Source organism: Pandoraea sp. NPDC087047 (assembly GCF_044745225.1).
Lineage (GTDB): Bacteria > Pseudomonadota > Gammaproteobacteria > Burkholderiales > Burkholderiaceae > Pandoraea.
In genome coordinates, this window is record NZ_JBIUZU010000002.1 from 172,330 (window position 1) to 229,445 (window position 57,116).

Here is a 57,116-nt window from a genome sequence, read left to right on the forward strand (position 1 = left end):
CGCGATTTGCGTCGCGACGGTACGTCCCTTGCGCTGTATCGCAGCTATCTTACCTCGCGATGCGACGCGTGACATGGCCTAGGCACCCGGCGTGCGCAATACGCGCCCCAACGTCCCCGAGGGCGGTGGCTACGTCGTGGCTATGTCGCGCTTGTCGCCTTGTGACAGGCGAACACGCGTCGCTACGGTTGGCGTCCCTTACTCGTTACCAGGAGCGCCCCATGCCGACCTCCCCGTTCGACCTCGACGACGTCACCAATCTCGTTCAGCGCGATGGCATTTCCGCCCGCTTGTCGGAGCAGGAAAAGCGTTTGTTGGTGCTGCTTGTTGCGCGCGCCGGCACGGCGCTCGGCAAGCGTGCGCTGATGGAGGCGCTCTGGGGCCAGCGCGCGCAGTGGATGGAAGACGCTGCGCTCGTGCAACTCGTCTCGCGCCTGCGACGCTCACTCGCCCCGCTTGGTCTGCAACGCGCCATAGTGACCGTGGCCCGCGTGGGATATCGCTTCGATACGCCAACGACGGATGCGATCATCGCCAGCGGCGCCGCTGGGCGCGGACCTACGGCATCAGCGTTACGCAGCGATGTGGGCGCAGACGACCTGACAATCGGCGACGCCGCCGCCCCCACGGCATCCGCCTCAAACGCGCCGCCGCTGCAGCACGGCGTGGTGCGTGACGGGCATGGGGAGGTGTGTCGACACGGCATTGTCGTGCGGATTCCCCAGATCGAGTACCGCTTGCTGTGTGCGCTGCGTACACCCGTGAATGTCGTGCATGACAAACGTGCGCTCATCGCGATGCTGTGGCCCGCGCGTCCCGATCAGGACGATACGAATCTGATGCAGGTCGTATCGCGCCTTCGCCGCAAGCTGATTCCGCTCGGTCTGCATCGCCATATCGTGACGGTGCCACGCATCGGCTATCGCTTCGAACCTTGCTTCGACCCCTGTCCTGAACCGTGCACCGACCCTTGCTCTGAATCTGGCAACAGCCCCTCGACGCCCTTCCCCCCCATGCCGCCCATGCCGCCCACACTATCGCAACGCTTTCGACAGTGGCTCCTCGCCACCGTGCCCCGCGCCCTCGTCACCCTGACACGTCATTTGCGCTGGCGAGCGCGCTGAGCACACGCGACGCTGGTCTCGCCGATGCCACTGCGGCCAACGCCGCCCGGCGACGGCACCTGTCCATCCACTCTCAGGAGCCACACCATGTCCAGTACGTCAAATACGCCCAAGCAAGCCACGCAAACCAAGCCCACCCCGCAGACTGCTGCCCCGGCCTCCAGCGCACCCGCGCAGTCCGCAGCGAACGCTGCCCAGAGCGAGCTCGTCTATCCCACGGACCCGCAAGATGGCGCCACCGAGACCACCTATACGCAGAACGGCTTCGATCCCTCGACCAGCACGACGCAACTGTCGTACACGTCGGCGCGGGTCGCAAAACGCGTCTACAACCGCTACGCAAAGAACGCCTTCGAAGTCTCCGGCTATTACACCGACTGGTCGCAATACGACGGACGTCTCGACGGCGACTTCAGCAACGATGACGCCGGTCGCGGCGTCGATCTGATGCTGCTCGACCCGTTCGCGTACGACCGTCTGATCATCGGCTTTTCGGGCATCGTCGGCGACCAGGGCGAGAAGGCGCAGACGATCGAGCGCGCCGCCGCCGACTTCGCCCGCAAGACCGATCAGGCCACCTTCGTCGACAGTTGGGGCGACGTGCTGGCCTATCGCAACTGCGGCTTCGCGGGCTGGGTGAGCAACGACGTGATCCCGATGTTCCAGCAGTCGCGTGCGCAGGGTGTGCTCGGTGGTCTGCGTTTGCTGCATGCGAAGAATCCGGCGCTCAAACTGGCGCTTGCCATCGGCGGCTGGACGATGAGCCAGGCCTTTCACGGCATGGCGGGCAGCAGCACGCGACGTCAAACGTTCTGTGCGAGCGTCGTCGATCTGCTCAAGCGGTTTCCGATGTTCGTCGAGGTCAACATCGACTGGGAGTATCCCGGCTCGCCAGGTGACGACGGCAATACGTACGACGATACCGACGGCCCGAACTACGCAGCGCTCGTGGGCGATCTGAAAAAGGCGCTCGTGGCTGCCGGACGCAAGGACGTCGAGATCTCGATTGCCGCGTCGGCCAACGTCTCCGACTTGCAGAAGGCCAATCTGCCGGGCCTGATGGCGGCGGGTGTCTCGCGCATCAATCTGATGACGTACGACTTCTTCGGCACGCCGTGGGCGCCGGCGCTCGGTCACCACACCAATCTGCACGACACGGACCCGAGCGCTCCGGACGGCTTTTCCATCGACCGGGCCGTGAACTGGCTGCGTCAGGCCGGCGTGCCGCTCGCCAAGGTGCACATCGGTTACGCGGGGTACTCACGCAACGCCCTTCAGGCGGAAATTACACAGGTCTCGGCGCTCTCGGGCACCTATTCGCCGGGCGACGGCCTCACCGTCGGCACGTTCGAATCGGGCACCACCGAGTACTACGACCTACTGCGCAATTACCTCGATCTGGAGGACGGGACCGCACGCAACGGCTTCGTGCTGTACACGGACCCGGTTGCCGACGCCGACTTTCTGTACCAGCCGTCGAGCGGCATGTTCATGTCGATCGATACGCCGCGCACCGTGCGCGCCAAGGGCGACTATGTGAAGCGCAACGGCCTCGGCGGGCTCTTCACCTGGACCATCGATCAGGATAACGGCGTGCTCGCCAACGCCGCGCACGAGGGTCTGGGGCAGGCGGCCACGGTCTCGAACATCGACATGACACCGTTTTACTTCAGCGGCCAGACCTCGCTCGACGGCTCGACGACCGGAGACTGACCATGAATTTTCTTCTGTCTCGATTGCTGGAACCGTCGACGTGGGCGGGGCTGACCGGGCTGGCCGTTGCGCTCGGCACGTCGCCGGACGTGATGCATGAGCTCGCGCAGGCGGGGGCTGCGCTGGCGTCGCTGGCCGCCATGGCGTTGCCGGAGAGCGCCGTACGGCGCGGGGTAAGCGACGGTATCTCGCACCAGCCGTAAGGGCGTTTGTCCGTCAAACACGGGCCGAGGGGGCGCTGGCGTCGCGCTTTCGGTCCGTGTCGAAAAAAAGTTGTCACGATTTCTAAACTTTTCCCCGCATGCGTCGCTATACGTTAGAGGACGTGTGGTGACTTGCTGCGCCGCCGATCCACGCCCGGTTGACGGGGTAGCTCTTGGGAAGCGCCGGCATGTTGTCATATTTGCAGGCTATGATGCCCGCGATGCAAAAATGGCGTGAGACACCCCGAGCCCCGCCCCATCGGGCAATAGCGGCAACGAAGTCCCTCAGCAATGCATGACGGAAGCGGCGCGCTACCCTCGCCGGCACGGCTCCCCAGAGGACCGGTCAGGACGATCAGGACGAATGCGACGCCGTATCGATTACACAGACCAGACACACCAGAGATCCACCCGGGGGCCATATGAAGCTGATCCTGCTAGCGCTTGCCGCTTCGCTGTTTACGCTCGTCATGATGGTGCAGGCGCGCAGCGAAACGAGTGACACCGCCGTCGCCACTGGCAATGCACAGTCCACAGGCATCAATGCGGGAGAGCGTGTGCGCACTCGCAAAGACATGGCGATGTGGAACGCGCGCCGCAAGATGCACGCGGTACGTCAGGAAGACTGAGCCCGTCACCACGAATTTCGACGGCGCTGCATTGCGTAGTGCAGCGGCGCAAAACGTGACAAGACGCTTGGCGCAGAAGCCCGTCGAACCGGCATTTCCCTGGCAGCAACATGCTGCGCCGCACCAAATTTGGGCATCCTCCAACACCGTCCTATAGTGGAAAAGCACACATAGGCGAGGAGACAAGAACGATGCCCACCTTCCACTTCAATCTCTACGACCTCACGTTGTTCCTGCCGATGGCGGTGGCTGGCGCCCTGCTTGTCGGCGGCATTCCTGTGACCACGCGTGCCACGCGCTATAGTCTGCGCGCGGTCGGTGCCATGGTCGGTGCGCTCGTAGCGCTCCTTGTCGTGGAGGCGCTGCCCGTGCTCGTGTAGTCGGCACGCGTCAGACGCTTCAGCCAACATCGAACGACGAAAGGCCATTCGCGCGCGCAGCGCGCGGTGAATGGCTTTTCCGAAACTGTCCCGATTCCCTGCCGCGCGCCGGTCTCTGGGCGCGGGCTGCGACGCCCGTCTGTTCGTCCGTTCGTCCACTCGATACGACGAGCACGGCGGTGATGGCGATGACGATAACGGTGACGTCGGTCATCGTGCTGTCATTGCTGCGCCTTACGCTGATCTACGGCAACTTCGGTTGCGCTGTCACCCTCTCTGTTGCGCCGCCGACCCGCTCGGCGGCTTTTTTATACCGGCCCCGGCATGCGCCCCCCCGGTGCTTCCCCCATCATCGCTTTGTGCCGACGCGCGCCGCGCCATCGCCTACAATCACCGGAAGTACAACGTCATGTGCGTGCCTCCGATGGGCGACATCGGGGATCTCGCGCTACGCCGAAAGAGGAGGTTTGCGCATGTCCGACGCGTTCTCCCGCGCCTTCGCCGTGGTCGTCAATCAGTACCGCTCGCCCCGCCAGTACACGGTTTCGGTCGAACGGGCGAGCGAGATGATCGCCAAGAATATCGGCCTGTTCTCCGACGGGTTCGCTTCGGAACCCCATCTGATCGTGGGTCTGTTCGAAAGCGAAGCCGAAGCCTGGGCCCTCGCGCGACGTCTTCAGCGTACGCGCACCACCATGCAGGCGCTGCTCCAAACACCCGCGCGCACCGCCTCCGTCTCCCCGCCCGAACTCGATCCCAGCGATTGATTCGCTGGCGGCAGCCCCCGTACTGCGCCCTCGCCGCCACGGGCATTCCCGCGTTTTCGCGGGCGTCCAGGTCGCGTCGTAACATCCCCCAACGAAAAAGCTCTGCCATCGTCCACCCCGAGGAGTAGAATTCTGAATTCCAGATATCACGAAGCCGGCGAACGCCGTAAAGTTATGTCACACCCCGCGGCATCCGCCGATTTGCCGGCATCCGACGCCACACTCCCTCCCCTCACCCCATTGCCGCCCCTCGCGCCGCTGGCCAGCACACCGGTCCTCATCGATCAGGTGTATTCGCGTCTGCGCGACGCCATCGCCGATCTCACCCTGCCCCCTGGCGAACGTATCCGGCAAGCCGAACTCGCCGATTCGCTCGGGGTGTCGCGCCAACCGGTGAGCCACGCCTTGCAGTTGCTCAAGCGCGACGGGCTGGTCTGCGACAGTGGACGTCAGGGCCTCGAAGTGGCGCCCATCGATGCCGATCATCTGCGTCAGCTCTATCAGGTGCGCACCGCACTCGACGGGCTGGCCGCGCGGCTCGCCGCCACGCGCGCAGCCGAGAGCACGTTGCCGGAGACGGCGCTGCATCGTCTGCAAGACGCCGTCGCCACCGGGATGGTGATGACGCGAGGCACGCCGGTGGCACGTCAGGTGCGTATCGAAGTCGCGTTTCACACGGCACTGCACGAGGCCTCGGGCAACCCGCTGATTGCGCAGACGGTGGCACCGCAATGGCCGCACATCATGCGCGCGATGGCCGCCACGCTCGGGGCGATGCCGATGCAGGAAGTCGTGTGGCACGAGCACGCAGACATCGTCTCGCGCATTGCGGCGGGCGACGCCCCCGGCGCGGAAGCCGCTGCACGCGAACACACCGAAGCCGATGGCGGCAATGCGCGCCGCGAGTGGCTTGTCAGGCTTGCGCAATCGAACAACGGATGAACTGAACCCCATGCAAGCCGTCATCTCTGCCGCTCTACCCGTCTTCGGGCTGATCTTCCTGGGCTATCTCTGCGCGCGCCGGGCATGGCTCGGCCCCACCGCACTCGACGCCCTCAATCGCTTCGTCGTCTATCTCGCGCTGCCCGCCGTGCTGTTCCAATCGATGGCGCAGATTACGTGGGCGGAGCTCGTCAACCCCGGTTTTCTGGGCGCATTCGGCGGCGGTATGGCTGCGACATTTGCGCTGTCGTTTCTGCTGGACCGCACGGTGCGCGGGCGTCTGACCGACGCGAGCATCGAGGGCATGGGCGCGGCCTATCCGAACGCCGGCTTCATGGGTTTTCCACTGTGTCTGGTGGCGTTCGGACCGGCCAGTGTGCCGGCCGTGGTCGTCGCCATGCTGCTCACCGCGACGATACTCTTCGCCGTTTCCATCGCGATCATCGAGACGGATCTGCAAACCACGCCCAACTGGCGTCGCACGGCGGGGTTTGTGGCGCGTGCGCTCGTTCGCAATCCGCTGGTCGTCTCGCCGTTCGTCGGCATGGCGTTTGCCGCGGCCGGCATCGCGTTGCCCGCGCCGGTGCTGCACTTCACGACGCTGCTCGGCGGTGCCGCCAGTCCTTGCGCGCTGGTCGCCATCGGCATGTTCCTCGCACAAAGTTCGGGGGCGGCGAAGGAGCCGCGGATCGCACGTGCCGTGGGACGTCTCGTCGGGCTCAAGCTGGTTTTTCAACCGGCGATCACGGCGTTTCTCGCGTTCCGCGTGTTCGACCTTCCGGCGATCTGGGCACATAGCGCACTGCTGCTCTCGGCATTGCCCATCGGCACCGGTCCGTTCATGCTCGCGCAACTTTATGGACGCGAAGCCGCCGTCGCTTCACGCGCGATTCTGGTTTCGACGGTGCTGTCAGTGGTGACGGTGTCGTTGCTGATCGGCTGGTTCAGCGTGCGGTAGCTGGCAACGTCTGACGGCGACGCCCTCAAGGGACGCGAGGCCACCGTCGCTTCACTTACGATTCGGGTTTTGACAGTGCTATCGGTGGTGACGATGTCGCTACTGATCGGCGGCGCCCGCGATCAACGCCCTTAGTTAAAGCTCGCCGCGGGTGCCACGACCACGCGATCGCGTCCGGAGCGCTTCGCTGCGTATAGTGCCGCATCGGCCGCGCCGAGCAAGCGCATGGGAAGCGTTTCCGGGTCGGCAATGTCGCGCGGGTCCACGCTTGCGAGGCCAATAGAGATCGTAAGCGGCACGAGAATGCCGTCGTCGTCGGGCACTTCCAGACGCGCCACGGCACGACGCACGCGCTCGGCCACCGTCCCCGCCCAGTTCTGCTCAGTCTGCACGAGCAATGCAGCGAACTCCTCCCCACCGTAACGCGCAAGCGTATCCGTCACCCGCAGTTGCGCACGCATGCACACACTGGCCGCCCGCAAAGCGCGGTCGCCGGTCGCGTGACCGTGGCTGTCGTTGACTCGCTTGAAATGATCGATGTCGATGAGCAGACACGCCAGCGGCGCACCGTAACGTGCGCCCCGGATGACCTCTTCACGCAAACGCTGATCGAAGTAGCGACGATTCGACAGACCGGTGAGCGGGTCGGTCAGACCGATACGCTTGAGTCGTTCGCGATTCCACATGTTCTCGAGACACACCGCGACGACCGCACCGAAGCGTTCGATGAAGTCGGTCGCCATCTCGGGCGCGAAGCGGCGCGCGTCGCGACTTCCCAGTGCGATCACGCCGATGTAACGGCCGTTGCGCGCGAGCGGCATGACAACGGCACTTGCGGGCGGACGCGCCCCGAAGAGCGGTGCATGACGCTCACGCGGTGCCCCGATCCAGAGTTGCCCGTCGCCATAGACGGCGGCGAAAGTACCGGCGTCCTGCGCGATGCACAGGCCGGCGTCGAGCGCGCGGATGCCTTCGGCAGTATCGATGAGATCGCGCAACGTGTCGTCGACCTCGGCGAGCATCAGATGCACACCCGACAGATCGAAATCGTGACGCAGGCGATTGAGCACCACTTCCAGAAACTGGCCGAAATCCGGCGCGCCCATCAGCGCCAGCTCGATGTCCTGGAAACGTTTTAGCGAACGCTCGTTGCGCTGGACGGTCTCCAGCAGCGATTGCAGAGTGTCGAGCGTCGGTGCCTGATTGGTTGCCACGTAAGGTCTCGAAAGACACGCGGCACTGCGCGGCCGCCTAGCGTGCTTGCCCCACCATGATGGCTTCACGACGATGCCTGTTGCAGCGCCGTCATGAGGCGACCATGAGGCCGTTAACGGCATGTGCCCGTCAAATTTGAGGGTAACGAGAATCTATTTTGACGCCGCCAAATCGAGTCGTGGCGCGCGTTTTATGCGTTGCTAGGGAAAATACCTATCTCATATGAAAGCTATGCGGCAGTGCACAAAAAAGGTTCGATTCGGTGCGGAACGTGAGGCGGGCGGTCGGCCGACCATCTCGACAACGCATTTTTGCGGCCCTACAATCGCGGCCGCTCGCACGCACTATCGGTGACAGATGGGCCGCGCGGACCGGCGCTCATTGCTGACGCCTTTATTCCCACGGAGACACTGTTGCCCAAGCTCTACCCGCGCTTCCTGCGCCATGCGTACGTCGCCCTTTCGCTGGCACTCGTCGCAACGTTTGCCCCCTCGGCATTCGCCGCCCCGGCATCGCACCCTGAGTCCCACGCCAGGTCCCACCGTCACGCGAAAGTGCATTCAGCAACCACGAAGCATCGTCACGATAGGGCGACGGCCTCGTCATCGAAGACGCGACACCCGTCAAAAACAGCAGGTACGCATCGCGCTGCCCATCATCCGAAACCAGCCCATGCGAAGGGCGCCGCGAAGCATCGGAAGACGGTGAAAACGCGTCACACGATGCCGCCGAAAACGACGCATCGGGCGCGCCCAAGTGTCGCCAGCCATCGTCACGCCCACGCACGCGCCCGGGCGTGACGACGTCTACCGCGCTATAGTGAACGCCGGGTGGCAGCATGTCGCCCGGCTCCTTCGCCCTGAGCGCATAGCGCGGTGACACCTCCATGAAATGCCGGTACAGCGGCGCATCCGTTGCGCCAACGCCACAAGACTGCCTGTCGGACACACGGTCCGGCGAGATGCTTTTGTCTCGTTATTTTCTCGGTGACGGCACCCGGCGCTCTCATCCGAATCGATGCACTTCCCGGCGCCTGGGAAACGCAGCATGACGACACCCCACATCCTGCCCGCGACGGTGCAGGACGCGACGCACATCGCAGAACTGCATGCGGGTAGTTGGCAGGCGACTTACGCGCCGTGGCTGCCGGGCGAACATGTGCGCGATCAACTCCGGCGCGAACACGCAGTGTTGTGGCGCGAACGCTTGATGCGTGCCGACGACCCCGCGTTGCGTATATGGAAGGCGTGTCCCGAACTGGCGGACGGACCGCTTGCCGGTTTCGTATGCGCGTTATCGGGAGCGGACGGCATTCTGCTCGACAACCTCCACGTCGCGGCGCCCTGGCAACGACGAGGCATTGGCCGCGCGCTGTTCCAGCGCGTGCAGCGGTGGGCAACGGTACTCGACCCAGGGGCGCCGCTTTACCTGTGGGTACTGGCGCGGAACCTACGCGCCCAGCGGTTCTATGAGCAGATGGGTGGCAGCGCGGGGGCGGTTCACCCTATCGCCGTCTCCCCCGGCATCGAGGTGCCAGCGGTACGGTATGCCTGGCGGCCGGTGAAGCTACGTTCCGAGCGTCTCGAAAGCGAATGACCTCGCTCACAACGAAAGGCATCGCATGGCGACAACGCCACGACCGGTCGCCCGGCATTGCCGGAGGTATGTCGCAACGCAGCGAAAAAATGGCTGGAAACTGGCGTGGATCAACAATCCCACAGTTTCCCTGCTTGACACCTTCCCACCTTTCCCGTAAAAAAACGGGTGCATGAACGTTGTATGGCGAGTCTTGTGTCATCTAATGTCGCCCTCTGCGTCAACTCGGTTGTACCTGATCAGCTTTTTAATGTCATGCGCTCGCTGAGCATCTCGCTCGCTCATTTGAAAACTTTAAGGATTTAAGAAATGGCAACTGGTACCGTCAAGTGGTTCAACGACGCCAAGGGTTTTGGTTTCATTACGCCGGACGAAGGTGGTGAAGATCTCTTCGCTCACTTCTCGGAAATCCAGTCGAAGGGCTTCAAGTCCCTGCAAGAGAACCAAAAGGTCAGCTTCGAAGTGAAGATGGGACCGAAGGGCAAGCAAGCCGGTAGCATCCAGCCCCTGTAAGGTCTGGTGACTGGCTGCACGGTCGCTCACGCGACCGGCATGCCTCGGGCAGTACGCTGCGTCTCGTAGCCCTGCCCAATTAGAAAACCCCGCTCAGGCGGGGTTTTTTTCGTTATCGGACGGCGCGCGGCTTGACCCGACTTGCCGCTTCCACCGCATTGCGGCGCGCGACATCCAGATCGTCGTCATACGCGAGCGCCACCCCCATGCGACGCTTCACGAAGCTCTCCGGCTTGCCGAACAGACGAATATCCGTCTGCGGCACTTGCAGTGCGCGCTCGACGTCGTCGAACACGACACCCGTGGCATCCACGCCGCCATAAATAACAGCACTCGCACCCGGTGTCTTGAGCGTGGTGTTCACCGGCAAGCCGAGAATCGCTCGCGCATGCAGTTCGAACTCGTTCTGCCATTGCGTGATCATCGTCACCATGCCGGTATCGTGCGGACGCGGACTGACTTCGCTGAACCACACGTCGTCGCCCCTCACGAACAATTCGACACCGAACAAGCCCTGACCGCCGAGGTTGTTCGTCACTTCACGCGCGATCACGCGGGCGCGTTCGAGCGCGACGGACGACATCGGATGCGGCTGCCAGCTCTCGACGTAATCGCCGCTCACCTGCTTGTGGCCGATCGGGGCGCAGAAGTGGGTCTCGACCTGGGCGTCGGCGCCACGCGCGCGCACGGTCAGCAGCGTGATCTCGTAATCGAAGTCGATGAAGCCTTCGACGATGATGCGGCCGTGACTCACGCGTCCGCCCGCCATCGCGTAATCCCATGCGGCCTTCACGTCGGCCGCACTGTCGATCTTGCTCTGTCCCTTGCCCGAGCTGCTCATGACCGGTTTGACGACGCACGGATAGCCGATCCCGCCGTCGATGGCCGCTTGCAGTTGTTCGAGCGAATCGCAGAACTGATACGGGCTCGTCGGCAGCCCCAGCGTCTCGGCGGCCAGACGGCGAATGCCCTCACGGTCCATCGTCAGACGCGCCGCACGCGCCGTCGGGATCACACGCACCACGCCGTCGGCTTCCAGCGCTTCGAGCATGGGCGTCGCAATAGCTTCGATCTCGGGCACGACGAGATCCGGCTTCTCGGCTTCGATCAGCGCCTTGAGTTGCTCGGGATCGGTCATGGCGATGGTGCGCGAGTGGTGCGCGACCTGTTGGCCCGGCGCGTTCTCGTAACGATCGACGGCAATCGTCTCGACACCAAGACGCTGCAACGCGATCAGCACTTCACGGCCGAGTTCGCCTGCGCCCAGCAGCATGACCTTCGTCGCATGGGGCGACAGCGGGGTTCCGATAGTGGTCATTTGCGACCTTTTGGAGAGTGAAAAATAGGGGATGACGACACGCATGACGCCATGCTTGCGTCATGGACATCGTACGCGGAAGTCGTATTGTAGCGAGGCATGCCACAAGCCTCACCTTCAGCCGTCAGATCAACGCGCCGCGAAGCACGCGACGGCAGCTCGCCACCATGCGCGCCTCGGTGTCCTGATAGCCGGTCAGCACCCAGGCGGTCCCCGCGTGGGTCATGGCACCGACCAGGGCGAGGCCGACGATTTTCGCCTGTGCCTGCGCCTCCTCGTTGACCGTGCCGTCCTTACCGCTCTCACTGCCCTTGCCGACCCGCCCGCCCTCGTGCGTAAACACCGACGCGTCGGCGATGGCGAGAATCACCTTCGCAAATTCGAAGAGATAGCGCTGATAGGTCAGATCCGTCTCGTGGCTCACGCCCATCACTTCGAGCAGCAGCACACGCGCCGCGTGGGGATCGCGCAAGAACGCGAAGAAAGCGTGCAGACCGGCGTCGAGTTGCGCGTCGAGCGTCGGTGGGCTGGCCGCGATGGCGTCGCGCAACTGGTCGAGTAACGTTTGCGCATGATGGGCGTACGTCGCACGCAGCAGGTGCTCCATATTCTCGAACGCCGCGTAGAAGTACCGGTCGTTGAGCCTGGCCAGCCCGCACACCGACCGCACGGTGGCGCGGCGAAATCCGACCGTGCCGAACACTTCGCTCGCTGCCCCGATGAGCGCTGTGCGTCGCGCCTGTTCCCGCTGCGCCTGCTCCACGCCGCCATAGCGCCGCCCGCCAGCCGTGCCGGACTTGGCGGCCGCCGTTGTCGAACGCATCGTATTCGTCGATTCGAGTTTCCGTTCCATTTCGCTATTTGACATCACCCGGACGCAAAACTAAAGTGGTGACAATTAACACCAAATTTACACGACGCTTGATAGCGTGCGATTTTCATCGCACACCGGCGTACCCGCCGGCACTCATGAGAGGCATTTCAATGAAGACATTCACGGGTAAGGTCGCCGCCGTCACGGGCGCGGGTTCCGGCATCGGTCGTTCGCTCGCCCTTGCGCTGGCGCGTCGCGGCGCGCATCTCTCCTTGTCCGATATCGACGAAGTCAGCGTAGTTAATACCGCCGCCGCCTGCCGTGCACTCGGCGTGCGGGTCACATCGCAGCGGCTCGACGTGGCCGATCGCGACGCCGTCTTCGCCTGGGCGCGCGAGACAGCCACCGCGCATGGCACGGTCAACCTCATCTTCAACAACGCCGGGGTCGCGCTATCTGTGCCGGTCGCAACGGCGCGTCGCGAGGACTTCGAGTGGTTGATGAACATCAACTTCTGGGGCGTCGTGCACGGCACCCAGGCGTTTCTCCCCTACCTCACCGAGTCGGGCGACGGGCACATCGTGAACCTGTCGAGCCTGTTCGGCATCATCGCGATGCCCACGCAATCGGCCTATAACGCGAGCAAGTTCGCCGTACGCGGCTTTACCGAAGCGCTGCGTATGGAGCTCGAGCTGGGGAACTCAGCGGTATCGTGCACTTGCGTGCATCCGGGCGGCGTCGCCACCCACATCGTGCAGTCTTCGCGTATCGACGACAGCATGACCGCCTTCACCGGCGTCGACGTGCAAACGCATCGGCGCCGCGCCAACAAGCTCATCGACGTGACCAGCGCCGACGCCGCCGCGCACCAGATCCTCGCGGGCGTCGAGCGCGATGCGCGACGCGTTCTCGTGGGCGCGGACGCTCGCCGTCTCGACAAGCTGGCTCGCCTGCTGGGTGCGCGCTATCAGGCGATGATCGTCTGGTTCTACCGTCGCTGCGCCATGTCGCGCAAGCGTGCTTCGGGCACATCGGGCAAGCCCGGCGCAAGCAACAACGCGACCGAATCGTCGACGAACTGAAGTCCTCACGGCCGGAGACGCTCGCTATGACGTCCAGTACCGCAACCAACGCATCTGATGCATCCGATGCAGTCACAGCCGCCATCGATCTCGACGTCATCGTCGTTGGCGCCGGGCTCTCCGGTATCGCTGCCGCGCACTATCTGCGCGAGCGCTGCCCGGGCACGCGCTTCGCGATGCTCGAAGCGCGTCAGTCGCTCGGTGGCACGTGGGATCTGTTCCGGTATCCGGGCGTGCGCTCCGACTCCGACATGTTCACGCTGGGTTTCAGCTTCCGCCCCTGGGCCAGCGATCAGGCCATCGCCGACGGCGGCAGGATCCTCGACTACCTGAAAGACACGGCCCGCGCGGAAGGTCTCGACGGCCTGATCCGCTACGGTCACAAGGTGAGTGAAGCCCGCTGGGACTCGAGCATCGCGCGTTGGACGCTGTACATTGAACGCACGCTCGCCGACGGCCGTCAGGACACGCAATCGCTCACCTGTCGCTTCCTCTTCATGTGCAGCGGGTATTACGCCTACGACGCCGGACATGCGCCCACCTGGCCCGGCATGGATGCCTTCACCGGCACCGTCGTTCATCCCCAGCACTGGCCCGCCGATCTCGACTATCGCGACAAGCGCGTCGTCATCGTCGGCAGCGGCGCCACGGCGGTGACGCTATTGCCGAGTCTGGCCGCGAGCGCCGCACACGTCACCATGTTGCAGCGCTCGCCGAGCTACATCCTGTCGATGTCACAACGCGACGGCGTAGCCGAGCGCTTGCGTGCGTGGCTGCCCGCGGGCGTTGCGCATCGCCTCGTGCGTATGAAAAACGTCTTGATTACGCTCGGCTTTTACAACGCGGCGCGACGCTGGCCCCACGTCATCCGTCGCTTGCTGATCCGACGCGCCGCACAGCAAGCGCAAGGGCATGCCGACGTCGAACGCGATCTCACGCCGCGATACCACCCGTGGGATCAGCGTCTGTGCCTCGCGCCGAACGGCGACATCTTCAAGGCATTGCGCAGCACACGTGCCGACATCGTGACGGACGAAATCGCCACCTTCACGGCGAACGGACTCGCGCTCAAGAGCGGCAAGACGCTCGATGCGGACATCGTCGTGACCGCCACCGGTCTGCGCGTACAGTTGATGGGCGGCGCGCGGCTGCTGGTCGACGGCAAGCCGGTGGTGCTCGCCGACACGGTGTCTTACAAGGGGATGATGTATAGCGGCGTGCCCAATCTCGCGTCGATCTTCGGTTACACCAACGCGTCTTGGACGCTCAAGGCCGAGCTGATTGCGCAGTATGTCTGCCGTCTGATCCGTCACATGGACGCGCACGATGCGGACACCTGCGTGCCGCATCTGCGCGAGGGCGAGCATGGCGGACTGCCTGCGATCGGTCTGACGTCGGGCTATATCCAGCGCGCCACCGGTGTGTTGCCCCGGCAAGGTGGACGCAAGCCGTGGGTCTTCTACCAGAGTTACCTGCGCGATTTGCGGCTGATGCGCTGGGGTAGCGTCGATGACGGGGCCATGCGCTTCGAGCGGCGCGCCACGCGGGCGGTGGCGAACACGTCTGACGCATCGAGTGAGCCGGACGTCGCGACGCGCGAGGCGAATAGCGCCAACACCCCGAACGCCGCGCCCGTCACCGAGGCAACGCGATAATGCCCACCGCACACGCAAAACACCGCGCCCGGCGATGCAACGTGTCACCGCATCGCCAAGTGGCGTCCCGAATGGTTTCGATGCGGTTTGACTGACGCGCGCCCCCCCGCACTGCCGCCCCTTCGACACGACATCATGCTCATCGCCTACCTGCTAATTTGCCTCGTCATCGCCCTAGCCGCCGTGGTGCTCGTGCTCAGACGCTTCACGCGTCGCGTTGCCCGGCGTGCCGAAGCGGCCGTGCCGCCGGACGGTCAGTTTCTCGACATCGACGGCGAACGTCTGCATTACGTCGATTTCGGACAGGGCCCGGCGATGGTGTTCATCCACGGGCTTTGCGGTCAGCTACGCAACTTCGCGTACCTACCATTAGCAGATTTGGCGCGCACGCATCGCATCGTGCTCGTCGATCGCCCCGGCTGCGGTTACTCGACGCGTGCACCGCAGCGCGATGCCGCGATCGCGTGGCAGGCGAGCGTCGTCGCGCGGTTGATCGACAAGCTCGCGCTGCATCGTCCGCTGGTGGTGGGTCACTCGTTGGGCGGCGCGATATCGCTCACGCTGGCGCTCGACCATCCGCAACATGTGGGCGCGCTCGCGCTGATCGCGCCGCTCACGCAACCGGCGACCGAAGTCCCTGCGCCCTTCCGTTCGCTGGCGATTCGCAGCGCGTGGTGGCGTCGCTGGATCGGACACACCCTCGCCGTGCCCATCGGCATGATGACGGGCCGCACGACGCTCGCGTATGTCTTCGGCCCGGAAGCGGCCCCGAAGGACTTTCTGATTCGCGGCGGCGGCGTGCTAGGCTTCCGTCCGGGCAACTTCGAAGCCGGCAGCGTCGATATCCTCACCGCGGAACGCGACATGCCGGGCCTTGCCGCGCGCTACGCCGAACTGGCGGTGCCCGTGGACATCCTCTACGGACGCGGCGATCTTATCCTCGATTACCGTCAACACGGCGAGACGATGCCGGCGGCCAGCGAGCACGTGCGTCTCACGCTCGTCGACGGCGGCCATATGCTGCCCGTCACGCAACCGGAAGCGACCCTGCAATGGCTGCAAACGGTGGCGGCGCGCATGCCGGCAGGGCAAAACTATCGTCCCCGCAACGAGATGACGACGGTGTCGACCCACGCCGCGAACGATGGCGCCTGATCTGCAACGCCGGTGGGCGTCGCGGCTCGCTTCGCTTCGTTACGCTGAGTCTGGGCTAGTCCCGATTTCGCTGCCATCGCAACGCAGCGCACGCCACGCTGTCCCTCCGGGGTGGCCCCGCGTGCGGCGTCTCTTTTCCGATGGCACACTAGAGACTTTCGGATATCGCGCGGCTTGAGAGCGCCCATCTCATGTCAGATCGCCCTGAAGCGTCACCGGCACCCGCACCGACCCACGCCCCCGACCGCCCATCGCTGCGCATGGCCGCCAGTCTCGTCGTGCTGCGCGAGCGCGCGAGCGGCATGGAAGTCCTGCTGTTACGACGCGCCGTACGGGCTAACGACTTCAGCTCCGACGCCTACGTTTTCCCCGGCGGCGTGGTCGACGCCACCGATCGCCTCGGGCATGCCGCCTGTCATGGCATCGACGACGCGACCGCCAGCCAACGTCTCCGGCTTCCCGAAGGTGGCCTCGATTACTACGTCGCCGCGATACGCGAGTGCTTCGAGGAAACGAGCGTGTTATTTGCGGACGATGTCATCGGCACTCCCGTGGACGAGCGCCGCCTCGGCGCCATGCGCGCACAACGCGAGGCCCTGCATGACGGGAAGCTCGATATCGCGTCGTTGTGCCAGTCGTTCGGGGTACGGCTCACGCCGCAGCGTCTGCACTATCTGAGTCACTGGGTCACGCCGCAGGCGCTGCCCAAGCGCTTCGATACGCGGTTCTTCCTCGCGATGCTGCCCGAAGGCCAGCAGGTCGAAGTCGATCGGATCGAGACGGCGGCGCACCGATGGATGCGCCCGCAATACGCCCTCACGCACGCCGATCAGCTCCGGTTGCTGCCGCCCACGCGAAAATTGCTGCAATGGCTGGAAAGCATGGGCACGGCCAAGCAGGCGATCGCGACGGCAGCAGCGCAGCGCGAGGTGCCGCGGATTCAGCCGCGTCTCGCGCACGGCAAACGCGGGCGCTGGCCGATCACGCCGGACGAACCGGCGTGGGCCGAACTGACGCTGATCGATCCGCAGGAGGCAGGCACCGGCAGTTACGAGATCGTGCCGGGGTGTGCCGTCACGCTGATGCCGGGCGTGCTGCGTGTCGCAGCGCCGAACCCCGGCATGATGACCGGCCCCGGCACCAACACCTATCTCGTGGGCGGCGGGCCGGACAACGCCTGGGCCGTCATCGATCCGGGACCCGACGATGCGGCACATATCGACGCGATCCTGCGTGCCTCGCCCGGCCTCATCCGCCAGATTTTCGTCACGCACACGCATCGCGATCATTCGCCCGGCGCGCGGTTACTGAAAGCGAAGACGGGGGCCACGACGTATGGCATGCGCGCGCGTCACGACGAGGGGCAAGACACCGCGTTCGTGCCGGACGTGGCGCTGTCCGATGGCGACGTCGTGACTTTGCCGGACGCTCGGGTACTGCGCCCGATCCACACGCCGGGGCATGCGGCCAATCATCTGTGCTACGCGCTGGACGATGCCGGGCTGGTCTTCACCGGCGACCACGTTATGCAGGGATCGACGGTCGTCATCAACCCGCCTGATGGGCATATGGCGACGTATCTGGCGTCATTGGAAAAGCTGTCGGCACTCGCGCCGCGGTGGCTCGCCCCGGGGCACGGCTTCGTGATGGATCATCCCGCGCAGCGCATCGCGCGGCTCATTGCGCATCGGCTCGCGCGCGAGGCCAGTACGCTCGCGGCACTCGAAAAAGTTGGACCGGCGAGCCTCGAAACACTCACACCGGTCGTCTACGCCGATGTGCCTGCCGCACATCACGGCGTGGCCCAACGCTCTCTGCGCGCTCATCTGGAGAAGCTCGCGGAAGACGGACGTGCCGCACGCTCCGAAGACGGCCTATGGCATCGCATCGGCACTCACGAAGAGGGACGAAGGTAGAAGGTAGAGGGGCCAGGCCCGCAGATCGGTGATCGGTGCGGATACGACCCTGCCCCATCGGCCTCAGTCGTACTGCTCGTCGCCCAGCACCTCGTCGACGATACGCTCTCCGGCTTTGAGACCGGCCATCTCGGCGTCCTGGCGGTTGTCGCGGTGCCCGTCGGGCGAGCGCACCTCCGGACCTTCCGGGGTGCCGTGGCGGCTGACCTGCACCAGATAGTCCCACGGACCGGCGTACTCACTCTGGAATGCACGAACGCGGATTTGATAGCCCGCGCGATACTCGTAGACCTGCTCATGCGATGTGTAGCTCATGACAGCCTCCGGTTGGCGAGATGCAGGAACCTCAGCCCGCGCGGCTGGCAGGCGTACGCGGGGCACATTCAATACCGATTCAGGGCAAGCTCAGTCCGTGCCAACGACGATGGGTTCCGTGGCGGCTCCCTTGGCGATCGCCTGGGCCGCAAGTTCGACGATGTCGTCCTCGAAATCGACGAACTGGTCGAAAAGCGCTTCGCCGCTCGCGTCGGTACCGGCGAGACGGTTCAGCGCGGCGCGCCCGATCACGCAACTCCGGATGTTGCCGTCGACGTTGACGTTGAAACGCACGGATTCGCCGTCGTTGCCAAGACCTAGGCCGCCGTGCAGGAAAATAGCCATTGCCGTCTCCGCGATGTCCTGAATATCCCAAAAACGCCCTGCCTGTCAGAAAATCGTAGCACGTTCGTGCTCTATGAGTTACATCGCAACGGCACGCCGCCGAAAGACGTCGCTCACGGACGAAAAAAAGCCCACCTAAGGGAGGCGGGCTTCAAAACCGGGGCGCATGGGGCACCATGACACTCCCGGCAAGACAGGGTCATGAAAACATGACGAATCCATTATGGACGGCCCGTTGCCCGCTGGCGGCATGCGTCGAACGGGGAATTAGACGTAGATCAAACTTTGCGAACTTCGGCGCGCGAATGCTCAATTTCATTACGCCAATGCTCACGTACGCGAAATCGCGTCGCCCCTTCCGAAGTCAGTCGCGCGGCATGCTTGCCTCGCCATTCCCCGGTCACTAGACTCCGTCGAACACGTGCCGAGAAGCGTGGACGCACGCGAAAACGCTCGATACGAACGCATCGCCGAGTCGCCAGTGCGGGGAGTATGAGGTGCATCTCCCCATCTCCCGACCGACCTTCCCGCCTCCGGGCCGCACACGGGCGCTCCCGACAGGATTCCGCCGGGCAAGTACCGCGTCAGCAGCCTGGCGTCGGGCGGGCTCGATCTCACGGGCGTGACGGTCAACGGCGCGGGCATGTGGTATTCGACGATCTATCGCAACGTGCCACTGCCGCCGCCGTCCAAGCGGTGGCGCTCGAACGTCCGTCTCGGGACGAACTCGGTCATCCGCGACGTGTCGATCGACTCGAACGCGATCTATCGCGGCATCGGCGGCGATGGCGGCGACGATTACGGCATCACGTCGCAAGGCAACGGCTGGCTGATCGAACGGGTCTGGATTCAGCACTGCGACGCCCAGTGGCTGAGCGGCAGCAACGGCACGATTCGCGACAGCCGCGTTGCCGACAGTTGGGGCGACGGCATCAACCTGAACAACGGCAACACGCTCGATCCGCGAAAGCTCGGGTTGAACCTCACGGCGCAGAACAACTTCGTTCGCGGCACCGGCGACGACGGCATCGCCACCGACTCCGACGCTGGCGACGCCGGCACCAACAGTCAGATGGACGGCACGCGAATCCTCAACAACACGTCCGTCGCACCGTACTGGGCGAACGCGTTACGCGTGGCGGGCGGCAAGCATGTGCTGGTGCAAGGCAACCGGGTTCAGGATCCGTCGTCCGGCAATGGCATGGACGTCAGCATCTTCGGCGCGCAAGGCGTCTGGATCGCCAAGGGCGTGACGGGCACGGGCAAATTCGCGGGTAATAGCGTCACGGATCTCAGTGCGGGGCAAGCCGCCTTTCAGAATAGTTCGCCGGGGACATTTACCGCCACGCAAAGCGGGAATTCGTGGAATTGATGCGCGGGCGCGCCCTGTCGCAATGATTGACGAGTCCGCTCGATCGGCGGCGGCGTGTGCGCGCAGTTCTCGCTCAAGACCGTCCGTCAAATACCGTTACACTCCTGAGCAAGTTGACAAAATCACTTAGGATATCAAGGTATGAAAGCGAAACTCGGGGTGCTGTTGACGCTACTTTCCGCGTCCTTCGGCGCGATCGCGGCCGGCGAATACACGGTTTCTTTCTTCGGCGACGGAAAGCCAGCCGACCCCGCGGCGCTCATCAGCGATATCGTGACGCGCGAATATGTGACGCGGTTTCCTGCAGAACGCTATGAAATCGTCCTGATCTACAATTGCACTCAGATTTCCAGCGGCGGAGACACGGTTTGCACGGCGGTTTCTGGCGTGTCTCCGAAAATCAACGTACAAGGTCGCACCGGAGGGCTTGTCCCGCTGGAGCGCTTCAACACAGCGGCCATTCAACCGAAAGGCGCCTCGACACGTGATATCGACGCCTTGCGAGACACGGTGATTCGGGCAAGCGTTCGCTCCATGATGGCGGACTTGCCCGCCACCCCGAAGGCACGGCCGACTACGCCGCGCCTTTAAAACGTAAAGAAGCCCGTGCAATGCGGGCTTTTTTCTGCGTATGGATTTGCGACAACATGCCGACGTGCGGCAAACGCAACGCGTGTATGAGACGGCCAATCGTTGAGAACCTTCCGAGAATTGCCACAAGAACAACGCCTGAACTGGCAGCCCCACCATGTATGAGCATCTGACTCGTTTGCAGCCGCAAGGGATTCCCCTTTTTGCGAACCTGGCAAAGCGACAGGCTTCAGAGATAGCCGTTGTTGCTGAACGATACCGGGCATCCCGACTGACTAATTGCGTTATTTGAGTGAGATTGGTCGTGGCGAATGGCTGAATGAGGCTGGGCTAGCGCCCTATTACTTTTTTCCGATGCCAATCGACATCGACAAGGAGCGTTTCAAAGACTCGTTGATATGCGAGGCCAGCAACGACTTCTCCGGAGCCGTCGGCCTTGATCCGATGACTAATAGCTTTGAGTATTTCGTTTTACCAGTGCGTCATAGGTGAGCTTGCAGGCGCCCCCTTTCGACAACGCGTAAACGCTGCGACCGATGTCGAATGCAACGCACATCAGCATCCGATGTGATGCGGAAAAATTTGATTTTTATCGGGAAGATTTCCCGGATCGGGAAAGAAAGACGCGTCTAGCGCTTTGAACTACAAGGGGATTTTGGGGTGACCGATGGGACTCGAACCCACGACGACTGGAATCACAATCCAGGACTCTACCAACTGAGCTACGGCCACCGCCGTGATCAGCGCCTTGACTTGCTCGCTGAACAGAAACAAGATTATAGCGACGTTTTTATCGTGTTGCCAACACTTTTTTCACTTCATCGAAAGATTTCTTCTCTCGCGTGCATGATCGATGCGCGACATCGTCTTCTCACGCGGCGAACGCCCATCGCTGAACGTCGCCTTTCGATGCCGATGAGCGATGCCCGACACTGTCAGACAGCGCCCCACCCATCGCCTCACGCCGCGGCCACCGACTCCGCATCGTCACGTTCGGTGAACGCGCCCGCACGCAACTGCGCTCGCGCTTCTTCAAAGGCGCTGACGCCCGCCTTCAGACGCTTCGGGTCCGACAACACGCGACGCCATCCGCGCGCGCCCGGCACGCCGCGATACAGGCCCAGCGCGTGACGCGTAATCGCGCCGAGATACTGCCCCTTCTCGACTTGCGACGCCGCATATTCGATCAGCGCATCCTCGACTGCTTCACGTGACTTCACTGGCGACGCATCACTATAGAAGCGCGCATCCACCTCCGCCAGTACGTATGGATTGTGATACGCCTCTCGGCCCAGCATCACGCCGTCGACGTGCTGCAAATGTAGTTCGACCTCGTCGAGTGTCTTCACGCCGCCGTTGATCAGAATCTCCAACTGCGGAAATGCTTGCTTGAGACGATACGCATAGTCGTACTTCAGCGGCGGGATCTCGCGATTCTCCTTCGGGCTCAGCCCCTTGAGAATGGCGTTGCGCGCATGAACGATGAACGTCGTGCAACCCGCTTCCGCAATTTTGCCGACGAAGTCCTCGACGAACGAGAACGACTCGACGTCGTCGATACCGATGCGATGCTTGACCGTCACCGGCACTTGCACCACATGGCGCATCGCTTTGACGCAGTCCGCCACCAACGTCGGCTCAGCCATCAGACACGCCCCGAATGCGCCGCGCTGCACGCGCTCCGACGGGCATCCGCAATTCAGGTTGATCTCGTCATAACCCCACTGCTCGCCAAGCTTCGCCGCACGCGCCAGATCCTGCGGCTCGCTACCGCCCAATTGCAACGCGACGGGATGCTCCATAGCATCGAAATCGAGATGACGCGCGACATCGCCGTGCAACAACGCACCGGTCGTCACCATCTCGGTATAGAGCCACGTGTGACGCGACAACTGACGGTGGAAGACCCGGCAATGCGAATCCGTCCAATCCATCATCGGCGCCACGCTGACGCGGCGGGCAGGCAGGTTCATGCAAATTCCTCTGATACGGCAAACGTCGTCTCGTACGAGCAGGTGACCCAAGACAGGCAACCTGAAGCGCTCGCAAGACGACGTCTCTTGATAAACGAAACCCAAAGTATACGTCATGCCCTCATCGTTCGCCGGGGGCGAACGAACCGTACAACCCCATCCAGCGCCCGCCGCAACGGGCCTTTCGACGGGATTTTCACACGACACGTCGACGTCCCGGGAGTACACTTTCGCCTTGCGACAATAACCAATACAAGACAAGGAGACGCCAGCATGGCACCGAAGGATCTCTTGCAGGCACTGATCGTCGTACTCGCCTGGGGCGTGAACTTCGTCGTCATCAAGGTCGGCCTGCATGGCGTCCCGCCAATGTTGCTGGGCGCACTCCGATTTCTGCTCGCAGCATTCCCCGCGATCTTCTTCGTCAAACGTCCGCAAGTGTCGTGGCTATGGCTGATCGCGTACGGCGCCACGATCTCGTTCGGGCAATTCGCCCTCCTGTTTACAGCAATGTACGTCGGCATGCCCGCGGGACTCGCGTCGCTCGTGCTGCAAGCGCAAGCGTTCTTCACTCTCGCGCTCGCAGTGCTGTGCCTGGGCGAACGCTTCCGGGTGCAAAACGTTATCGGTCTGCTGATCGCCGCGGCCGGCCTCGCCATCATCGGCATGCAAGGCGGCAGCGCCATGACGCTGATCGGCTTCGTGCTCACCCTGTGCGCATCGCTGAGCTGGGCGACGGGCAACATTGTCACGAAGAAAATCGGCAAGGTCGATCTGGTCGGCCTCGTCGTCTGGGGCAGCCTGATCCCACCGATTCCGTTCGCCCTGCTCTCCTACTGGTTTGAAGGGCCCCAGCAAATCGCGGACTCGCTCACGCATATTTCCGCGTCGTCGATCTTCGCCATCGCATACCTCGCCTTTATCGCAACGCTTGTCGGCTACTCGCTGTGGGGCCGCCTGATGACGCGTTACCCCGCCAGTCAGGTCGCGCCGTTCTCGTTGCTCGTGCCGATCATCGGGCTGGCATCGGCCGCACTGCTGCTCGACGAACAACTCACCACGCCGCAAATCGCGGGTGCTGTGCTCGTCATGTCGGGCCTCGTGGTCAACGTGTTCGGCACGAAGATCAAACAGCGTCTGCTGCCGGCGGCGCGGTAGCCAGCCGCATGTGCAACAGCGGGAACGGCCGCCCCTGGCCGTCTAACGCCGAGCGTCCCGTCACTTCGAATCCCTCTCGACGATAGAACGCCAACGCCTGCGGGTTCTGCTCGTTGACGTCGACACTCGTGCAGTCAAGCTCGCGAACCGCGTAGGCGAGCAACGCGGCACCAATGCCCTGCCGACGCGCTTCAGGCGCAACGAACAGCATCTCGACATTGCCCGGGGAGGCCCCGAGAAAACCGCGAATGACGCCGGCGTCGTCACGGAACACACGCAATGTGACCGCCCCGAGATAATCATTGCGAATGCGCGGACGCAACCACGCAATATCGTCATCGCTCAGAAAATCGTGCGTCGCACGCACCGAGGCCTCCCAAAGTTCGGCGATCGCGTCGAATTCGCTTTCGTTCGTGCTGAAGATGCCAGACATAAAGAAACCCGTGATTGGATATCGTTGGCGTGACGTATACGTATGTAGAGTGCGCGAGGAAGTCGCGGCGGCATCCATGTTCCGTGCAACGCTCATCAGAGCACTCACAGGAACCACACATGCCACGTAGTACAAGTGGACAAAAACAAACGCAGAAATGCAAAAAGCCTGATTTCTTGTGGAAATCAGGCTTTTCAATTTGGTTGCGGGGACAGGATTTGAACCTGTGACCTTCGGGTTATGAGCCCGACGAGCTGCCAGACTGCTCCACCCCGCGTCTGAAGAATTAGATTATATGGCAATTGCCATCGCAGTGCAACATGACATGCCGAATATTTTTCAAATACTCGCTCACGTGCCGTTGAAAACCGCCGTGTCGCCCCGCACCACGGGTTATCCCGACACCCTGTGTGCGTCGCCGCACAGCGCGCTTTGCCGGTGATACACTCGCAGCAACCATGAACCGACGCCCTCCCATCCAATTCTGTTCCGCCTGCGGCCATCCGGTCGAGTTGCGCATTCCGCCCGGTGACAACCGCGAGCGGCATGTCTGCACGCATTGCGGCACCATCCACTATCAGAACCCGCGCAACGTGCTCGGCACGGTGCCTGTTTGGGGCGATCAGGTGCTGCTGTGCAAGCGCGCCATCGAGCCGCGACTCGGATACTGGACGCTGCCCGCGGGCTTCATGGAAATCGGGGAAACGACGTCGCAGGCCGCCGCGCGCGAAACGCTGGAAGAAGCCGGCGCAGTCGTTGAAGTCGGCGCGCTGTTCTCGCTGCTCAACGTACCGCACGTCAATCAGGTTCACATCTTCTATCTGGCGCAGATGCGCGAGCCGCAGTTCGCCGCCGGCGAGGAGAGCCTCGAAGTCGCCCTCTTCTCGGAAGACGACATTCCGTGGGACGACATTGCCTTCCCGACCGTCGCAAAGACGCTGCGCTTCTTCTTTGAAGATCGCCGCGCCGGCGCTTTCGGCGTGCACCTCGAAGCGCCGCAAGACACCGCAGTTGCGCTCCCGGGCGCACCGGTGCCGTCGTTGCCGGTGCACACGGCGCACACCGAGGACATTCTCACGCCCATGCTGCGTGTCTGAGCGCCTCGCCGTCACCTTCGTCGAGCTCAGCGCCCCCGCCATGATGTCGACGAAATCCCCGCAAGGCTAACGTCACCATGGTCGTCTGGCTCGAAGCAAACGATCCCTTCCCCTCGGTCGATGAAGCGCTCGATGCGTCGAGCGACGCCCCGGGGTTGCTCGCCGCCGGACTCGACCTCTCGCCGCAACGCCTGCTCGCGGCCTATCGGCAAGGCATCTTCCCGTGGTACTCGCAGGGCCAGCCGGTACTCTGGTGGAGCCCCGATCCGCGCATGGTGCTGCGGCCCGAGAACTTCGTCGTCAGTCATAACTTCCGCAAGTTGCTGCGCCGCGTGCTGCGAGACAACGCCTGGGAAATCCGCCTCGACGCCGACTTCCCCGCCGTCATGCAAGCCTGCGCGCAGGCACCGCGCCGGGGTCAAGACGGCACCTGGATCACGCCGGCCATCGTCGCCGCGTACCGCGCCCTGCACGACGCCGGACTCGCGCACAGTGTGGAGACGTTCTTCGAAGGCGAGCGCGTCGGCGGCCTTTACGGCGTATCGCTCGGACGCATGTTCTACGGCGAATCGATGTTTGCCAAGCGCACCGACGCCTCGAAAATCGCGTTGGCCGCGCTCGTCGCGTTTGCACGCACACACGCAATAGAGGTGATAGACTGCCAGCAAAGTACCGCTCACTTGGCGTCACTTGGCGGCGGCGAAATTCCCCGCCAGGCCTTTCTGGCACACGTGCAAAAGGCGGTCACGGCCCCCGCACCGGCCTGGCGTCTGGACAAACAGATGCTCAGCGCGCTGGCCTACGGTAACGCAGCAGATAAGGCTCACGAGGTTTCGCAGTGACCCATCCGAACGAACTGCCGCTCTCTCCGCTGTCTGCCCTTCAGTTCTACGCAACGGCGCCCTACCCTTGCAGCTACCTCGACAGTCACACGGCACGCTCGCAGGTCGCCACGCCCAGCCATCTGATCAACTCGGACGTCTACAGCGAACTCGTGCGCGCCGGGTTCCGTCGCAGCGGGGTATTTACCTATCGTCCGTATTGCGACGGCTGCCGCGCGTGCATTCCCGTGCGCGTACCGATCGCCCGCTTCGTTCCTAACCGCACGCAACGACGTATCTGGCGACGCCACGCGTCGCTCGCCGTCAACGTCTCGGGGCTTCACTACACCGAAGAGCATTACCAGCTCTACATGCGCTATCAGTCGCGACGCCACGCGGGCGGCGGCATGGATCACGACAGCCGCGAGCAGTACGAGCAGTTCCTGCTGCAAAGCCGGGTGAACTCGCGCCTGGTGGAATTCCGCGAGCCGCCGGGGCATCAGGGCGCGGGCACGCTGCGCATGATCAGCATGGTCGACATCCTGAGCGACGGCCTGTCCTCGGTCTACACGTTCTTCGACCCCGACGTCGAAGGCGCCTCATACGGCACGTACAACATCCTCTGGCAGATCGAGCAGGCCCGCGCGCTCGGGCTGCCACACGTCTATCTCGGCTACTGGATCCAGCAAAGCCGCAAGATGGTCTACAAGGCCAATTTCCGGCCGCTACAAGGCCTGATCGACGGTCAGTGGCAGGACATGCCCGAGGCCATGCTCGACGCCGCAGGCCAGTAGCCCACCGCCCGTCGACACTGCCCATCGGCAGTGCGCACCGCGCTCATCCCCCTTGGGAAACTGCACAAAACAGGAGTACGCAGAGCGTAGAAAAAGACGCGCTCTGCGACCGGGATACCGGTAAAATGGCGACTTTCCGATTCTGCCGAACCCGACATCGTGCTTGCGCCCCTCTATCCCCTGGCCCGTCGCGCCCTGTTCTGTCTTGATGCCGAACAGGCCCACCATCTGACGCTGGCCACGCTGCGCGGCGCCGCCTCGCTCGGTCTGAGTGGTCTTGTCGGTCAACCGCTGCCCGAAGATCCGCGCACGGTCATGGGCATTCGCTTCCCGAATCCCGTGGGCCTCGCTGCCGGTCTCGACAAGGACGGCAGTTGCATCGACGGTCTCGCCGCGCTCGGCTTCGGCTTCGTGGAAGTCGGCACGGTCACGCCGCGTCCGCAATCGGGCAATCCGAAACCTCGCATTTTTCGTCTGCCGCAAGCCGAAGCGATCATCAACCGGATGGGCTTCAACAACGGCGGCGTCGAGCAGTTCCTGCAAAACGTGCAATCGGCCCGCTACAAGGGACCGCTGGGCCTGAACATCGGCAAGAACGCCGATACGCCCATCGAGCGCGCCGTCGACGACTACCTCATCTGTCTCGAGAAGGTTTATCCGTACGCCACGTACGTGACCGTCAACATCTCGTCGCCCAACACCAAGAACCTGCGCCAACTGCAAGGCGGCGACGAACTCGACGCCCTGCTCGGCAAGCTCAAGGACAAACAACGCGCGTTGTCCGATCGTCATGGCAAGTACGTGCCGATCGCGCTGAAGATTGCGCCGGATCTCGACGACGAACAGATCAAGGTGATCGCTGGCACGCTCACGCGTCATGGCTTCGATGGCGTGATCGCCACCAATACCACGCTCTCGCGCGAAGCCGTCGCAGGCCTGCCGTACGCCAACGAAACGGGTGGCCTCTCGGGGCGCCCCGTGTTCGACGCCTCGAACCGCGTGATCCGCGCGCTGGCCACCGAGCTCGGCGGCGCGCTGCCGATCATCGGCGTGGGCGGCATCCTCTCGGGCGCCGATGCACAGGCCAAGCTCGACGCCGGCGCCAGTCTGGTACAGGTGTACAGCGGTCTGATTTACCGCGGCCCCGAGCTGGTGCGAGAATGCGTGCAGGCGCTGCGTACGGCCTGACCGGCCGCACGATCGCGCTCCCCTTCATTCGACACAGGGAAAACCCAACATCATGAAATCCTGGCTCAAGACACTGTGCCTCGTCCCGATGGCCGCTGCCGCGCTGATGAGCACTTCGCCTGCGCACGCTGCCGACCTGCTCGACAACGTGAAATCTGCGGGCGTGTTGAAAATCGGCATCGAAGGGACTTATCCCCCGTTCAACTATCGCGGCACCGGCGGCCAGCTCGAAGGCTTCGACGTCGATGTGGCCAAAGCGATCGCGCAACGTCTCGGCGTCAAGGCCCAGTTCGTCACGACGGAATGGAGCGGCATCATCGGTGGGCTCCTCGCCGGCAAGTTCGACGTCATCGTCAATCAGGTTACGATCACCGACAAGCGCAAGGAGTCGCTCGACTTCAGCCAGCCGTACACCTACTCCGCAGCGCAGCTCATCCGACGCAAGGACGACAACCGTGAGTTCAACACGCTTGACGCCCTCAAGGGTCACAAGCTCGGCGTGAGCCTCGGCAGCAATTACGCTGACATCGCGAAGACCGTGCCGGGTATCGACGTGCGCACGTATCCGGGTGCTCCCGAGTATCTGAGCGATCTCGCCGCCAGCCGTATCGATGCCGCACTCAACGATCAGTTGATGATGGCGTACCTGATCAAAACGTCGAAGCTGCCGTTGAAGCCGGGCGCCGTGCTACCCGGCACCAGCCAGGCGGTCGGCATTCCGTTCCGCAAGGGCAATCCGAAATTCGCCAAGGCGATCGACGACGCACTGTCGGAGATGAAGAAGGACGGCACGCTCGCCAAGCTCTCGGAAGCGTCGTTCGGCAAGGACACGTCGAAGCCGGCGCAGTAAGACGCAAACCGCGCAGGCCGCGCAAGAATGCGCTGGGACACCCGCCGCCGCGCCGTTTGATGGCATGAACGGCATTACCGACATCAACGGCATCGTGCGAACTCCGGGCTACCCACGCGCATCACGGCCGGCATCACGCCATTAACGCGGGTGCCGGCCGTCGTCTTTGTGCTCCACGACATATCACCAGACACCCCCATGAATCCATTCGAACTCGCTGCCCAATCCATGCCTGTGCTGTTGCAGGGCACCGTGCTCACGATCAAGTTCGCCGTGATGTCGATGGTGTTCGGTCTGGCGATCGGCGTCGTCGTGGCGATCATGGGCATCGGCAAGTTCCGCCTGCCTCGCGCCATCGCGCGCGCTTACGTCAGCATCATGCGCGGCACCCCGCTGCTGGTGCAGATCTTCGTGATCTATTACGGGCTGCCCGGCATCGGCATCTCGCTCGAACCGACACCCGCGGGCGTGCTGACACTCAGCCTGAACGCCGGCGCATATCTGTCGGAGAGCATGCGCGGCGCGCTCGCCGGCATGCCGCGCGGGCAGTGGCTGGCGTCGTACAGTCTCGGACTTTCGTACTGGCAGACGCTGCGCTATATCATCGCGCCGCAAGCCTTGCGCATTGCAGTGCCGAGCCTTGGCAACACCCTTATCAGCCTGATCAAGGACACGTCGCTCGTCTCGGTGATTACCGTGACCGAGTTGCTGCGCTCGGCGCAGGAAGTCATTGCGTCGACGTATCAGCCGTTGCCGCTCTACCTCACATGTGCCGCCATTTACTGGGTGCTATCGACGGGATTGTCGGCGCTGCAACGACGCATCGAGAAGCGTCTCGCGCTGCACTCGCGCGCCTGAGACACTTGAGGGTGCTTGAAGGCGTCCGAGGGCGTCTGAACGCCAAGGACGAAAAAAGCCGGTGCCCCTTTTCGCTGCTTGCGCGAATCAGGCGGCCCGGCTTCTTTCGTTGACGGCCGCCCCTCGTCGGCAACGGCCTTTACAACAACGCAACAGCGCCCCATCGTTCAACGCGGCGCGCGACGCTCCCGATACATCGCGCGGAACGTCTTGCCGCTGGGGGCGGGCATCTCGCGCGTGTCGGTCCATCCGCCGCCGAATGGCAGCTTCGAGATGCTGCCGCGATCGCGTCCCATTCGCTTCAATGCCCACGATCCCAGCCCCGACAGCGTTGCGTAGAGACGCGGACGTCGCGCAGCAAACGCCCACGCGGCGAGTGCCGCCCGCTCCTGCCACGGCCGCAGACCGCGATCCACCTGACGCTCGCGCAGCTTGCGCAGCAAGTCGGAAATCGGAATCCCCACCGGACAAACGCGATTGCACTCCCCACACAGCGTTGCGGCCTGTGGCAGATCGAGCGTCTTCTCCAGGCCCACATAGCTCGGCGTCAGCACCGATCCCATCGGCCCCGGATACACCCAGCCGTACGCGTGACCGCCGATCTTCTGATACACCGGGCAGTGGTTCATGCACGCGCCGCAGCGAATGCAGCGCAGCATCTCCTGAAACGCGCCGCCGATCAGCCCCGAGCGCCCGCCATCGACGAGCACGAAGTACATATGATCGGGACCGTCGACTTCGCCCTCGGCACGCGTGCCAGTGAGCAGCGAGAAGTAGTTCGACGTGCCCTGCCCGGTGGCCGAACGCGGCAGCAGACGCATCGCCGTCGCCAAATCCTCAAGCGTGGGTAGCACCTTCTCGATGCCCGTCACGGCCACGTGCACGCGCGGCATGATCGTGCACATGCCTTCGTTGCCCTCGTTCGTCACCACTGCCACGGAGCCGGTTTCGGCAACGAGGAAGTTGCCGCCCGTCACGCCCATGTCGGCCGAGAGAAACTGCGGACGTAGCATCTCGCGCGCCTCGCGGGTCATCAGCGGAATTTCGGTCAGCCGCGGCTTCTGGTGAACGCGCGCGAACAGGTCCGCGACTTCGTCCTTATCCTTGTGCACGACCGGCGCGATGATGTGCGACGGCGGCTCGTTATCGTTGATCTGCAGGATGTACTCGCCAAGATCGGTCTCGACCGACTGCACGCCCATATCGGCGAGCACCTTGTTGAGTTGCAGCTCCTCGGTGACCATCGACTTCGATTTGATGACCTTCCTGACGTCGTGCTTGCGCGCGATCTCGGCGATCAGACGCGCCGCGTCCTGCGTCGATTCGGCGAACAGCACGGTCGCGCCGCGTCGGGTGGCTTCGCGCTCGAAGATTTCCAGCCAGACGTCGAGCGTCTCCAGCCCGCGATTACGGCGCTCCTTGAGCGCTTCGCGCGTCGCCTCGAAGTCGATTTCCTCGATGGCGGCCGCACGCGCCGTCACGAACTTGGTCGAGAGCTTCTTGAGATTGGCTTGCAGACGCTGGTCCGCGAGCTTTTGCCCGGCGCGCGCCTTGAATTGCATCGATTGAACTTGCATCGCGACTCACGAGAAGTGAAGACTGCCCGCGCGCGCGGCTGCGCTCGCGCACGTGAGCATGACGATCGGGAGAATGGCGGCGACGAGCTTGCCGAACCGGCGGAGCTTAGGCATCGCCGGCGAGCACCTGCGCAATATGCAGCACGCGTGTCTTGGTGTCGCCGGTGCGGCGCAGACGCCCTTCGATATTGAGCATGCACCCCAGGTCACCCAGCACCACGGCGGGCGCGCCGCTTGCCGCGATATTGGCGCACTTCTCGTCGACGATGGCCGTCGAGATGTTGCCGTACTTGAGCGCGAAGGTGCCGCCGAAGCCGCAACATGCCTGGCAATCCTTCATCTCGGTCATCTTCACGCCGGGCATTTTCGCGAGCAACGCGCGCGGCTGGGCCTTGACCCCGAGTTCGCGCAAACCCGAGCACGAGTCATGGTAGGTCACTTCGCCGTTGTAATCGCCGGGCACGGTGTCGACGTGCAGCACATTGACGAGAAAGTCCGTGAGCTCGTACACCCGCGGACGCAGGCGCTCGTAGCGGCCCATCAGTTCGGGGTCATCCGCAAAGAGGTCGCCGTAATGCGCCTTGACCATGCCGCCGCACGACCCCGAGGGTACGACCACGTAGTCGAACGAATCGAATTCGTCGAGGAATTTCTGGGCGAGATCGCGGGCGATGGCCCGCTCGCCGGAGTTGTAGCCGGGCTGGCCGCAGCAGGTCTGGGAATCGGGAATCACGACCTCGCAGCCGGCGGTCTCGAGCAGCTTGAGCGTGGAGAAACCGATCTCCGGCCGCATCATGTCGATCAGACACGTGACAAACAGTCCGACACGCATTGGGGGAATCCTCTTTTCGGGAATAATGCGCCATTATAAGTCGCCGGGCCTGAGCGGCCCAGCGTGGATTCCCGGATTCCCCAATGCCGCGTTACGCCATGAGGTGACGCATACTGCGCGAGGTCTGAAAGGCGTCCAGCGACGTGGCCCGCGCCATCGGCACGCGCGCAGTCGCTCCCTGTGTCCCGGACGGCGCCTCCAGCGAATCCGCCGGCGCAGTTCTGCGCGAGGCCGAATCGAACAGGATCGTGTTGCGCATCTTCTTGAATTCACCGCTGAGTGACGTCACGGTCTGCTCAAGTGAGCCTACTTTGTGGTCAAGCGACCCTAGCTGCCCCTGCATCTGCTCTTGGGTTTTCTGCATCTGGTCTTGGGTTCTCTGCATCCGGTCTTGGGTTCTCTGCATCCGGTCTTGGGTACTCTGCATCCGGTCTTGGGTACTCTGCAGCTGCTCGTGGGTTCTCTGCATCTGCTCGTAGGTTCTCTGCCCCTGCTCGTGGGTTCTCTGCATCTGCTCGTAGGTTCTCTGCCCCTGCTCGTGAGCGGCTTTGGCCAGATCCCAAGTCTTCTGCACCTGATCGTTAGTTCTCTGCACCTGATCGTGAGTCCTCTGCATCTGCTCATGCGTAGCTTTCGCCAAATCCCAAGTCCTCTGCCCCTGCTCCCAAATCAATCGATCCTGGTCGGCCTGAGCAAATGAGATCATTCCGGTCAATGTTGCATACATGTTGTTCTCCTCGCTGTTAATGAATTCCTTCGCCTGATCCAGAAGGCCTTCTACGGCTTTCCAGCCCTTCTCTCTGTCGAATCCACGAATACTTCCGAGACTCACGCACCGAATCAGCATCGTCACGGCAAAACTGGCAATCGCGATCACCGAGGTCGATACCAGGAACGCGACGCCCGTCACCATGGCCGCCGCCACGTATAACCCCCCATTGATCGCTTCACGCTTGCCGTGATGCTTCTTTTCCGGGCGCACGCATGAGCGCGCCCGGTCGACTGCGCGTCGCATCTGCTCCATCATCGGCGCCGTTTCGGCGCGCAGCGCCATGCTTCGACGTTTCGCGCGATCCAACGCATCCCATTCTCCACGCGGCTCGCTCTGCCGCTCTGCCGCATTGCTCTTCACGAGTTGCTCGTACTGGCTCAACAGGTCCCGCTCCACCTCAAGCATCTCCGTCAAGGAATTCAGGATCTTCAGGAATCGCCTCGCAGATGGCGTCAACAGCTCGGGGCATTGCGCTTCGAGCTGATCGGCGACCATCGAGCAAAAGAACCCCGGCGAATTCGGCGTCGTGAGACATCGCCAGAACGGGTCGCGCAGGCCGCCGCGCCAATATCCGGCTGTCGCCTTGTCGTAGGATTTGTTGAAGGCCGCAGACAGCTTGTCGACGGCATACGTGCTCACACCGAGCGCCTGCTGTGCATTTCGGATTCGCTCCAACTGCGAAGCGATCTCCGAATACTTTTCCCCGATCGATGCGCCCTTCTTGTAAAGCCGCGTTGTAACGGGCCACTGGTCAACCATCATCGGCAAAGTTGAGTGCCGCGCATAATTAACGTATTCGTCGTGCATGCATTCCTCCTCCTTGTTGATGCTCGACGCACCCGCTCGCGAGACGGGGGCTCGACATCGTTGCGGAAATGAAGGTCATGGTAGTGAAGCGCCCGTCGGTCCACTTTAGATTTCTGTCACCGAATGAATGCAACTCGTCACTCGACATCGCGCGGCAATGACTTCCGGCCGGGCAAGATGCCGCCGAAAAGCGGCCTTTTCGCGCTGGATTACCGAAGCGGTGCGTCGCCTTTTCGGATGAAACCTCTATCCGAAATCTGCGAATTTTTCACAATATGATATAGAATCGACGCTATACGAAACTCGGCCCTACCTCATGAAAGACGACAGCAGTCAAGGCGCGGAGTCACGCACGTCCATTCAGGTGATCGAGCGCATGATGCGTCTGCTCGATGCACTTGCCGGTCATGCCGACCCCGTCAGTCTCAAGGAGCTGGCGCAAGCCACCGAACTTCACCCGTCCACCGCGCACCGCATCCTCAACGACATGGTGGCCTGCCGCTTTGTCGATCGTTGCGATCCGGGCACGTACCGGCTCGGCATGCGCTTGCTCGAACTCGGCAATCTGGTCAAGGCACGATTGTCGGTACGCGACGCGGCGCTCACGCCGATGCGCGGCCTGCACCGCATTACCGGGCAGACAGTCAATCTGTCGGTGCGTCAGGGCGACGAAATCGTGTACATCGAGCGCGCCTACAGCGAACGCTCGGGCATGCAGGTCGTGCGTGCCATCGGCGGTCATGCGCCGCTGCATCTCACCTCGGTCGGCAAGCTGTTTCTCGCGGCTGACGAAGCCTCGCGCGTGCGCGCCTACGCTACGCGCACCGGGCTGTCGGGACATACGCGCAACAGCATCACCGATCTGCAAAAACTCGAACGTGAGCTGACACACGTACGCAAGTCGGGTTACGCCCGCGATAACGAAGAGCTTGAGTTAGGGGTGCGATGCATTGCTGCGGGGATTTACGACGATAGCGGCAAGCTCGTGGCCGGGCTTTCGCTGTCCGCCCCGGCCGATCGTCTGCAAGATGCATGGCTCGCCAATCTGAACGAGACGGCGCTGCAAATTTCCGCATCGCTCGGCTTTCACACCCCGAATCCGGACATCGGCGGCGCACTGTCGCAGATCGCGACGGCGGAATAATTTTACGGACGGCAGCGGCTTGCGTTATGCCGCAGGTCACGGCGGCATGGTGGTGCTGCGAGATAAAGAGATGGCGAATGGTATCGCGTCATCTCATCGTCACTGATGTGCGGCATGTGGACTCGCTGTCGCTGACTGACCACGCAGAAAACAAAAAGGCGCTCCCTTGGGAGCGCCTTTCTTATGCGGCCTACGCGACGAACGTCAAGCGGTCAGCTAACGCGACACGAATTACAGCGCGTGTCCGTTGTTGGTTGCGACCTGCGCCGTCGGCGTGTTACCCGCCGTGCGTTGCGGGGTAGCGCCGCCGCCTTCGAGCAGCCACTTGCGAACGCGCGTTGCGTCTGCGAAGCGCGAGTACTTGCCGGTCGAGTCGAGCAGAATCATGATTACCGGACGGCCTTCGACATTCGCCTGCATCACGAGGCACTGACCCGCTTCGTTGATGTAGCCCGTCTTTTGCAAACCGATTTCCCAACCCGAATGACCGATCAGGTGGTTCGTGCTGACATAGTGCAGTTCGCGACGACCCGTGTTCACGTCGTAGTTGCTGTCCGTCGAGAAACGACGAATCGCCGGGTACTGATAAGCGGCCTTGACCATCTTCACGAGGTCACGCGCGCTCGACACGTTCTGGCTCGACAGACCCGTCGGGTCATTGAAGTGCGTGTCGTTCATGCCGAGTTGCTTCGCCTTGGCGTTCATTGCCGCGAGGAACGCCGGACGGCCGCCAGGGAAGTAACGCGAGAGCGCTGCGGCGGCACGGTTCTCCGAAGACATGAGCGCAATGTGCAACATGTCTTCGCGCGACAGGCGCGAGCCCACCGACAAACGCGAACCCGTCCCCTTCTCGTAATCGCGATCTTCGTCGGTCACTTCCATGACGTCCGTCATGGGAATACCGGCGTCGAGCGACACCATGGCTGTCATCAGCTTCGAGATCGATGCGATCGGCAGCACGGCTTGCGAGTTCTTGTCGAACAGCGATTCGCCGGTACGCTCGTCGACGACGTAAGCCACCGAAGAACGCAGCGCGAGGGCGTCGGGCGTTTCGTGCAGACCGAAGGCACGGCCGGTCGACAAACGCTCCGGTGCCTGCGGTGCAAAGTTGACGGTGCGATACGACGTCACGACACGGCGCTTGCCGTTCTTGTAGACGACGCGTTTGACGGCGACCTTTTTCGCCGCAGCGCCATCGTCTTCGACGGCGGCGAGCTTACGGGCTTTGCCGCCTGCCTTCGCGCTCTTGACTTCGCGCACGGCAGGCGTAGCGGCAGCCCGTTTGGCGCCGGTTTTGGAAGCGGAAGCGGCGACGGATTTCGTCGCTTTAGGATTCGCGCACGCGCGTTTCTGGGCGGCAGTCTTGGCCGTCTTGGGCGAGCATTCGCTCGTCTTACCGGCGGCGTAGACGACTGCCGGAGCACCGGCGGCGAGCGAGATCGCCACGACGGCAGCACCCCAGATACGGGAGCGGCACAGACGCGCAAGGGTGGTGATCGCGTACATAGATTGGGAGTAGCGTAAGGTTGGCAGGCAACGAGTTTGGGAGAAGTTTAGTAACTTCCGAAAAAATAAGCAATATGAATGACTTAGCTGAAATACTTAAACCGGCGTCTGGCAGTTTTGTGCAGCGCAACGCGCCAAATTACACATTCGCCAAATTTCGCCAAATAATGCCAACCCTCTTATTTACGTCAGGTTAAAAAGTGCGCCCATTCACCGAGCGGCGCGCGCTCGGTGACGAGGCCGTTTTCGACGGCATTCGGATCGGCGTAGCCCATCGCCATCCCGCACACGACCATTCGGGTCTCCGGCAGACGCAAGTCCGCAGCAATCACCTGATGGAACGTGGCAAACGCTGCCTGCGCACAGGTGTCGAGCCCGCGCGCCCGTGCCGCGACCATCACGCTTTGGAGGAACATGCCGTAGTCCAGCCAACTCCCCTGCTCCAGTTGCCGGTCGATCGTGAAGATCAGCCCGACCGGCGCATCGAAGAACGTGAAGTTACGCGCATGCTGTCCGTGCATGCGCTCCTTGTCGGCGCGTCCGATGCCCAGCAAGCCGTACAGATCCCAGCCCACCTTGCGACGTCGCGCCTGGTACGGCTCGCTCCACTCGCGTGGGTAGTACGCATACTCCTCTTGATGCATCAGACGCTGCGCCGGATCGTTGAATGCCTCCAGCAAGCGCGACGTCAATCGCGTTAACGCTGCCCCGGTGAGCACATACGTTTGCCACGGTTGAATGTTGCTGCCCGACGGCGCACGCGACGCGACCGAGAGAATGTCCGCCACGGTCGCTTGCGGCACCGGTGTCGGCAAATAGGCCCGAATCGAACGTCGGCTGCGAATTGCCTCATCGACATATTCCACGCGCGGACCCGCGTTATCGTTGACAGCCGACGCATGCGTACTTTCCCGAGCCTCGGGCGATGCCGCGCCGCGCGGGGCTGTCGCAGCATCGTGTTGCGACGAACGCGGGGCGTGCGCTTGCGGATGTTGAGATTTCATAGGAATTCGTTCCGGGCTTACTGAGAATGGAAGGTGCGGCGCGGTGACTTACGGCTGAGGGCTCATGGCGCTGCGGACGTCGATGACGATGATGACGCTGCCGCTGACGAAGCGCGTCGCTCGATCACGAGCGCAACGCCCAGGGCCGCGACGACCATGCCGGCTGCGCTCAGCGGGGACAGCGTCTCACCGAACAACAGCCATGCCATGACCGCCGTGGTCGGCGGCGTCAGATACATCAGACTGGAAACCTTGGTCGCCGCCCCGCGACGGATCAGCAGGAACAGCAGCGAGATCGCCCCGATCGACAATGCGAGCACCGACCACACGAGCGCGCCGATCATCTCGGCGTTCCAGCGCACTTGCATGGTCTCGAGTGCCCACGCGGCGGGCAACGTCACCACGAAAGCCGCGCCGAACTGCACAACCGTGCCAACGCGCAAATCGAAGTGCGCGCAGAAGCGCTTTTGATAAAGCGTGCCGGCGGTGATCGCGAACAGGCTCAAGACGCACAACGTCACCGCCCCCGCGCCAATGCCGCGAACGCCCACCTTGTTGGCAACGACCAGCCCGACACCGATGAACCCGCACAACAACCCGAGCCACTGACGTCGCGACACCGGCTCCCCGACCACGCGCGCGAAGAGCGCCGTCAATAGCGGCTGAATGCCGACGATCAGCGCCGCCAATCCCGCGGGCGCGCCCTGCTTGATCGCCGCCCAAACACCGCCGAGATACACCGCCTGAATCAGAATGCCGGACACGGCCAGATGCGCGAGCAACGGCCAGTCGATGCGCTCAGTGGCTGAGGGGGCGGCGTCGGGGCCGCAGGCGTAACGAGGGTCATGAGCACCAGGAGCGTCGTGAGACGAGTGAGACGAGTGAGCGCGCCGCCTCGGCCATGGCGTGCGCGTCAAGAGGGCGATCGGCAACATCACCATCAACGTGCAGCCGAAGCGCCACGCGAGAAACGTCAGCGGTTCGGCATTCGGCATGCCGTACTTGGCGACGATAAAGCCGGTGCTCCAGATCAGCACGAACCACCAGGGCATCGTCGCAGTCCAGATCGCCATGCGCGCGCTGCCCGGCGTTGCGTGGATGTCAGCCGACGGGTGAACGCGATTCGAGGGTTGCGGCGAGGTCGTCCGGGGCTCGCTCATACGAGGACACCCCCCGTTGCGGCGTGATAGACGCGACGGCTGGCGCGCTGAAACCGGCTGGCCAGACGAATCGTCGCGAAGTGCGCCGCGACCGTCTGACCGATGTCGCGACCGTAGCCGCCCGCCATCGCGATCGCAACGGGCAAGCCGCGCTCGGCACAGGCCGTCAATACCCGATGGTCGCGCGCGAGCAAACCGTCATGCGTGAGGGCGAGCCGGCCGAGCCGGTCGTTTTCCAGCGGATCGGCACCGGCCAGGTAAATCGCGAGCGTCGGCGTGAACTGCGCGAAGAGATCCGTCAGCGCATGGCCGAGCGCGACGAGGTAATCGTCGTCACCGCAACCGTCGGGCAACGCCACATCGAGATCCCCGGTCGTCTTGTGAAACGGGTAGTTGTGTTCACCATGCAGCGACAGCGTGAAGACGCTCGGGTCGTGCTCGAAAATGGCGGCCGTGCCGTTGCCCTGATGCACGTCGAGGTCGATGATTGCCACACGCGTGTCCGGGCCTAACTCGGCTTGCAGGGTACGTGCGGCGACGGCGGCGTCGTTGAACACGCAGAAGCCCTCGCCTCGGTCGGCGTAGGCGTGATGCGTCCCGCCGGCCAGATTGGCCGCCACACCATCGGTGAGCGCTGCACGGCAGGCGGCGACCGTCGCCCCGGCGGAGCGACGCGAGCGCTCGACCATCTGCGGCGACCACGGGAACCCGATGCTGCGCTGCTCTTTCGGATCAAGCTCACCGGCGCTCACGCGCGCCACGTACTCACGCGAGTGAACACGACCGAGCATCACGTCATCTGCGGGCAACGCTTCGGCCAGCTCGACCTGCGGCAGTTCGGCGGCGACCCGCTCGCGCAGGCGTGCGTACTTCTCCATGGGGAATCGGTGCCCGGGAGGCAACGGCAAGACGAAATGGTCGCTGTAAAACGCTTGCATCGATGCGAATGGCCGGCAGATACGGCACGCAAAAAAGCGTTGAATGACAGCGGCACTGGCAGACGGCAATGGCGAGGCCCACCTCTAAACGAGTGCATGCCATAGCGCGCGTGACCGTCCCACCAGTGCCGGAACCCGTCGATAGTACCATCGCCTCGAGGGGTCCGCCGGGCGCCAAAATGGTGCAAATCGCGGCGTCGATCACGGTGCAAAGCCGCACCAATCAAGGCTTTGCGCGTGGGGCGATGGTTCGCCGCAACGCAGTGCCCTACACCCATCACGGGATCCCAAGCTTTTGATTTATCAAGGTTTTGTCGAATTTGTGCAACGCACAAAAATAACTTGACAGTGCCAAAAATATCTCTACACTAGCAATTGTGCGATGCACAAAAGAGATCGCACTCATTTGAGAAGGCCCCAACCGTGTTTTCACCGAGATAAGGTGAGAACCAACGAGCGAACACGGAGTGGGTCGATATGTTGTGTATGACACCATAGGAGAACGCCATGTCGTTTCTGACCCCCGAGCAACTCGCAGCTGCACACAAAGCCAATCTGGAAACCCTGTTTGGTCTGACCAATAAAGCCTTCGAAGGCGTGGAAAAGCTTGTCGAGCTGAACCTGCAAGCCGTCAAGGCATCGCTGGCCGAATCCGCTTCGACCGCACAGAAGGCTTTCGCAGTGAAGGACGCACAAGAGTTGCTCGCCCTGCAAGCCAACCTCGTTCAGCCGGCTGCCGAAAAGGCACTCGCGTATGGCCGTCACCTGTATGAAATCGCTTCGTCGACGCAAGCCGAAGTGACCAAGGTGGCGGAAGCCCAACTGGCCGAGAGCTCGCAGAACGTGCAGGTCCTGTTCGACAACCTGTCCAAGAACGCCCCGGCAGGTTCGGAGTCGGCAGTTGCACTGGCCAAGTCCGCTCTGTCCGCTGCCAACAGCGCATTCGACAGCGTGCAGAAGGCCACCAAGCAAGCCGTCGAAATCGCCGAGACGAACTTCGCTGCTGCGACCAATGTCGCCTCGAAGGCTGCCGCTCAGGCTTCGCGTGCTGCCAGCGCCAAGAAGTAATCGATAGCGTCCTGCCGGTCGTTACCGGGGACGCCAACCGTTTGTCGCTGCACCCCAAGTGATAGCAACACCCAGTTGTCTCCTCGGTACCGCAGGTACCCTTCGAACCCGGCCTCGTGCCGGGTTTTCTTTTTGGGGCGTGCGTTGGCTATTTCGCTCGCCCGCTCACCCGCCCCTTGCACCTTGCACCTTTTCAGCCCCGACCAACCACTTTGACGCCACGGGCCACTTTACCCGCCCAATAAAAAACCGCCATCCCGAGTGGAATGGCGGTTTTGACGTCAGCGCTCGCGTTCGCGAATTACTTCTTGCGCACCGGCGGAACGTCGGTACAAACCCCTTCGTACATCTCGGCGGCCATGCCGATCGATTCAGCCAGCGTCGGGTGCGGGTGAATCGTCTTGCCGATGTCGACAGCGTCAGCGCCCATCTCGACAGCCAGGCAGAGCTCACCGATCAGATCGCCCGCATGCGTGCCGACGATGGCGCCGCCCACGATGCGATGCGTCTCTTCATCGAACAGCAGCTTGGTGAAGCCCTCGTCGCGACCGTTCGCGATCGCACGGCCCGAGGCTGCCCACGGGAACACCGCCTTGCCGTACTTCACGCCATCGGCCTTCAACTGGTCTTCCGTCTTGCCGGCCCAGGCCACTTCCGGATCGGTATAAGCCACCGACGGGATCTGGATCGCGTCGAAGTAAGCCTTCTCGCCCGCAGCAGCTTCGGCGGCCACGTGCGCTTCGTGCACGGCCTTGTGCGCGAGCATCGGCTGACCGACGATGTCGCCGATAGCGAAGATGTTCGGCACGTTGGTGCGCATCTGCTTGTCCACCGAGATGAACCCGCGATCGCCCACCACCACACCAGCCTTCTCCGCGCTGATCTTCTTGCCGTTCGGGCTGCGGCCCACGGCGACCAGCACGAGGTCGTAGCGTTGCGGCTCGGCCGGCGCAGCTTCACCCTCGAACTTCACGTAAATACCGTCGGCCTTGGCCTCGGCGCTCACGGTCTTCGTCTTGAGCATGACCTGCCCGAAGCGCTTCGTGTTCTTCTTCTCCCAGACCTTGACCAGATCGCGGTCGGCGCCCTGCATCAGACCGTCGAGCATTTCCACGACATCGATCTCGGAGCCGAGCGCGCTATAAACCGTCGCCATTTCCAGACCGATGATGCCGCCACCGATGACAAGCATCTTCTTCGGCAACTGACGCAACTCGAGTGCCCCCGTCGAATCGACGATGCGCGGGTCGTCCGGCAGGAACGGCAGCTTCACGGACTGGGAGCCCGCGGCGATGATCGCCTGCGCAAACTTCACCACGCGCTTGTTACCGTTCTGATCGACCACTTCGACATGGTTCGCATCGAGGAACGCGCCAACGCCGTGCACGACGTCCACCTTGCGCATCTTGGCCATGCCGGCCAGACCGCCAGTGAGCTTGCCGACCACGCCTTCCTTGTACCCACGCAGCTTGTCGAGATCGACCTCGGGCTTCGCGAACGCAATGCCGTGATGGCCGAGCGACTGTGCTTCTTCGAGGACTGCCGCCGTGTGCAGCAGCGCCTTCGACGGAATACAACCCACGTTCAGGCAAACACCGCCGAGCGTTGCGTAACGCTCGACGAGCACCGTCTTGCGACCGAGGTCGGCGCTACGGAACGCGGCCGAGTATCCGCCCGGACCGGCCCCTAGCACGAGCACTTCACATTCGATGTCCGCGCCGCCGGCATGCTTCGCAGCCACGGGCGCCGGTGCGCTCGGGGCAGCCGCAGGTGCCGATGCGGGGGCTGCGGCCGGAGCGGCAGCGGGAGCGGACACCGCGGCCTTGGAGGCGCCTGCGTCTTCGGCCTCGACGATCGCGATCAGCGTACCTTCGCTGGCCTTGTCGCCGACCTTGATCTTCACTTCCTTGACCGTGCCCGCCACTTCGGACGGCACTTCCATGGAAGCCTTATCGGATTCCAGCGTAATGAGCGACGCATCCTTGGCGATCTTGTCGCCGGGCTTGATCATCACTTCGATGACATCCACGCCCTCTGCGCCGATATCCGGCACTTTGACTTCAATGAGACTCATGCGGGGTCTCCCTGTCGCATTTATGACTTGATGGTGGTATCGATCGGAAACGCATGCACCTGAAACGGGCCGGCAGAACTCTTGTCGAATTCCGCCCCTGCCTTCACGCCCGCTTCGGCGATGGCGCTTGCGCTCAGATCCTGGTCGTAGAGGGCATACATGGCGCCGAGCGCGAAGTTGCGCCCCGAACCGATCCCCCAGAACCGATCGAAAACAAACACTTCCCGGTAGGAATAAACCCCGTAGATGCCTGTCGGATTCGCAATCACGCTCGTGATCTGCGACGACTCGTACGGGTCGTCTTCCTCTTCCTTCGTGTTGAGGAAATACTCTTCCTTGAGCTTCTGATGGACGCGGCAGAACGTGCGGAAAACTTCGTCGCGCGAATGCAGACGGCATTCGTCCGCCATGCCGGAGAGAATGGCGCGCATGACCGGGAAATGCGCGGTCGTGCCAGCCAGACCGACATAGGAATCGCCTACGAGGAAAACCTTGCGGTTCTCTTCGTACGATTGCGAGAGCCGGGTATCGCCGAACGTCACGAGCGAATCGGCGGCAATGGCGATCTCACCTGCCTTCTTGACGACTACCACGGTGGTCATGATGCCCTCCCCGTCCAGGATCCTGAAGCTTGCGCGTGCCGCCAGCGCGCTCACGCGCGGCCGGCGGCACCTGCCATTACAGCATTGCGCGACGGAAGTCCGCCAGCAATTGCCCCAGGTAGGCGTTGAAGCGCGCAGCCTCAGCACCATCGATCACGCGGTGATCGTAGGACAGCGACAGCGGCAGTGTCAGTTGCGGCAGGAACTGTTGCTTGCCCTCATCCCACACCGGCTTCTGATACGAACGCGACAGACCGAGAATGGCCACTTCCGGAGCGTTGATGATCGGCGTGAAGGTCGTGCCGCCGATACCGCCGAGCGACGAGATCGAGAAGCAACCGCCTTGCATCTGATCCGGCTTGAGCTTGCCCTCGCGAGCGAGCTTTGCCAGTTCCGAGGTTTCGCGAGCGATCTCGAACACACCCTTCTTGTCCGCGTCGCGAACGACCGGCACAACGAGGCCGTTCGGCGTATCAGCCGCGAAACCAATGTGGAAGTACTGCTTGAAGACGAGGTTGTCGCCGTCGAGGCTGGCGTTGAACGTCGGGAATTTCTTCAGGGCCAGCACGCAGGCCTTGATGACGAATGCGAGCATCGTGACCTTGATGCCGGCCTTTTCGTTTTCCTTGTTCAACTGCACGCGGAACGCTTCGAGCTCACCGATATCCGCTTCGTCGTTGTTCGTGACGTGCGGGATCATGACCCAGTTGCGGTGCAGGTTCGCGCCCGAAATCTTCTTGATGCGCGAGAGTGCCTTCGGCTCGACCGGACCGTACTTCGAGAAGTCGACCTTCGGCCACGGCAGCAGGTTCAGCTCGCCGCCACCTGCCGGTGCAGCACCGGCAGCCGCCGGGCGATTGCCCGCGAGTACGCTCTTGATGAAGGTGCGCACATCATCGACGACCACGCGGCCCTTCGGACCGGTGCCCTTCACTTGCGTGACGTCCACGCCCAGTTCGCGGGCGAACTTGCGCACCGACGGGCTGGCGTGGCTGATCGGCCGAGTGCCCGTTGCTGCGGCAGCAGTTGCAGGGGCAGCAGCGACCGGGGCCGGGGCTGCGGCAGGTGCCGGCGCAGGCGCTGCGCTCTGGGCTGCCGGGGCGGGTGCTGCCGCCGGTGCTGCGGCCTTGGCCGGTGCTGCCGCGGCAGCACCTTCGAGCACGACGATCAGCGAACCTTCGGACACCTTGTCGCCGACCTTGACCTTCAGTTCCTTCACCACGCCGGCGGCCGGGCTCGGTACATCCATCGATGCCTTGTCCGACTCCAGCGTGACGAGCGATTGCTCGGCGGTGACAGTGTCGCCCACCTTGACCAGCACTTCGATCACGGGCACGTCGTCGTAACCGCCGATATCCGGCACCTTCACGTCGATCTTGCTCGTGCCACCGCTGGCGGCCGGGGCAGCAGCCGGCGCTGCGGCAGCCGGTGCCGGAGCCGCAGCTTGCGGCGCGGCAGCGGGTACCGCCGCCGGTGCCGCGGCACCGTTGGCTTGCGCGCCCGAGCCGTTCGCGGTCTCGAGCGTCAGAATCAGGGAGCCTTCGGACACCTCGTCGCCGACCTTCAGGCTCAGTGCCTTGATGACACCCGCAGCCGGGCTCGGCACATCCATCGTGGCCTTGTCCGATTCCAGCGTGATCAGGGCCTGCTCGGCGTCGATCTTGTCGCCCGCCTTGACCAGCACTTCGATTACGGGCAAGTCCTTGAAGTCACCGATATCGGGGACTTTCACTTCGATCACTTGACTCATTTTCTACAGTCTCCTCGAGGCTGCGCGTGACATGCGGCACGCGCCGGCCTGCCGCTGGGGGGCGGCTGACAGGCGCGCTCACCGCACGCAGCGGCCTTTAGACGGTCATCGGGTTGGGTTTGTTCGGATCCAGGTTGTACTTGGCAATCGCTTCGGCAACCTTGCTTGCCGGCAGCGTGCCTTCGTCTGCCAGTGCCTTGAGGGCAGCGACCGTGACCCAGTTACGATCCACCTCGAAGAAGTGACGCAGCTTCTCTCGCGTATCCGAGCGGCCATAACCGTCGGTGCCGAGGACCACATAACGACCGCGAACGAACGGACGAATCTGATCGGCGTACGTACGGATGTAGTCGGTCGATGCGATGACCGGACCACGCGTATCGTTAAGGCACTTCTCGACGTGCGACAAACGGGCCGTCTCGGTCGGGTGCAGCAGATTGTGACGCGCCACGTCGTTGCCTTCGCGGGCCAGTTCCGTGAAGCTCGGGCAGCTCCACAGATCCGATTCGACACCCCAATCGTTCTTGAGCATTTCGGCGGCAGCGATCACTTCGTTGAAGATCGTGCCCGAACCCAGCAGTTGCACGCGCGGTGCCTTGCTGTTGTCGGTGCCGCGACGGAACGCATACATACCCTTCAGAATGTCCTGCTCCACGCCTTCCGGCATTGCCGGGTGCGCGTAGTTTTCGTTCATCACGGTCAGGTAGTAGTACACATCTTCCTGATCCTGCACCATGCGGCGCAGACCGTCCTGAACGATCACGGCGAGTTCATAGGCGAACGTCGGATCGTACGGCAGGCAGTTCGGGATCGACGATGCCCACAGCAGCGAGTGACCGTCTTCGTGCTGAAGACCTTCGCCGTTCAGGGTCGTACGACCGGCCGTGCCGCCCACGAGGAAACCGCGAGCGCGCATGTCGCCAGCGGCCCAGGCGAGATCGCCGATACGCTGGAAGCCGAACATCGAATAAAAGATGTAGAACGGGATCATCGTCTCGCCGTGCGTCGAGTACGACGTTGCGGCGGCGATCCAGTCGCACATACCACCCGCTTCGTTGATGCCTTCCTGCAGAATCTGACCGTTCTCAGATTCCTTGTAGAACATCAGCTGGTCCTGATCCTGCGGGATGTAACGCTGGCCGACCTGGCTCCAGATACCGATCTGGCGGAACAGACCTTCCATACCGAAGGTACGCGATTCGTCCGGCACGATCGGCACAATGCGCTGACCCAGCGCCTTGTCCTTGAGCAGCACGTTGAGAATACGCACGAACGCCATGGTCGTCGAAATCTCACGGCCATCGGCGGTTGCCTTGAGCAGCGCGTCGAATGCGTTCAGCGCGGGCACCGGCAGCGAAGCCGCCTTGGTACGGCGCTGCGGCAGATAGCCACCCAGCTCCATACGGCGTGCGCGCATGTATTCCAGCTCCTTCGAGCCTTCGTCGAACTTCAGGTACGGCACGTCGGCAATCTGATCGTCCGAGATCGGCAGCTTGAACTGGTCGCGGAACTTCTTGAGCGACTCCACCGGCATCTTCTTCTGCTGGTGGGTGATGTTCATGGCCTGACCGGCCTCGCCCATGCCATAGCCCTTGATGGTCTTGGCCAGAATGACGGTCGGCTGACCCTTGTGCGTCGTTGCCGACTGATAGGCCGCGTAGATCTTGTGCGGATCGTGACCGCCGCGGTTCAGTGCCCAGATGTCCTCGTCGGACCAGTCGGCCACCATGGCCTTCAGCGCCGGCGTGTTGAAGAAGTTCTCGCGAACGTAGGCGCCATCCTTCGACTTGTAGGTCTGATACTCGCCGTCCACGCACTCCATCATGCGCTTCATCAGCAGGCCCTGCTTGTCGCGGGCGAGCAGCGAATCCCAACGGCTGCCCCAAATCACCTTGATGACATTCCAGCCGGCACCGCGGAATTCCGATTCGAGTTCCTGAATGATCTTGCCGTTACCGCGCACCGGCCCGTCGAGGCGCTGCAGGTTACAGTTGATCACGAACACGAGGTTGTCCAACTGCTCGCGACCGGCCATGCCGATAGCGCCCAGCGATTCCGGCTCATCCGTTTCGCCGTCGCCGAGGAAGGCCCAGACCTTGCGGCCTTCGGTCTTCACAATGGTGCGCGACTCGAGGTACTTCATGAAGCGCGCCTGGTAGATCGCCATGATCGGACCGAGGCCCATCGACACCGTCGGGAATTGCCAGAAGTCCGGCATCAGCCACGGGTGCGGGTACGACGAAAGACCGCCGCCGTCCACTTCCTGACGGAAGTTCTCGAGCTGCGTCATTTCCAGACGGCCCAGCAGGAACGCACGGCTGTACACGCCCGGCGACGAGTGCCCCTGCACGAAGACAAGATCGCCACCGTGTTTCTCGGACGGGGCATGCCAGAAGTGGTTGAAACCGACGTCGTAAAGCGTTGCGGCCGAGGCAAACGAGGCGATGTGACCGCCGACGTTCGTGTCCTTGCCGGCACGCAGCACCATCGCGATCGCGTTCCAGCGGGTGTACGAGCGGATCTTGTGCTCGACATCCTGATCGCCCGGGATACGGGCCTGCTGTTCGACGGGGATGGTGTTGATGTAGGGGGTGTTAGCCGAGAACGGGAGATGTTCGCCGTTGATGCGGGCGAATTCGATCAACTTTTCAAGCAGGTAGTGAGCGCGCTCCGGGCCTTCGGCCGCCAGCACGCCTTCGAGCGAGGCCAGCCATTCTTGCGTTTCTTGGGGATCGGCGTCCGCAGGGGATACGATCTTCAGGGCTTCTTCAGGTACGGCGGACATGGTGTCTCCTTGTCTGTCGTTAGCGGGTTGGCGTAATGGTCGATACCCGCTTCATGGACGGGCCTACCGGCATTTTTACCGGGGCATTGTACGAAGGATATTCCTGCCTTCGCAAGCGAAATTTCAGATTACGATAGCAATTTTCACAATACGGAATTCTGTTGCAGTGCACATAAAATCAAGGGGTTGCCGACATCATCAGAGCACGATCCCCAGTCGTACCGCTCGGTCTCAGTTGCACAATGAGCGGCCGTCTTACCGAAAAGATCGGACAGTTCCGAAAAGCAGTCCACAACAGACTACAGCAGCGGGAAACCGGTCGGCCTGAGCTACAATCTCGCCATGCTTTCGCCACGCCTCGCAAACTCCTCCCCGCCGTCCCGGTCCTCAGCTACGCCTGCCCGCTCCAACCGTTGGTTGCAGGGGTTCGCGGAGTCGCACTACTACTTGCTGGTGCCGCTCGTCTCCATTGTGATCTTCCTCGTGGTGATGAGTCTGATTCTGTGGAGCCTGAATCGCCGGGAGACGGAGCAGCAACAGGACACGCTTTACCGGAACGTCGCGTGGGCGCAGCAGCAGATCCGTCTGAATATGCTGGCCATTCAGGACCAGATCAGTTCCCTTGCGCGCGACACGGCGGCCAAGCCACAGGACATCGCTCACTTCCAGAACACGGCGAGCGAGTTGATGCAGAATCATGCGGACATCGTCTTCATGAACTGGCTCGACGCCTCGCAAAGACCGAAATGGTCGGTCCCGGCCGACTCCCCGTTCGCCTCTCGCTTGCAGGGCTCGGCGCAACATCCGATGGAGGACGAACTATTGGTGGCGTTTCGCGCGGCCCGCGATTCCCGCCGATCGGCCTATTCCACTCTGATCTACGACGCCTCGGGCGCGAGCTATATCGTCGTGCAGGTGCCCGTGCTGCGCGAGCGCGAATTCCTCGGCACGATCAGCGCGGTGTATTCAGTAGAGGGGCTGCTGATCCACGAATTGCCACAGGAGCTCGGCGACAAGTTCAAGGTGTCGTTCATCGACACCCACAACAATGAACTGGCGACGACATCGACACGACCGCCATTGCCTCGCGATGTGTCTTACGAACTGTTGCTCGATCCGCCCGGACATAGTCTGGCGGTGCGCATCTATTCCTATCCGGCAGTCGGCAATTTCGTCAACAACACGCTGGTCTGGCTGATCGCCGGGTTGTCGTGCTTCGTTCTCTGGAGTCTCTGGAGTCTCTGGCGGCACACACGCCAGCGATTCGAGGCACAGCAGGCGCTTTTTAACGAGACGTCGTTCCGGCGGGCGATGGAAAACTCCATCGTGATCGGCATGCGGGTGCTCGACCTTCAGGGCCACATCACTTATGTAAACCCGGCGTTTTGCCGGATGACGGGCTGGGACGAGCCGGATCTCATGAACCGCGCGCCGCCCTATCCTTACTGGCCGAAAGACGATATTCACGAAATGCAGCGTCGCATCGACATGACGCTGCGCGGCAAGGCGCCGTCGCACGGCTTCGAAATCCGCGTGCAACGCAAGGACGGCACGATTTTCTACGCGCGCATGTTCGTTTCGCCGCTCGTGGATGCACACGGGCGCCAGACGGGCTGGATGTCGTCGCTGACCGACATCAGTGAGCCCAAGCGGGCGCGCGAGGAACTCGCCGCAGCCCACGAGCGGTTCACGACCGTGCTGGAAAGTCTCGATGCATCGGTGTCGGTCCTTGCCGTCGACAAGGCGGAACTGCTCTTCGCGAACCGCTATTACCGACAATTGTTCGGCACACGCCCCGAAGGTCACCTGGAGTTGTCGGGCGGTGGCGAGCTTTCGCCAACGTCGCTCGACCACATCGACATGGTCGACGCCTTCGCGGGGCTGCCGGCCGCCTCACTGACGGACACGGCCGCGGAAACGCAGGAGATTTACCTGCCGACTCACCAGAAATGGTTCGAAGTCCGACGCCAATACATTCAGTGGGTCGACGGCCATCTGGCACAGTTGCAGGTTGCCACGGACATTACGGCGCGCCGTCATGCGGAAGAGCTGGCCCGTCAGGAAGAAGAACGACTGCAATTTACGGGGCGTCTGACGACCATGGGCGAGATGGCCTCGTCGCTCGCTCACGAACTGAACCAGCCGCTCGCGGCCATCAACAACTACTGCATGGGCACTGCGGCGCTGGTCCGCGCGGGCCGTACTTCTCCGGAAACGCTGCTACCGGCGCTTGAAAAAACCTCGCAACAAGCTGTCCGTGCGGGCATGATCATCAAGCGGATTCGCGCGTTCGTGAAGCGTAGCGAACCGAAGCGTCAACCGTCATCGATTTATGAGATCGTCGCAGATGCAGTTGGCCTGGCCGAGATCGAAGCGCGCAAACGGCGCATTCGCATCGTCACCGAGCTTCCGGCAGGACTGCCACAAATCAACGTCGACCCCGTGCTCATCGAACAGGTGCTCATGAACCTGCTCAAGAACGCCGCCGAAGCCATGCACGGCTATACGCCGCCTCCCGGTCAGCGACGTGACCCGACAGTGCGCCTGCATGTGGAACGGCGAGACAAATCTGTCGAATTCCAGGTGTCCGATCATGGACCCGGTGTCGACGAAGCAACTATCGAACGATTGTTTGAACCGTTCTTTAGCACCAAATCGGATGGCATGGGCATGGGCCTGAATATCTGCCGTTCGATCATCGAATCGCATCACGGCCGTCTGTGGGTAGAAAACAATGAAATCGACGGCGTGCGGAATGGTTGTACTTTTTGTATTCTGTTACCGTTAGAAAGCGATACGACATCCGGATCCGGGGGAGGACTATGACGACACCCAATATTAATATCGATCAAGAAACTGTCTTCGTTGTTGATGACGACGAAGCAGTCCGCGACTCGCTTCGCTGGCTTCTCGAAGCCAATGGTTATCACGTGCGAGGGTTTGGCAGTGCAGACGATTTTCTTCAGTACTGCGCCGACGTCACCCAGAGTCATCGACCAAGCAATCTGGTCGGCTGCCTGATTCTCGACGTTCGCATGCCAGGCATGAGCGGCCTGGAACTTCAGGACGCGCTGATCGAGCGAAACATCAACCTCCCGATCATCTTCGTGACCGGTCACGGCGACGTGCCGATGGCCGTCGAGACGATGAAGAAAGGTGCCATGGACTTCATCGAAAAACCGTTCGATGAAGCCGAACTTCGCCTGCAAGTCGAAAAGATGCTGTCCAAGGCCCGTCAGGAGGCCAGCAGTCATCGTGAACAGCAGGCTGCCGAGGAGTTGCTCAGGAAACTGACGAGCCGCGAGCATCAAGTGCTGGAGCGCATCATTGCCGGTCGCCTGAACAAACAGATTGCCGACGACCTTGGCATCAGCATCAAGACCGTCGAGGCGCACCGCGCCAATATCATGGAGAAGCTCAACGTCAATACCGTTGCCGATCTGCTCCGTCTGGCGTTGTCGAAGCGCTCAAGCGGATCGCCTCGCCCCTGAGCCTGCCGTAGAGACTTGCAGGCATTCGCAGGCGCCCCGCTCGTTCATGAGGGGCGCCTGATTACCGAGCCCCGACCGGCGGCTGGATTGCCGGTCGCCCCCTCCACGGCGTCGCCGTGGCGTCTCCACGCGAGACACCCTGCCCCTCCCGTGTGCGTCGGTGGCCCGTTATAATACGGTCTTTGCGCTCGTCACCCGCCTGACCGGCGCTGCCGTATCCGGCCCCTTGGGCCAGCCCCCTTCCTTCATACGATATCCACGCATCATGACCGCCACCCTCATCGACGGCAACGCCCTCGCCAAACGCATTCGCGCCGAAGTTGCCACGCGCGCCGCCGCCCTCACCGCCCGCGGCCACCAACCCGGCCTCGCCGTGGTTTTGGTCGGCGAAGACCCGGCCAGTCAGGTGTATGTGCGCAATAAAGTCAAAGCCTGTGAAGACAACGGCCTGTATTCGTCGCTCGACCGCTACCCGGCCGACCTGTCTGAGCGTGACCTCCTCGCGCGCATCGATGAACTGAATCGCGATCCGAAAATCAACGGCATCCTGGTGCAACTGCCGCTGCCCAAGCATATCGACAGCCACAAGGTGCTCGAAGCGATTGCGCCGGAGAAAGATGTCGACGGCTTTCACGTCTCGAATGCCGGCGCCCTGATGACCGGTGCACCGCTGTTCCGCCCGTGCACGCCGTACGGCTGCATGAAGATGCTCGAGTCGGTGGAATTCCCGCTGCGTGGCGCCGTCGCCGTAGTGATCGGCGCGTCGAATATCGTGGGCAAGCCCATGGCGATGATGCTGCTTCAAGCCGGCGCCACCGTCACGATCTGCAATAGCAAGACCCGCGATCTGGCGGCTCACACGCGTAACGCCGACGTGATCGTTGCGGCTGTGGGCAAGCGCAATATCGTGACCGCGGACATGGTCAAACCGGGCGCGGCCGTGATCGACGTCGGCATGAATCGCGACGACGAGGGCAAGCTGTGTGGCGACGTAGACTTCCGCGGCGTCAAGGAAGTGGCAGGCTTCATCACCCCGGTGCCGGGCGGCGTCGGCCCGATGACCATCACCATGCTGCTCGTCAACACCATCGAAGCGGCGGAACGTACGCTGGGCTGATCGACTACCGATCCCCCGAGCGCAGCACGCTTCGCCTTCACACAGGGCGCGCACGGCCCGTCGGGTCATGCGCGCCCTTGTCATTCATGGGTCGGCGCCGAAAAATCCAGCGAAATGCCTGATGCCGGCGTCGGACTATCCCGAAAATCGCGTCTGTGCCGAGTGACAAAACGGGCCGCTTTGCCGGCCCTTCCCCACGCTGTCTCGCCCCCCTTCCCGCTCGATGCCGCGCCAATCAAGGCGGCACAAGGCTTTGCCGGAATTTTCACCTTCGGGAACGCCAATCGATCCGGTTGAAAAAAACGACTGGAAAATTCGACAGGTTGCCCCCACACTCTTCGTAAGCCCCTTCAAGTGGATAACGAACGCATGAATACGCCGCAAACCAATCCTCTGCTCGACATCGAAGGACTTCCCCGCTTTGCCGACATCCGTCCCGAACACGTAACGCCTGCGATTGACGTGCTGCTGGAGCAGGCGCGGGCGGCGGTCGACCGCGCAGCGGATTCTGCCACGCCGGCGACCTGGGCCAATATTCTCGACGCGGTGGAAGATGGCACCGAAGGCCTGGGCCGCGCCTGGGAAATCATCGGACACCTGAACGCTGTTGCCGACACGCCAGCGTTGCGCGCGGCTTACAGCGACAACCTGCCGCGTGTGACAGAGTTCTCGGCGAGCGTCGGGCAAAATCTGGCACTGTTCGAAAAGTACAAGGCGATTGCCGCCGGCCCGGAATTTTCCGGTCTTTCGGCCGCCCGCAAGAAGATCCTCGATAACGAGATGCGCGGTTTTCGTCTGGGCGGTGCAGAACTCCCGGAAGATCAGAAGCCGCGATTTGCCGAGATTCAGGAAGCGCAGGCCAACCTGGCCAAGAATTTCTCGGATCACGTGCTCGACGCCACCAACAAGTTCTCGCTTGTCGTGACCGACGAGAAGGAAATCGCCGGCCTGCCCGACGATGACAAGGCGGCAGCGCGCGCCGCAGCCGAACGCGATGGCATGGAAGGCTGGAAATTCACGTTGCACTTCCCGTCATACTTCCCCGTGTTGCAGTATGCGGATAACCGCGCACTGCGCGAAAAACTCTATCGCGCCAATGTCACCCGCGCGTCGGAACTCGGCCCGCAATTCGGCGATGGCGAGGCCGACTGGGACAACACGGGAATCGTGGTCGAACAACTGGCATTGCGTCGCGAAGAAGCGCAGATGCTGGGCTTCAAGAACTACGCCGAAGTGTCGCTCGAACCCAAGATGGCCGAATCGCCCGCCCAAGTGCTCGAATTCCTCGAAGACCTTGCGCGCCGCGCACGTCCGTACGCGGAGCAAGACTGGGAAGAATTGCAAGCGTTCGCGGCCAAGTCGCTGGGCATCGAGAAGCTGCAACCGTGGGATACCGCTTACGCTTCGGAGAAGCTGCGCCAGCAACGATATGCGTTTTCGGAAACGGAAGTGCGTCAGTATTTCCCATTGCCCAAGGTGCTGGACGGCCTGTTCCGGGTCGCCGGTACCCTGTTCGGCGTCACGATTCGTCCCCAAGAGGCCGAGACGTGGCATCCGGACGTGCGCTTCTTCCGCATTGAGCGCGATGGTGAGCTGGTCGCGCAGTTCTACATGGATCTGTTCGCTCGTGAAGGCAAACGCGGCGGTGCGTGGATGGACAGTGCCCGCACGCGCAAGCGTCTGCATGACGGCGCGCTGCAAACGCCGGTCGCCTACCTCGTGTGCAACTTCCCGCCGCCGGTGGGCGAAAAGCCCGCCCTGCTGCCTCATGACGACGTGATCACGTTGTTCCACGAGTTCGGTCACGGCCTGCATCACATGCTCACGCAAGTGGAAGATGCCGGGGTCGCGGGCATCAACGGAGTGGAGTGGGATGCTGTCGAACTGCCGTCGCAGTTCATGGAGAACTTCTGCTGGGAATGGGATGTTCTCGAGCACATGACGGCTCACGTCGATACCGGTGCAGCGCTGCCGCGCGAGCTGTTCGACAAGATGATTGCCGCGCGTAACTTCCAGAGCGGTCTGATGATGCTGCGTCAATTAGTCTTCTCGGACTTCGACATGCATCTACACTACGATTTCGACCCGCATGGCAAGGAATCGGTGCTCGAGGTTTCGCGTCGTATCAACGATCGTCTGCATGTCACACCGCAAGCGGAATTCTCGCGCTGGCCCAACACGTTCAGCCACATCTTTGCCGGCGGTTACGCGGCAGGGTATTACAGCTACAAGTGGGCCGAGGTGCTGTCGGCAGATGCGTATGCAGCTTTCGAAGAAGCTGCCCAGGTGACCGGCTCGGTATTGGATACGGCGACGGGTACCCGCTATCGCGATGAAATTCTCGCGGTGGGCGGCAGTCGCAAGGCGATGGAGTCGTTTATCGCATTCCGTGGCCGTGCGCCGCAAGTCGACGCCCTGCTGCGCCATAGCGGTATGTCGGCTAGCTGACGTTTCTTCTGCATCATCTATAAGAAAACGGGCGCCCAGCGTAAGCTGGCGCCCGTTTTTGCTTTCATGATGGCGATAAGCGACGCAGTCGAAAGACCGCAGCGTCTGCCGTATCAACCGTCGTCGTCGCAGCCGTTCGGTCGCCATACATAGCTGTTCGTCTCTTTGTCCAGGCAACGAGCCGCCTGGAACCGAACCGTGCAACCGTTCTCGAAGGTCCGTACGCACTCGCCGTTGACGCATTGCGTCTGCATGCGTACCACCCGCCCGGTGGGTATTCGACACTGCGTAGGTGCAGCCTGAGCCGCTTTAGGCGGCGGCAACCGCTTCCCCGGTCGCTGACCGTTGTCGAACCAGACCTGCGCCCCCTCCATCGCACATTGGCCGCCTCGCTCACAGACGACAAAGGCGTCCTGCAGGGCAGATTCCTGCGTGTCGCCAAGCGCGACCCCGACTTCGCCATTGCTGGCGTGGACAACCGCCCAGTACGCGGGACCGTTGCCCGCCATCAGCACGTCGCATCGTGCGCCCCGGCTGCCGGAGGCCAATTGCGTTCTACAGCGCTCCAGCGCGGCCAGCTTGGCCTTGGCCATCGACGTCTGATTCGTCACATGGACGTACCGCAGGCCATGCCCCGTGCGCACACCCGCCACGGCCGACGCCGCGAAAGTCGATGTGCTGGCCAAAGCCAGCACACTCGCGAGCCACACGGCGCAAATCACGAGGAAGAAACGAAACGACCGAATCATGACGAAGTGGCAGGCACGAGATGCGCAATTGACGGAAAGCGATACCGCATCAGACCACATGGCGAGGCTCGACGAAGCGTCAAGTAAAGGGGGAATTGCCTGTTTAATGCCTCACCTGACGAAACCCGCGACATATCCGTCATACCTCAGCACACCTGCCGCTCTCATGCTCTGCATACCCGGGCGCCAACAGCGCGAAAACCACCAAGTACTCGCGGCACGCCAATATTCCCGGCACGATCAGAGAATCCCTGTGCCCTGTGCCCCATCACCACGCAAATACAAACCACCAAAACAAAACAGGCGGTGCATCTTGCGATGCCACCGCCTGCCAATGCCCGGATGCGCTTACCGCACACCCGGATGCATCAGAACCACTCAGGTACCACGCTTGATCCACGCCGCGAGATTGTGCGGACTCAGCGTGTCGTACTCTTCGAACGGCTGGTGAATCCACGGATTCGTCGCCAGGAAATCAACCGCGTAATCGGGCGCGACCTTCGAACAGGCCTTGTGCCACAGCACTGCCGAGCGCACGTCCGTCACCTTCGGAAAACGCTCCTTAAGGTGCTTGCCAACGCGCTCAAGCGTCACGCCCGAATCGACCAGATCGTCGACCAGCAGCACGCGGCCTTCCAGCTCGCCGCGCGTGATGGTGATGTACTGGGCGATGTCGAGATCACCACGAACGGTGCCTTCGGCTTCACGATACGAACTCGTCGCCAGAATCGCGAGCGGTACGTCGTAGATACGTGCGAGCTGATCGCCCACACGCAAGCCACCACGGGCCAGACACAGGATCTTGTCGAACTTCCAGTTGGACTCATAGACCTTGAGCGCCAGGCGCTCGATCAATCGATGGTATTCGTCCCACGAGACCCAGAGGTTCTTATCGTCGTTTTGGGGCTGATTCATGGTTGTCTTGCCAGTCGTGCTGTTTTTCAGTTCTTGAAGGGATGACGCAAAAGGATCGTTTCGTCACGGTCCGGGCCAGTCGACACCATATCGATCGGAATACCGCTCACTTCCTCGATACGCTTCAGGTATGCCTGCGCCTCGAGCGGCAGTTTATCCCACGACGTCACACCGACCGTGCTTTTATCCCAGCCCTTGAAATTCTCGTAGATCGGCACGCAGCGTGCCACGTCGACAGCGCCAGGCGGAAGGATGTCGACCGACTTGCCATCGAACTCATAACCCACGCACAGACGAACGGTTTCGAGACCGTCGAGCACGTCGAGCTTCGTCATGCACAGGCCCGTGACACCGTTAATCTGGATCGAGCGCTTGAGTGCGGCGGCATCCATCCAACCCGTACGACGCGGACGGCCCGTCACGGAACCGAATTCCTTGCCGACCGTTGCCAGTTGCAGGCCAATGGCTTCCTGACGTGCGGGATTGTCCGCATCGTACAGTTCGCTCGGGAACGGACCGGCACCAACGCGTGTGCAATATGCCTTGGTGATGCCCAGCACATAATGCAGCTGTTGCGGACCCACGCCGGCACCAGCCGACGC

51 protein-coding genes and 2 tRNA genes (1 of these 53 running past the window's edge) are annotated in these 57,116 nt (G+C 62.6%); 29 read left to right on the plus strand and 24 right to left on the minus strand.

Annotated elements, in window-relative coordinates; translation table 11 throughout:
* Positions 1-221 precede the first annotated feature (221 nt).
* From ACIPHM_RS03435 to ACIPHM_RS03455, 5 genes are all read left to right on the plus strand, one after another.
* Positions 222-1,124: a winged helix-turn-helix domain-containing protein gene (locus ACIPHM_RS03435; protein ID WP_400324586.1), complete on the plus strand. Its 903-nt coding sequence runs from the start codon at positions 222-224 to the stop codon at positions 1,122-1,124.
* An 87-nt stretch (positions 1,125-1,211) separates the two neighbouring features.
* Positions 1,212-2,837: a glycoside hydrolase family 18 protein gene (locus ACIPHM_RS03440; RefSeq protein WP_400324588.1), complete on the plus strand. Its 1,626-nt coding sequence runs from the start codon at positions 1,212-1,214 to the stop codon at positions 2,835-2,837.
* Between the two features lie 2 nt (positions 2,838-2,839).
* On the plus strand, positions 2,840-3,040 hold the full coding sequence (locus ACIPHM_RS03445; RefSeq protein WP_400324590.1) for a hypothetical protein: 201 nt from the start codon (positions 2,840-2,842) through the stop codon (positions 3,038-3,040).
* Between the two features lie 422 nt (positions 3,041-3,462).
* Positions 3,463-3,669 (plus strand): hypothetical protein, encoded by a 207-nt coding sequence (locus ACIPHM_RS03450; RefSeq protein WP_400324592.1) that lies wholly within the window; start codon positions 3,463-3,465, stop codon positions 3,667-3,669.
* Between the two features lie 191 nt (positions 3,670-3,860).
* On the plus strand, positions 3,861-4,049 hold the full coding sequence (locus ACIPHM_RS03455; RefSeq protein ID WP_039410557.1) for a hypothetical protein: 189 nt from the start codon (positions 3,861-3,863) through the stop codon (positions 4,047-4,049).
* Positions 4,050-4,068: 19 nt separating this feature from the next.
* Here ACIPHM_RS03455 and ACIPHM_RS03460 read toward each other — a convergent pair whose 3' ends face one another.
* The gene (locus ACIPHM_RS03460) at positions 4,069-4,263 is read right to left on the minus strand and encodes a hypothetical protein (RefSeq protein ID WP_400324594.1); all 195 of its coding nucleotides are present in this window, start codon (positions 4,261-4,263) and stop codon (positions 4,069-4,071) included.
* A gap of 259 nt (positions 4,264-4,522) precedes the next feature.
* Here ACIPHM_RS03460 and ACIPHM_RS03465 point away from each other — a divergent pair, with 259 nt between their 5' ends.
* The 3 genes from ACIPHM_RS03465 to ACIPHM_RS03475 all read left to right on the plus strand — a co-directional run bounded on the left by ACIPHM_RS03465 (position 4,523) and on the right by ACIPHM_RS03475 (position 6,716).
* The gene (locus ACIPHM_RS03465) at positions 4,523-4,816 is read left to right on the plus strand and encodes a hypothetical protein (RefSeq protein WP_400324596.1); all 294 of its coding nucleotides are present in this window, start codon (positions 4,523-4,525) and stop codon (positions 4,814-4,816) included.
* Positions 4,817-4,990: 174 nt separating this feature from the next.
* On the plus strand, positions 4,991-5,758 hold the full coding sequence (locus ACIPHM_RS03470; RefSeq protein ID WP_400324598.1) for a GntR family transcriptional regulator: 768 nt from the start codon (positions 4,991-4,993) through the stop codon (positions 5,756-5,758).
* Positions 5,759-5,768: 10 nt separating this feature from the next.
* The gene (locus ACIPHM_RS03475; RefSeq protein WP_400324600.1) at positions 5,769-6,716 is read left to right on the plus strand and encodes an AEC family transporter; all 948 of its coding nucleotides are present in this window, start codon (positions 5,769-5,771) and stop codon (positions 6,714-6,716) included.
* Between the two features lie 131 nt (positions 6,717-6,847).
* Here ACIPHM_RS03475 and ACIPHM_RS03480 read toward each other — a convergent pair whose 3' ends face one another.
* Positions 6,848-7,930, minus strand: coding sequence for a DUF484 family protein (locus ACIPHM_RS03480; RefSeq protein ID WP_400324602.1), 1,083 nt, complete (start codon positions 7,928-7,930; stop codon positions 6,848-6,850).
* Between the two features lie 1,048 nt (positions 7,931-8,978).
* Between ACIPHM_RS03480 and ACIPHM_RS03485 the strand changes: the two genes are divergently transcribed.
* On the plus strand, positions 8,979-9,527 hold the full coding sequence (locus ACIPHM_RS03485) for a GNAT family N-acetyltransferase (protein ID WP_400324604.1): 549 nt from the start codon (positions 8,979-8,981) through the stop codon (positions 9,525-9,527).
* Positions 9,528-9,836: 309 nt separating this feature from the next.
* On the plus strand, positions 9,837-10,040 hold the full coding sequence (locus ACIPHM_RS03490) for a cold-shock protein (RefSeq protein ID WP_400324606.1): 204 nt from the start codon (positions 9,837-9,839) through the stop codon (positions 10,038-10,040).
* 112 nt (positions 10,041-10,152) lie between these two features.
* Here the strand turns inward: ACIPHM_RS03490 and purT are convergent, their stop codons facing one another.
* Positions 10,153-11,358 carry a formate-dependent phosphoribosylglycinamide formyltransferase gene (gene purT, locus ACIPHM_RS03495; protein ID WP_400324608.1) on the minus strand — a complete coding sequence of 402 codons (1,206 nt, stop codon included), beginning with the start codon at positions 11,356-11,358 and terminating at the stop codon, positions 10,153-10,155.
* A 124-nt stretch (positions 11,359-11,482) separates the two neighbouring features.
* On the minus strand, positions 11,483-12,226 hold the full coding sequence (locus ACIPHM_RS03500; RefSeq protein ID WP_400324610.1) for a TetR/AcrR family transcriptional regulator: 744 nt from the start codon (positions 12,224-12,226) through the stop codon (positions 11,483-11,485).
* A 116-nt stretch (positions 12,227-12,342) separates the two neighbouring features.
* Between ACIPHM_RS03500 and ACIPHM_RS03505 the strand changes: the two genes are divergently transcribed.
* From ACIPHM_RS03505 to ACIPHM_RS03520, 4 genes are all read left to right on the plus strand, one after another.
* On the plus strand, positions 12,343-13,254 hold the full coding sequence (locus ACIPHM_RS03505) for an SDR family NAD(P)-dependent oxidoreductase (protein ID WP_400324611.1): 912 nt from the start codon (positions 12,343-12,345) through the stop codon (positions 13,252-13,254).
* A gap of 26 nt (positions 13,255-13,280) precedes the next feature.
* Entirely contained in the window at positions 13,281-14,909 is a 1,629-nt protein-coding gene (locus ACIPHM_RS03510; protein ID WP_400324613.1) for a flavin-containing monooxygenase, read from the plus strand.
* Between the two features lie 135 nt (positions 14,910-15,044).
* Entirely contained in the window at positions 15,045-16,064 is a 1,020-nt protein-coding gene (locus ACIPHM_RS03515; RefSeq protein WP_400324615.1) for an alpha/beta fold hydrolase, read from the plus strand.
* 191 nt (positions 16,065-16,255) lie between these two features.
* Positions 16,256-17,980: an MBL fold metallo-hydrolase gene (locus tag ACIPHM_RS03520; protein WP_400324617.1), complete on the plus strand. Its 1,725-nt coding sequence runs from the start codon at positions 16,256-16,258 to the stop codon at positions 17,978-17,980.
* Positions 17,981-18,043: 63 nt separating this feature from the next.
* Here ACIPHM_RS03520 and ACIPHM_RS03525 read toward each other — a convergent pair whose 3' ends face one another.
* Both ACIPHM_RS03525 and ACIPHM_RS03530 read right to left on the minus strand, forming a co-directional pair.
* Positions 18,044-18,295, minus strand: coding sequence for a hypothetical protein (locus ACIPHM_RS03525; RefSeq protein ID WP_400324619.1), 252 nt, complete (start codon positions 18,293-18,295; stop codon positions 18,044-18,046).
* Between the two features lie 90 nt (positions 18,296-18,385).
* A complete protein-coding gene (locus tag ACIPHM_RS03530) occupies positions 18,386-18,640 on the minus strand; it encodes a DUF1488 family protein (RefSeq protein WP_400324621.1) in 255 nt (84 codons plus the stop codon).
* Positions 18,641-19,262: 622 nt separating this feature from the next.
* Here ACIPHM_RS03530 and ACIPHM_RS03535 point away from each other — a divergent pair.
* Both ACIPHM_RS03535 and ACIPHM_RS03540 read left to right on the plus strand, forming a co-directional pair.
* Positions 19,263-20,012, plus strand: coding sequence for a hypothetical protein (locus ACIPHM_RS03535; protein ID WP_400324623.1), 750 nt, complete (start codon positions 19,263-19,265; stop codon positions 20,010-20,012).
* A gap of 141 nt (positions 20,013-20,153) precedes the next feature.
* A complete protein-coding gene (locus tag ACIPHM_RS03540) occupies positions 20,154-20,603 on the plus strand; it encodes a hypothetical protein (RefSeq protein WP_400324625.1) in 450 nt (149 codons plus the stop codon).
* Positions 20,604-21,259: 656 nt separating this feature from the next.
* Here ACIPHM_RS03540 and ACIPHM_RS03545 read toward each other — a convergent pair.
* A tRNA-His gene (locus ACIPHM_RS03545) sits at positions 21,260-21,335 on the minus strand.
* A 227-nt stretch (positions 21,336-21,562) separates the two neighbouring features.
* The gene (dusA, locus tag ACIPHM_RS03550; protein WP_400324627.1) at positions 21,563-22,576 is read right to left on the minus strand and encodes a tRNA dihydrouridine(20/20a) synthase DusA; all 1,014 of its coding nucleotides are present in this window, start codon (positions 22,574-22,576) and stop codon (positions 21,563-21,565) included.
* Positions 22,577-22,849: 273 nt separating this feature from the next.
* Here dusA and ACIPHM_RS03555 point away from each other — a divergent pair, with 273 nt between their 5' ends.
* A complete protein-coding gene (locus ACIPHM_RS03555; protein WP_400324629.1) occupies positions 22,850-23,734 on the plus strand; it encodes an EamA family transporter in 885 nt (294 codons plus the stop codon).
* On the opposite strand, the gene ACIPHM_RS03560 is transcribed toward ACIPHM_RS03555, so the two are convergent.
* The gene (locus ACIPHM_RS03560) at positions 23,703-24,365 is read right to left on the minus strand and encodes a GNAT family N-acetyltransferase (RefSeq protein WP_400324631.1); all 663 of its coding nucleotides are present in this window, start codon (positions 24,363-24,365) and stop codon (positions 23,703-23,705) included. The genes ACIPHM_RS03555 and ACIPHM_RS03560 overlap by 32 nt on opposite strands.
* A gap of 2 nt (positions 24,366-24,367) precedes the next feature.
* Positions 24,368-24,444: transfer RNA gene (locus ACIPHM_RS03565), tRNA-Met, on the minus strand.
* A gap of 199 nt (positions 24,445-24,643) precedes the next feature.
* Between ACIPHM_RS03565 and ACIPHM_RS03570 the strand changes: the two genes are divergently transcribed.
* The 6 genes from ACIPHM_RS03570 to ACIPHM_RS03595 all read left to right on the plus strand — a co-directional run bounded on the left by ACIPHM_RS03570 (position 24,644) and on the right by ACIPHM_RS03595 (position 29,775).
* Positions 24,644-25,264 carry an NUDIX hydrolase gene (locus ACIPHM_RS03570; protein ID WP_400325309.1) on the plus strand — a complete coding sequence of 207 codons (621 nt, stop codon included), beginning with the start codon at positions 24,644-24,646 and terminating at the stop codon, positions 25,262-25,264.
* A gap of 77 nt (positions 25,265-25,341) precedes the next feature.
* Positions 25,342-26,106 (plus strand): leucyl/phenylalanyl-tRNA--protein transferase, encoded by a 765-nt coding sequence (gene aat, locus ACIPHM_RS03575; protein WP_400324633.1) that lies wholly within the window; start codon positions 25,342-25,344, stop codon positions 26,104-26,106.
* The gene (locus ACIPHM_RS03580; RefSeq protein ID WP_400324635.1) at positions 26,103-26,879 is read left to right on the plus strand and encodes an arginyltransferase; all 777 of its coding nucleotides are present in this window, start codon (positions 26,103-26,105) and stop codon (positions 26,877-26,879) included. Before aat ends, ACIPHM_RS03580 begins: the two co-directional genes overlap by 4 nt.
* Positions 26,880-27,038: 159 nt before the next feature.
* Entirely contained in the window at positions 27,039-28,067 is a 1,029-nt protein-coding gene (locus ACIPHM_RS03585) for a quinone-dependent dihydroorotate dehydrogenase (protein ID WP_400324637.1), read from the plus strand.
* An 88-nt stretch (positions 28,068-28,155) separates the two neighbouring features.
* Positions 28,156-28,917, plus strand: coding sequence for a transporter substrate-binding domain-containing protein (locus ACIPHM_RS03590; protein ID WP_400325311.1), 762 nt, complete (start codon positions 28,156-28,158; stop codon positions 28,915-28,917).
* A 198-nt stretch (positions 28,918-29,115) separates the two neighbouring features.
* On the plus strand, positions 29,116-29,775 hold the full coding sequence (locus tag ACIPHM_RS03595; RefSeq protein ID WP_400324639.1) for an amino acid ABC transporter permease: 660 nt from the start codon (positions 29,116-29,118) through the stop codon (positions 29,773-29,775).
* 167 nt (positions 29,776-29,942) lie between these two features.
* Here the strand turns inward: ACIPHM_RS03595 and ACIPHM_RS03600 are convergent, their stop codons facing one another.
* The 3 genes from ACIPHM_RS03600 to ACIPHM_RS03610 form a co-directional block, all read right to left on the minus strand.
* Positions 29,943-31,352, minus strand: coding sequence for a lactate utilization protein B (locus ACIPHM_RS03600; protein ID WP_400324641.1), 1,410 nt, complete (start codon positions 31,350-31,352; stop codon positions 29,943-29,945).
* A gap of 106 nt (positions 31,353-31,458) precedes the next feature.
* On the minus strand, positions 31,459-32,184 hold the full coding sequence (locus tag ACIPHM_RS03605; protein ID WP_400324643.1) for a (Fe-S)-binding protein: 726 nt from the start codon (positions 32,182-32,184) through the stop codon (positions 31,459-31,461).
* Between the two features lie 91 nt (positions 32,185-32,275).
* A complete protein-coding gene (locus ACIPHM_RS03610; protein WP_400324645.1) occupies positions 32,276-33,763 on the minus strand; it encodes a hypothetical protein in 1,488 nt (495 codons plus the stop codon).
* Between the two features lie 316 nt (positions 33,764-34,079).
* Between ACIPHM_RS03610 and ACIPHM_RS03615 the strand changes: the two genes are divergently transcribed.
* The gene (locus ACIPHM_RS03615; protein ID WP_400324647.1) at positions 34,080-34,907 is read left to right on the plus strand and encodes an IclR family transcriptional regulator; all 828 of its coding nucleotides are present in this window, start codon (positions 34,080-34,082) and stop codon (positions 34,905-34,907) included.
* Between the two features lie 231 nt (positions 34,908-35,138).
* Here the strand turns inward: ACIPHM_RS03615 and pbpG are convergent, their stop codons facing one another.
* The 4 genes from pbpG to ACIPHM_RS03635 all read right to left on the minus strand — a co-directional run bounded on the left by pbpG (position 35,139) and on the right by ACIPHM_RS03635 (position 39,515).
* Positions 35,139-36,413 carry a D-alanyl-D-alanine endopeptidase gene (gene pbpG, locus ACIPHM_RS03620; protein WP_400324649.1) on the minus strand — a complete coding sequence of 425 codons (1,275 nt, stop codon included), beginning with the start codon at positions 36,411-36,413 and terminating at the stop codon, positions 35,139-35,141.
* A 188-nt stretch (positions 36,414-36,601) separates the two neighbouring features.
* A complete protein-coding gene (locus tag ACIPHM_RS03625) occupies positions 36,602-37,417 on the minus strand; it encodes a nitroreductase (RefSeq protein WP_400324651.1) in 816 nt (271 codons plus the stop codon).
* Positions 37,418-37,479: 62 nt separating this feature from the next.
* On the minus strand, positions 37,480-38,490 hold the full coding sequence (locus tag ACIPHM_RS03630) for a DMT family transporter (RefSeq protein ID WP_400325313.1): 1,011 nt from the start codon (positions 38,488-38,490) through the stop codon (positions 37,480-37,482).
* 83 nt (positions 38,491-38,573) lie between these two features.
* Entirely contained in the window at positions 38,574-39,515 is a 942-nt protein-coding gene (locus ACIPHM_RS03635; protein WP_400324653.1) for a histone deacetylase, read from the minus strand.
* Positions 39,516-40,022: 507 nt separating this feature from the next.
* Here ACIPHM_RS03635 and ACIPHM_RS03640 point away from each other — a divergent pair.
* Positions 40,023-40,583, plus strand: a complete 561-nt coding sequence (locus ACIPHM_RS03640; RefSeq protein ID WP_400324655.1) for a phasin family protein — start codon at positions 40,023-40,025, stop codon at positions 40,581-40,583.
* Between the two features lie 301 nt (positions 40,584-40,884).
* Here ACIPHM_RS03640 and lpdA read toward each other — a convergent pair whose 3' ends face one another.
* The 4 genes from lpdA to aceE all read right to left on the minus strand — a co-directional run bounded on the left by lpdA (position 40,885) and on the right by aceE (position 47,794).
* Positions 40,885-42,657, minus strand: a complete 1,773-nt coding sequence (lpdA, locus tag ACIPHM_RS03645) for a dihydrolipoyl dehydrogenase (protein WP_400324657.1) — start codon at positions 42,655-42,657, stop codon at positions 40,885-40,887.
* Positions 42,658-42,677: 20 nt separating this feature from the next.
* On the minus strand, positions 42,678-43,259 hold the full coding sequence (locus ACIPHM_RS03650; RefSeq protein ID WP_010807268.1) for a 20S proteasome subunits A/B: 582 nt from the start codon (positions 43,257-43,259) through the stop codon (positions 42,678-42,680).
* 76 nt (positions 43,260-43,335) lie between these two features.
* Positions 43,336-45,009: a dihydrolipoyllysine-residue acetyltransferase gene (gene aceF, locus ACIPHM_RS03655; RefSeq protein WP_400324659.1), complete on the minus strand. Its 1,674-nt coding sequence runs from the start codon at positions 45,007-45,009 to the stop codon at positions 43,336-43,338.
* A 97-nt stretch (positions 45,010-45,106) separates the two neighbouring features.
* Positions 45,107-47,794 (minus strand): pyruvate dehydrogenase (acetyl-transferring), homodimeric type, encoded by a 2,688-nt coding sequence (aceE, locus tag ACIPHM_RS03660; RefSeq protein ID WP_400324661.1) that lies wholly within the window; start codon positions 47,792-47,794, stop codon positions 45,107-45,109.
* Between the two features lie 342 nt (positions 47,795-48,136).
* Between aceE and ACIPHM_RS03665 the strand changes: the two genes are divergently transcribed.
* The 4 genes from ACIPHM_RS03665 (at position 48,137) to ACIPHM_RS03680 (ending at position 54,850) form a co-directional block, all read left to right on the plus strand.
* Positions 48,137-50,620 (plus strand): PAS domain S-box protein, encoded by a 2,484-nt coding sequence (locus tag ACIPHM_RS03665; RefSeq protein ID WP_400324663.1) that lies wholly within the window; start codon positions 48,137-48,139, stop codon positions 50,618-50,620.
* On the plus strand, positions 50,617-51,285 hold the full coding sequence (locus tag ACIPHM_RS03670) for a response regulator transcription factor (protein WP_400324665.1): 669 nt from the start codon (positions 50,617-50,619) through the stop codon (positions 51,283-51,285). The genes ACIPHM_RS03665 and ACIPHM_RS03670 overlap by 4 nt, the downstream gene beginning before the upstream one ends.
* Before the next feature lie 265 nt (positions 51,286-51,550).
* Complete coding sequence (folD, locus tag ACIPHM_RS03675) at positions 51,551-52,402, plus strand: bifunctional methylenetetrahydrofolate dehydrogenase/methenyltetrahydrofolate cyclohydrolase FolD (protein WP_400324667.1); 852 nt, start codon at positions 51,551-51,553, stop codon at positions 52,400-52,402.
* A 369-nt stretch (positions 52,403-52,771) separates the two neighbouring features.
* Positions 52,772-54,850: a M3 family metallopeptidase gene (locus ACIPHM_RS03680; RefSeq protein ID WP_400324669.1), complete on the plus strand. Its 2,079-nt coding sequence runs from the start codon at positions 52,772-52,774 to the stop codon at positions 54,848-54,850.
* A 113-nt stretch (positions 54,851-54,963) separates the two neighbouring features.
* Here the strand turns inward: ACIPHM_RS03680 and ACIPHM_RS03685 are convergent, their stop codons facing one another.
* The 3 genes from ACIPHM_RS03685 to ACIPHM_RS03695 form a co-directional block, all read right to left on the minus strand.
* Positions 54,964-55,599: a DUF4189 domain-containing protein gene (locus ACIPHM_RS03685; RefSeq protein ID WP_400324671.1), complete on the minus strand. Its 636-nt coding sequence runs from the start codon at positions 55,597-55,599 to the stop codon at positions 54,964-54,966.
* A 378-nt stretch (positions 55,600-55,977) separates the two neighbouring features.
* Positions 55,978-56,514, minus strand: a complete 537-nt coding sequence (locus ACIPHM_RS03690; RefSeq protein ID WP_400324673.1) for a phosphoribosyltransferase — start codon at positions 56,512-56,514, stop codon at positions 55,978-55,980.
* Positions 56,515-56,540: 26 nt separating this feature from the next.
* Positions 56,541-57,116 carry the end of an adenylosuccinate synthase gene (locus tag ACIPHM_RS03695; protein WP_400324675.1) on the minus strand. It continues 765 nt past the right edge of the window, so only the last 576 of its 1,341 coding nucleotides appear in the window; the start codon falls outside the window, past its right edge; it ends in the stop codon at positions 56,541-56,543.

Excerpts from the sequence above, each read along its gene's own strand:
- ACIPHM_RS03435 (WP_400324586.1), top strand. The coding sequence starts at position 222 with ATGCCGACCTCCCCGTTCGACCTCGACGACGTCACCAATCTCGTTCAG.
- ACIPHM_RS03440 (WP_400324588.1), top strand. The coding sequence starts at position 1,212 with ATGTCCAGTACGTCAAATACGCCCAAGCAAGCCACGCAAACCAAGCCC.
- ACIPHM_RS03445 (WP_400324590.1), top strand. The coding sequence starts at position 2,840 with ATGAATTTTCTTCTGTCTCGATTGCTGGAACCGTCGACGTGGGCGGGG.
- ACIPHM_RS03450 (WP_400324592.1), top strand. The coding sequence starts at position 3,463 with ATGAAGCTGATCCTGCTAGCGCTTGCCGCTTCGCTGTTTACGCTCGTC.
- ACIPHM_RS03455 (WP_039410557.1), top strand. The coding sequence starts at position 3,861 with ATGCCCACCTTCCACTTCAATCTCTACGACCTCACGTTGTTCCTGCCG.
- ACIPHM_RS03460 (WP_400324594.1), bottom strand. The coding sequence starts at position 4,263 with ATGACCGACGTCACCGTTATCGTCATCGCCATCACCGCCGTGCTCGTC.
- ACIPHM_RS03465 (WP_400324596.1), top strand. The coding sequence starts at position 4,523 with ATGTCCGACGCGTTCTCCCGCGCCTTCGCCGTGGTCGTCAATCAGTAC.
- ACIPHM_RS03470 (WP_400324598.1), top strand. The coding sequence starts at position 4,991 with ATGTCACACCCCGCGGCATCCGCCGATTTGCCGGCATCCGACGCCACA.
- ACIPHM_RS03475 (WP_400324600.1), top strand. The coding sequence starts at position 5,769 with ATGCAAGCCGTCATCTCTGCCGCTCTACCCGTCTTCGGGCTGATCTTC.
- ACIPHM_RS03485 (WP_400324604.1), top strand. The coding sequence starts at position 8,979 with ATGACGACACCCCACATCCTGCCCGCGACGGTGCAGGACGCGACGCAC.
- ACIPHM_RS03490 (WP_400324606.1), top strand. The coding sequence starts at position 9,837 with ATGGCAACTGGTACCGTCAAGTGGTTCAACGACGCCAAGGGTTTTGGT.
- purT (WP_400324608.1), bottom strand. The coding sequence starts at position 11,358 with ATGACCACTATCGGAACCCCGCTGTCGCCCCATGCGACGAAGGTCATG.
- ACIPHM_RS03500 (WP_400324610.1), bottom strand. The coding sequence starts at position 12,226 with ATGTCAAATAGCGAAATGGAACGGAAACTCGAATCGACGAATACGATG.
- ACIPHM_RS03505 (WP_400324611.1), top strand. The coding sequence starts at position 12,343 with ATGAAGACATTCACGGGTAAGGTCGCCGCCGTCACGGGCGCGGGTTCC.
- ACIPHM_RS03510 (WP_400324613.1), top strand. The coding sequence starts at position 13,281 with ATGACGTCCAGTACCGCAACCAACGCATCTGATGCATCCGATGCAGTC.
- ACIPHM_RS03515 (WP_400324615.1), top strand. The coding sequence starts at position 15,045 with ATGCTCATCGCCTACCTGCTAATTTGCCTCGTCATCGCCCTAGCCGCC.
- ACIPHM_RS03520 (WP_400324617.1), top strand. The coding sequence starts at position 16,256 with ATGTCAGATCGCCCTGAAGCGTCACCGGCACCCGCACCGACCCACGCC.
- ACIPHM_RS03525 (WP_400324619.1), bottom strand. The coding sequence starts at position 18,295 with ATGAGCTACACATCGCATGAGCAGGTCTACGAGTATCGCGCGGGCTAT.
- ACIPHM_RS03530 (WP_400324621.1), bottom strand. The coding sequence starts at position 18,640 with ATGGCTATTTTCCTGCACGGCGGCCTAGGTCTTGGCAACGACGGCGAA.
- ACIPHM_RS03540 (WP_400324625.1), top strand. The coding sequence starts at position 20,154 with ATGAAAGCGAAACTCGGGGTGCTGTTGACGCTACTTTCCGCGTCCTTC.
- dusA (WP_400324627.1), bottom strand. The coding sequence starts at position 22,576 with ATGAACCTGCCTGCCCGCCGCGTCAGCGTGGCGCCGATGATGGATTGG.
- ACIPHM_RS03555 (WP_400324629.1), top strand. The coding sequence starts at position 22,850 with ATGGCACCGAAGGATCTCTTGCAGGCACTGATCGTCGTACTCGCCTGG.
- aat (WP_400324633.1), top strand. The coding sequence starts at position 25,342 with ATGGTCGTCTGGCTCGAAGCAAACGATCCCTTCCCCTCGGTCGATGAA.
- ACIPHM_RS03590 (WP_400325311.1), top strand. The coding sequence starts at position 28,156 with ATGGCCGCTGCCGCGCTGATGAGCACTTCGCCTGCGCACGCTGCCGAC.
- ACIPHM_RS03595 (WP_400324639.1), top strand. The coding sequence starts at position 29,116 with ATGAATCCATTCGAACTCGCTGCCCAATCCATGCCTGTGCTGTTGCAG.
- ACIPHM_RS03600 (WP_400324641.1), bottom strand. The coding sequence starts at position 31,352 with ATGCAAGTTCAATCGATGCAATTCAAGGCGCGCGCCGGGCAAAAGCTC.
- ACIPHM_RS03605 (WP_400324643.1), bottom strand. The coding sequence starts at position 32,184 with ATGCGTGTCGGACTGTTTGTCACGTGTCTGATCGACATGATGCGGCCG.
- ACIPHM_RS03610 (WP_400324645.1), bottom strand. The coding sequence starts at position 33,763 with ATGCACGACGAATACGTTAATTATGCGCGGCACTCAACTTTGCCGATG.
- ACIPHM_RS03615 (WP_400324647.1), top strand. The coding sequence starts at position 34,080 with ATGAAAGACGACAGCAGTCAAGGCGCGGAGTCACGCACGTCCATTCAG.
- pbpG (WP_400324649.1), bottom strand. The coding sequence starts at position 36,413 with ATGTACGCGATCACCACCCTTGCGCGTCTGTGCCGCTCCCGTATCTGG.
- ACIPHM_RS03625 (WP_400324651.1), bottom strand. The coding sequence starts at position 37,417 with ATGAAATCTCAACATCCGCAAGCGCACGCCCCGCGTTCGTCGCAACAC.
- ACIPHM_RS03630 (WP_400325313.1), bottom strand. The coding sequence starts at position 38,490 with ATGGCGATCTGGACTGCGACGATGCCCTGGTGGTTCGTGCTGATCTGG.
- ACIPHM_RS03635 (WP_400324653.1), bottom strand. The coding sequence starts at position 39,515 with ATGCAAGCGTTTTACAGCGACCATTTCGTCTTGCCGTTGCCTCCCGGG.
- ACIPHM_RS03640 (WP_400324655.1), top strand. The coding sequence starts at position 40,023 with ATGTCGTTTCTGACCCCCGAGCAACTCGCAGCTGCACACAAAGCCAAT.
- lpdA (WP_400324657.1), bottom strand. The coding sequence starts at position 42,657 with ATGAGTCTCATTGAAGTCAAAGTGCCGGATATCGGCGCAGAGGGCGTG.
- ACIPHM_RS03650 (WP_010807268.1), bottom strand. The coding sequence starts at position 43,259 with ATGACCACCGTGGTAGTCGTCAAGAAGGCAGGTGAGATCGCCATTGCC.
- aceF (WP_400324659.1), bottom strand. The coding sequence starts at position 45,009 with ATGAGTCAAGTGATCGAAGTGAAAGTCCCCGATATCGGTGACTTCAAG.
- aceE (WP_400324661.1), bottom strand. The coding sequence starts at position 47,794 with ATGTCCGCCGTACCTGAAGAAGCCCTGAAGATCGTATCCCCTGCGGAC.
- ACIPHM_RS03665 (WP_400324663.1), top strand. The coding sequence starts at position 48,137 with ATGCTTTCGCCACGCCTCGCAAACTCCTCCCCGCCGTCCCGGTCCTCA.
- ACIPHM_RS03670 (WP_400324665.1), top strand. The coding sequence starts at position 50,617 with ATGACGACACCCAATATTAATATCGATCAAGAAACTGTCTTCGTTGTT.
- folD (WP_400324667.1), top strand. The coding sequence starts at position 51,551 with ATGACCGCCACCCTCATCGACGGCAACGCCCTCGCCAAACGCATTCGC.
- ACIPHM_RS03680 (WP_400324669.1), top strand. The coding sequence starts at position 52,772 with ATGAATACGCCGCAAACCAATCCTCTGCTCGACATCGAAGGACTTCCC.
- ACIPHM_RS03685 (WP_400324671.1), bottom strand. The coding sequence starts at position 55,599 with ATGATTCGGTCGTTTCGTTTCTTCCTCGTGATTTGCGCCGTGTGGCTC.
- ACIPHM_RS03690 (WP_400324673.1), bottom strand. The coding sequence starts at position 56,514 with ATGAATCAGCCCCAAAACGACGATAAGAACCTCTGGGTCTCGTGGGAC.